Genomic DNA, 57,671 nt, shown 5'->3' on the forward strand with positions numbered 1-57,671 from the left:
AGGTTAACATCGTAATTTCCCAGTTGCTTTTTAAATCAGTAGGTAAAGCAAAAATACCAGGCTTATAATCCTTATGTGGCTTGTATACCCACTTTAATATGTCAATATTAGATATCAATAGCTCTTTTATAAAGAGGAACACCAGTTTAATCATTTTCCAGACGCGCTCCAAGTAAAACGCATCTGGAATAAACCTTCTTAACATAAATAACAGTAATGCCCCAATTATATACCCAGTCAGGAATGATACAAATGTATATGTCTCACCCAAAAACATCCACATGATCGCGATAACTAAATTTAAGATTATTTGAAGAGGCATAATGATTTACTCCTTTAAAATAGATTCAATATAGTTTTCTGGATTCATCAAGTAGTCCCCGATTGATTCAATGCTTGGGTAAAACCATTCTGCACCAACTCCGAGTATTACCGAGAAAAAGAGCAGAAATACTACAGGCATGATAAATCCTCTTGCTGCGTTTCTATTAGGGGTAATCGATTCGTCTTTCTCTCCCCAAAAACCACGAACAAATATCCGAATTACAGATAGCAAGATCAACAGGCTTGATCCAAGACCAATGATTGCAATGATAATTCTGTCCGCTTCCATTGCACCTTGTAATAAAACAAGTTTTCCGACAAATCCGCTAAATGGTGGGATTCCTGCTAGTACAAAGGCGGAAATAAAGAACATCCAGCCGAGCAGTGGGTAATGATGGATTAATCCCCGTATTTTTCTTAAATCACTAGTACCAGCAAGGTATGCTATGGCACCAACTAATAAAAATAGCGCTGCTTTGATGATCATATCATGTACTAAATAATATACAGTCCCACTAAATCCGGTACTGTTATACACTCCGATACCGACGAGCATAAACCCGACAGCAGGAATGATGTTATAGGCAACAACAAGTTTAATATTGTTGGTTGATAATGCACCTATCGAACCGAAAATCAAGGTGAGGGCTGCAATCCAAATAAAGAATTCGTGTGTTACATCACGCTCATGTACAAATATTAAGGAAAATACACGTAAAAGCGAATAAATCCCGACTTTAGTCAATAGGGCACCAAAAAGGGCAGAGATTACCGGATTCGGTGCAATATAGGGTCTTGGTAACCAGTAATAAAGCGGGAAGAGAGCGGCCTTTGTACCAAATACAAAGAATAATAAGATACCGATCGTAGTCAGAATACCAGTCTGTTCAACTTCTCCAACACGCTCTGCTATTTGTGCCATATTTACTGTTCCGACTACGGAATATAAGAATGCGATCGTTGTAACAAACAACATCGATGAAAATAGGTTAATCAACACATATTTCATCGATTCCCGTAACTGTACTTTTTCCCCACCTAAAACAATCAAGCCATAAGAAGCCATTAATAACACTTCAAAGAACACGAATAGGTTAAACAAGTCACCTGTAATAAACGCACCAGATACACCGGAAATCAAAAGGAAGTAAAACGTGTAGAAATAAAATTCTTCCTGTTTTTGACTAAGTGATTGAGGTGCATAGAAGATACATGCAATTGCGACAATATTAGTAGTTAATACTAGCGTCATGGATAACATATCTGCAACTAAAACAATTCCAAATGGTGCCATCCAGTCCCCAGATTCTAATATAACAGATCCGTTTTGATGAACATAAAATAAAATATACGCAACTACACCCGTATTGATCAATGTAAGCACTTGAGCATATACACGCACTATTTTCAACTTTTTATGAAACAGTGCGGCAAGTACACCAGCAATCAACGGTATGACAATTGGTAAAGCTGCTAAGTTACTAATCATTTTCGTTACCCCTCAATTTTTCCATATTGTCTGTTCCATTCTCTTTAGACGCTCTATACGCAAGTACTAATAAAAGACTTGTTACACCGAAACTGATTACAATGGAAGTCAGAATCAGTGCCTGTGGTAATGGATCTGCATAATGTTCGATATCGTAATCGAGGATAGGGGGAGCACCTGTTTTTAGTTCCCCCATTGTTAATATAAACAAGTGTGCACCGTGTGAAATTAGTGCAGTCCCTATAATTATTCGAAGCATTTGTTTCTGTAGCAAGTTATAAACACCTGCTGTGAACAATACGCCTGCAAGAATCGACATGATTAGTTCCATTTATTCTGCCTCCTTCTTGTTGCGTAATTTAATTAATCCGTAAATAGCAAACGCAGCAATTCCTAATACTACTATTTCAAATAAGGTATCAATGCCACGCATATCGACTAAGATAACGTTGACGACGTTATCCCCACCTCCCAGTTTATAAGAGGTTTCTAAGAAATAATCTGAAATCTTATCAAATAGCTTTGTACTATGAGCAGAGATTGCTACTACTGTCATCAAAGTACCGAAAGCTACAGAGATTACAATATTAATTAATTTTTGTGATGCTTTTTCTGTTCGTTCACGTAAATTCGGTAAATGATAGAAACATAACAGGAATAATGCAACGGTAATGGTCTCTACCACTAATTGTGTTAACGCAAGATCTGGCGCCCGGTATACCACAAATAATAAGGCTAAACCGTATCCGACAACACCTAATATTAGAATCGCTGCAATTTTGTTTCTTGTAAAGATCGTACAGATAGCAGCAACAGCCATTGTTAAGGCAATTAATATTTCATGTACTGTAATTTCAGCAAGTCCAGTTGTATCGAAAGCAAATCCATCTGTAATCCATAGCACCCCGAAGCTGCACACTAAAATAGCAACTAAAATCAGTGCCATATAAAGACGCAGTGAACCAGTCATATACAGATTAGTAATTTTAGCAGATGCCTTCTCTGACTGATCTACTAAAAAGTCATAGACTTTGTTGAAGCTTAATTTGCCAGGGAAGAAGCTGTAAATGCTATTCCAAGATTTTCTCGTGAAAGCAAGTACGGCACCAACACCTACTACAATTAATGACATGTAAAGTGGAGTTATCCAACCATGCCAGAATTCAACATGCTTTGCTTTCATAGGCTGACCATAAATCGCTTCTGCGGTATGAGCAAGGAAAGTGCTATTCACCAGATTAGGGAAGATTCCAATGATAACAACTCCTAATACTAAAATAATTGGTGAAACAAGCATACCAATTGGTGCTTCATGTGGCTTCATCTTAAGCTGATCTAACTTCTTCTCCCCCATAAATGTTCCAAAGACAAGATACATGGAATATACAAATGTAAAAATACTGCCGAACACAGCTAAATAGGGAATCGCTTGAGCTAATACATTGGCAAAAGCGATTGATGATTCATGTATCTCTAATGATGCATCGAAAAACATTTCTTTACTGTAAAACCCATTTAGGAATGGTAACGGCACACCTGCCATTGAGAATGTCCCAAAAAACGCTAAGGTGGCAGAAATAGGCATTAAAGTAGCCAATCCCCCTAAACGGCGAATATCACGAGTACCTGTTTCATGATCGACGATACCTGCAATCATAAATAAGCTACCTTTAAATGTAGCGTGGTTTAGAATATGGAATACAGCAGCAAATATCGCTACACTTGTGCCAAATCCTAGCATCGACATAATCATACCCAACTGACTGATCGTAGAAAAAGCAAGTATTCCCTTTAGATCTGTTTGCCGAACAGCCATATATGAACCCCAGACAAGCGTCAGGATTCCGATTCCACTGACAAATACGAAAAACCAATCACTACCTGAAAAGATTGGTGTAAATCGAGCTACAAGGAATATCCCCGCCTTAACCATTGTGGCAGAGTGCAAATACGCACTTACTGGAGTTGGTGCTTCCATTGCATCTGGTAACCAAATGTGAAAAGGAAATTGAGCAGACTTTGTAAAAGCCCCTAATAATACTAGCGCTAAAATTAAGCCAAAATATTCGCTAGATAGAATTACATCTGCTTGTTCCATCATTGCTTGAATACTTGTTGTTTCGGTTATAATAGATAACAGGATAAAACCACCAAGCATACTTAAACCACCAAACACGGTAATAAGCATGGATTTCAAGGCACCATATCGAGATCCTTCTCTATAATTCCAATAACCAATTAACAGGAATGATGAAATCGAGGTAAGTTCCCAAAATGAATAGAGAACAAATACGTTATCTGATAGGACAACCCCAAACATGGCAGTCATAAAAAGCAGGAGATAAACGTAAAATTGATCCAATCTTTCTGATTTGTGTAAATAAAAAATGGAATAAAATGTGACTAATGTTCCAATTCCACTAATCAATAAGACAAACAATAAACTTAACCCATCCAAATAAAAATCTAATCCAATATTGAGAGACGGGATCCAGTTGTACGATTGACTAACTGGTGAAAAGTCATTCCCTACGTGTGGAACGAAATAAATAAATACTGCTAATGGAGCTAAAAGGACAAAATAGCCAGTATGAATTTTTTCCTTCCATTTGCTAAAGAATGGGATAAAAATCGCCAGCAAAACTGGCAAAAATACTGCAAATAACATCTAATGATGATCCCCCTTATGAAAATTTATCTCGGCGCTAACTGTCCGTAATCCGGTAATTCAAGTAAGTATGTCAATGAAATGAAGTGAAGAATAACGGACACTAACCTTCCTGAAAAGTGTCGCTAACCATCAGTGGAGAACAAAATTCCGTAGATGGAAGTATCACTTTATCAATATGTAAGTTAATTTTGATGGTATCCTATTATATTCTAATCTAAAAATATCAAAGAATACAAGAGAGGAGTTCTTATCATCGGTGTTGATAAAGTAATTTTGACGAGAAATTTCCTATTTATATTATGCCAAAAAAATTTTTTTCTACTAAGGGGATTGAGAAATAAAAAAACACTTAGTCGGAAATACCGCCTAAGTGAGAATCCATTCTTATTTAATTCGGGAATTTGAGATAGTCCATTAAGGAACGTCGTCTCATCTCTTCTTCCATTAACTGTATAAATTCATAACTGAGTCTAAGTTCTGTAGCTTTTTTATAGGATTCAATTAGCAATTCATCCGATAAGTTTTCCAAGGCTTGTCCCTCCAATAGATAGGATGTCTGCTACATGTTATAGTTAATGTAGCATGAAATAGGAAAACGAACAACTGCTAACTTATCTACATACACCTGTTTATAACTTGTGTATAAAAGGTGGGAAACTATCTTAGAACTTGATAGGACAAGTGTGGATGATGTGAACAAAGTTATCCACAAGAAAAACTTTTGTAAGAAAATGTCGAACGATTTTACGAATACAGTTCGATTTTCCTATAAATATAAGACATTTTGTCATAATATATGATATACTTTCGACTTTGTAGGAGATATCTTTGAACATAATGAGAAAATTGTTTATGATAGGAAAAGATATGTATATTCTGAAGAAAATAGTAGAGGTGGACCTAATTGCTGAAAAATTTTTTACCAAATGAACATGTACAACGTGTTTTAGATATAACCCCAGCGAAACTTCGTGATATGGGAATTAAAGGTGTGATCACTGATTTAGATAATACATTAGTTGCATGGAATGTGAAAGATGCAACACCTGAAGTAATTGAGTGGTTTAAAGAGATGAAAGAAAACGATATAAAAGTAACAATTATTTCCAACAATGATGAAGAGCGAGTCAGTGTATTCTCTGAGCCGTTAGAAGCACCATATGTATATAGCGCGAGAAAACCACTCGTCCGTGCATTTAATCGGACAGCCAAACAAATGGGGTTACCTAAAGAAGAAATTGTCGTAATCGGAGATCAGCTTTTGACTGATGTTCTAGGAGGGAATTTTGCAGGGTATCACACGATTTTAGTAGTACCGATTGTCGAGACGGACGGAAAGATAACTAGATTTAACCGAATGATTGAACGTCGAATATTAAACTGGATGCGTAGAAAAGGCATGATCACGTGGGAGGAAAAATGATGGAGAAGATTTTTTGTGAAGGCTGTGGAGCCGAAATTCAAACGGAAGATAAATCGAAATCAGGCTATGTGCCAAAGAGTGCGTTAGAAAATGAACAGATTATTTGTCAGCGCTGCTTCCGTTTGAAGCATTATAATGAAGTGCAAGATGTGGAATATACTGATGATGATTATTTAAGAATGATTAATCAAATAAGTGATACCAATAGTTTAGTTGTTAAGATTGTTGATATTTTTGATTTTAATGGCAGTTTTATTACAGGATTACAGCGTTTGACCGGAAATAATCCAATCATACTTATTGGAAACAAGGTAGACTTATTACCAAAATCGACAAATAAAAACAAATTGATTCAATGGATGAAGAAAACTGCTAGCGATTATGGTTTGAAAGTACAGGATATCTTTCTAGTGTCAGCGGCAAAAGGTCAAGGCTTTGATAAGGTAGAAGAAGAAATCGAAGCGAGAAGAAACGAAAAAGATGTCTATGTGGTCGGTTGTACGAATGTTGGTAAGTCTACTTTTATTAACCAATTAATTAAACGATCTAGTGGAATAAAAGATGCGATCACTACTTCCTATTTTCCGGGGACTACGTTAGGGTTTATTCAAATTCCATTGGATAGAAAATCTAACATGTACGATACACCCGGTGTTGTCAATCGCAAACAACTTGTCCACTATGTTACAGATAAAGATTTAAAAGTGATTACACCTAAGAAGGAAATTAAGCCAAAAATATATCAGCTACAAGACAAGCAAACGCTCTTTTTCGGTGGTTTTGCTCGCTTTGATTTTGAAAAAGGACTTAAACAATCCTTTGTTTGTTACTTCTCGAATCAACTGATGATTCACCGTACGAAACTCGAACATGCAGATGATTTTTATGATAAGCATGTCGGGGATTTATTAGAACCACCTAGTCCAGAGACACTTGAACAGCTGCCGCCTTTAGAGAAACAAAGTGTAAAAATCCCAAAAGATAAAACAGATATCGTCATACCAGGTCTTGGTTGGATTACTGTACCTGAAGGAGGCATAACCGTTTCGGTTCATGTACCGAAAGGGGTGCAGATCTCATTACGTCCTGCTTTAATTTAGTAGTAAAACTTATCAGGTGTCCGCGATAAAGAGGGAAGGGGAGAAGTCATGTTATATAAACTTGGATTGATCGGCCATCCAATTAGTCATTCATTATCACCATGGATTCACAAACAATTTTTGGATTTAGCTGAAGTAGATGGGGAATATAAATTATATGAAGGAGACCATGAAGCACTGCCGGAGGTATTAAAGCACTTAAAAGAAATCGGAATCGATGGCTTTAATGTCACCGTTCCATATAAACAGGTCATTGTAGATTATTTGGATGAAATTGATAAAGATGCTGAAATTCTTCGTGCCGTAAATACGGTCGTTAATATCGATGGAAAGTGGAAAGGCTATAGTACAGATGGGGAAGGATATGTCCGCTCACTAAAGGAGCCGTATCCTAACCTTTTAAATCATGAGACAACTGTGTTATTATTAGGTGCTGGTGGAGCGGCACGTGGTATTTACCGGGCGTTAATGGGACAGGGTGTGGACACGATTGATATTGCCAATCGTTCTCACGATAAAGCGAAAGACCTACTGTCATTACGCCTTGGTGATGTGAACTCTAACGTATTAAGCTATCAGAAAGCAGAGGAACAGCTTGCGAAATATGATTTAATTGTTCAGACAACCTCTGTCGGAATGAAACCGAATGTAGAAGATCAAGTCATTCAACTTGATCAAATAAATAAAGATGCGGTGGTAAGTGATATCGTCTATCAACCGATCACAACACAATTGTTACATGATGCAAGTGAGCGTGGTGCCCATATTCATCATGGGCACGCGATGCTGTTATATCAAGGACAATTAGCATTTGAAAAATGGACAGGAAATAATCTTGATGTCGCATACTTAGTTGATAAACTGGAAAATAAATTAAGAGGTGAATAATTTGAAACTAACCGGAAAACAAAAGCGCTTTTTACGCGCGGAAGCACACCATTTGAACCCAATCTTTCAAGTAGGAAAAGATGGTGTTAATGACAACATGATTATACAAATTAGCCAAGCATTGGAAAAACGTGAATTAATTAAAGTTTCCGTTCTGCAAAATTGTATGGAAGATAAAGACGATGTGGCAGAAGCGATTGCAGAAGGTACTGGTGCTTATATTGTGCAAATCATTGGAAATACGATTGTGTTATATAAAGAATCAGAAGAAAATAAGAAGATAACGTTACCGTAAAAGAAGGTGGGAAGCTTGAAACGAATAGGGTTGTTTGGAGGTACGTTTGATCCACCTCATTATGGGCATCTGCTAATGGCAGAGCAGGCCTATCAGCAATTAGCGCTAGATGAGGTTTGGTTCATTCCGTCCTATCAACCACCACATAAAGAAGAGGCCAAAACAACAGCCAAAGACCGCGTCGAGATGACGAAAGCTGCTACTCAAGGCCACCCTGCTTTCCATGTTCAAACGTTGGAAGTGGAACGGGAAGGTAAATCATACACATTAAATACAATTCAAACATTGAAAGAACAATTTCCTGCTTATCAATTTTATTTTATTATTGGTGGCGATATGGTCGAATATTTACCCAAGTGGCACCAGATTGAAGAATTGGTGGAATTAGTTACTTTTGTAGGTGTGAATCGCCCAGGATCAACAACGAATTCACCATATCCTGTAGAAAAGGTTGAAATGCCGTTAATGGACATTTCTTCAACCATGATTCGTAAGCGCCTCAGGGAAGGACAATCGATCCGATATTTAACGACACCAGAAGTGATCGCAATTATTAATAAATACGAGTTATATTCATAAAATGTATTAATCCTTTTTCTAACAAAAAGGGAGAGTGTAGAAAATTGCAAAGAAAAGAAGCACTAAAAATAGTAGAAAAACAACTAACGAAAAAAAGGTACGAGCACACTGTACGTGTAATGGAGACGGCATTGGAACTGGCTAATCATTATGATGTCGATGTAAAAAAGATAGAGCTTGCAGCTATTTTTCATGATTATGCCAAATATCGTCATCCAGAAGAAATGAAACGATGGATTATCGAAGAAAAATTACCTCAAGATCTGTTGGATTATCACCAAGAATTGTGGCACGGTCCTGTTGGATCCAAGATGATTGAACGGGAAGTTGGTATTTGTGATCCAGAAATACAAAGTGCGATTTATTGGCATACTACAGGTAAACGATATATGTCACGTATGGATCAAGTGATATTTATTGCAGACTATATTGAACCGGGGCGGGATTTTCCAGGAGTTGATGAGGTTCGAAATATCGTCTTTGATGATATTGATCAAGCATGTTGGATGGCAGCACGAAACACGATTAGCTTTTTGATGAGTAAAAACCAGCCGATCTATCCAGATACATTTCAATTATATAATGAAAAAATAGGGAGGAACATGAATGGAAAGTAAAGAATTAGTCGATTTAGTTGCAAAAGCGTGTGATGACAAGCGAGCAGAGGATATCGTCTTATTAGACATGCAAAATGTTTCCTTAATTGCTGATTATTTTCTAATCTGTGAGGGGACCAATGAGCGCCAAGTCCAAGCAATCGCACGTGAAGTAAAAGATATTGCAGATGAACAAAACATTGATGTGAAGCGGATGGAAGGATTCGAGCAAGCAAGATGGGTACTTGTCGACTTGGGAGACCTTGTTTGTCACGTATTTCACCGTGATGAACGCCAATATTATAACATAGAAAAACTTTGGGGAGATGCTCCTCAACTAGAAGTGAAATTATAAAATGGCATATTCCAAATTAGCATATATTTATGATGTATTGATGGATGATGCACCATATGATCAATGGCAATCATTTGTCGAACATTTTTGTAAGCAAGGGAAGATGCTAGACCTTGGCTGTGGGACCGGGAGATTAAGTCATCAATTTGCGGATTCAGGTTTTTCCGTTACAGGTGTTGACTATTCAGAAGATATGCTTGCGTTTGCCCAGGCCAATACATCTGGCGTTCAATATATTCAACAAGATATTCGTCTATTACAAGGATTAACTGAATATGACATCGTTGTGAGCCTCTGTGATGTGATTAACTATATTACTACTACAGCTGACTTGGAAAAAGTCTTTACGAATGTTAGGGAAAGTCTCGTAAACGACGGATTATTTATATTTGATGTCCACAGTTTAAACCATTTTAATGAGAATATGGTCGGACAAACATTTGCTGAGATTTATGATGATATTTCATATGTTTGGTTTTGTGAACAAGGTAGAGAAACTGGAAGTGTCGAACACGATCTTACCTTTTTTCTGTTGAATGAAGAGACTAGTCACTACGAACGCTTCGATGAACAACATTATCAACGAACTTTTACCGTTGAAACGTACAAAGAACTACTTAAAAGAGCGGGTTTTCAATCTGTCACGGTTCATGGAGATTTTTCAATCGAGGAAGCAGAAGAACCCGAAGAGAATCAGCGCATCTTTTTTGTATGTAAGAAGAGATAAGCCACATGTGGTTTATCTCTTTTATATGGAAAGTATAAAATCAGCGCAATGACTGCGTTAAGTGAAGTAGTTATTTTGACATGTTGATGTATATTTGCAACACTCCGATTAGTTACTTCATGCTAGTATTGTAGAGCAGTTCTTAACGATGGCCGCCCATTTCCACTCGTGTTGGAATTGTTTGGCGAACGGATTTGGGGCATCATAGTTCAATCATTTGACGTTTGTTACCAATATCCGTTATTTTTACTATGTGCATGAAAGTAAAACATGCCAATTACCTTCTAAGGAGGAAAGAATAATGTCAAAACGTATTTTAATGGTAGTTACAAATCACACAACCATTACAGATGATCATAAAACAGGATTATGGTTAGAGGAATTTGCTGTTCCATATTTAGTTTTTAAAGAGAAAGGTTATGATGTCACAGTAACCAGTATCAAAGGTGGAGAAGTAGCGTTAGACCCTAACAGTATAGAAGATAAGCCAGAATGGAAAGAAGCAGAGGAAGAATTAAAATCAACAACTATATTAACCGAAGGACATGCCAGTGGTTATGATGCAGTATTCTTACCAGGAGGTCACGGTACGATGTTCGATTTTCCTGATAATGAAATACTACAATATGTATTACAACAATTTGCTGAAGATGATCGTGTTATCGGCTCTGTGTGTCACGGTCCAGCAGGAATTGTGAATGTTACTTATAGAGATGGTACACCACTAGTGAAAGGTAAGAAAGTGACAGCATTTACGGACAGTGAAGAAATGGAAATGCAATTAGACCAACATATGCCATTCTTATTAGAAAGCAAAATCCGTGAAAAAGGAGCGGATTTCCAACAGGATAAAAACTGGTCTGACTTTTCTGTCCGTGATGGCAACTTAGTTACGGGGCAAAACCCGCAATCAAGTCGAAGTACTGCTATGAAAGTAATAGAGGCACTGGAAGCATAATTTTAAAAATGGGACAAGTTGTGGTTAACTTGTCCCAATCCTTGCAATCAAATGTAAACGCTAACATTATAAAGGGGAGGGGAATTACATGAAGTCGATGTCAATAGGAAAGAGGGATCAGCGCATTCGCGAATATGTTACACCAAAGAGGATTGTATGGAAAACAGCAGATGCTACAATTGAAAACGAAGAGTTATTATTACAAGACAAAGATTCCCAGGTACTTATTACACCCGACAATCCAGTCATCATGAGAAACGATGGAATTACCCCGGGAATTTTATTGGATTTCGGAATCGAACTTCATGGTGGAATCCAATTAGCAATCTGGAATTGTGTCAAAAAGGGAGAACTGACTAAACGTGCAAAAGTTCGTGTTCGATTTGGGGAATCTGTGATGGAAGCAATGAGTGAAATCGGCGGAGAGACGAATGCTACCAATGACCACGCAATGCGTGATCAGATTTTAGATATCAGTTTTTTAGGAATGAACGAAATTGGCAATACCGGTTTTCGATTTGTCCGGATAGATTTATTAGAAGAAGATTGCTTTATTCAAGTTAATACGATCAAGGCGATATTCTATCATCGTGATCTACCTCTAAAAGGATCATTCAACTCCAGTGACCCATTGTTGAATCAAATTTGGGACACAGGAGCTTATACGGTTTACTTGAATATGCAGGATTATATATGGGACGGGATAAAACGAGATCGTATGGTATGGATTGGTGACATGCATCCGGAAGTTGCTACGATTCAAGCAGCATTTGGTCCGGAAAAAATTGTTCCACAAAGCTTAGATTTCGTTAGAGATCGAACAACATTACCTGATTGGATGAATACTTTTCCGAGTTATTCTGCTTGGTGGATGATCATTCAACATGATTGGTATATGTACACTGGTGATAAAGCCTATTTAAATGAGCAAAAAGATTACCTGATTGCTTTACTTGATCAAATGGGTTCACATATTAATAACAATGGAACAAACACCATGCCTAATCCATTTCTTGATTGGCCAACAGTCCATAACAAGAATGGAGTACATGCAGGTGTTCATGCATTATTTATGCTTGCTGTCGAAAAAGCTACTCATTTAATCAAGATATTAGGTGATTTTTCAGCAGCTGAACGTGGAGAATCTTATTTAAAGAAGTTGACTAAACATAAGCCAAATCACGGAAATAGTAAACAAGCGGCAGCGCTTTTGGCTTTGAGTGGGCAAGAAGAAGCACTACAAATCAATGAAAGTGTATTATCAAAGGCAGGTGCAAAAGGGATATCTACTTTTTACGGGTATTATATTCTTCAAGCAAAAGCTTTGGCAAAAGATTTTTCAGGAGCATTAGATTTAATTAGAGAGTATTGGGGTGGCATGTTATCATTAGGTGCTACGACTTTCTGGGAGGATTTTGATATCAATTGGCTTCAAAATGCTGCTCGTATCGATCAACTAACACCAGAAGGAAAAATTGATGTACACGGAACATATGGTGACCATTGTTATGTCGGTTATAGACATAGTCTTTGTCACGGTTGGGCATCTGGTCCAACAGCGTGGCTCTCGCAGCATATTTTAGGAATTAAGATTAACGAACCAGGCTGTAAAGTGATTGAAATTACACCATCATTGGGAGACCTTGAATGGGTGGAAGGTTCCTTTCCGACCCCATATGGTACAATAAAAGTAAAACATTATAAACAAAAAGATGGTTCCATAGAAACATCATACGAGGCACCAACTGAAGTAGAAATTATAAACTAATAAATCCAGCTCTTTCCGTAAAGGACAGAGCTGGAATTCATTATGGATTTAAGACAACCTTTATACAATTATCTTTCTTTTGATTAAAGATTTCGTATCCGTGAGCAGCTTCGTCTAACGCAAGCTCATGTGTTATCATGGTTGTTGGATCAATTTCACCATTGGCAATTTGTTTGTAGATGGGTTCCATTAAAGATCTGGCATGAGCTTGCCCCATTTTGAGTTGTACATTTCTTGCAAAAAATGCGCCTAAAGGGAAGAGGTTGTAATTGCCGCCATACACCCCTGTAATTTGGTAAGTTCCACATTTCTTGACAGCCTTTGTTGCGATTTGAATAGGGCCAAGTGTCCCACCTTGCAGCTTTAATTTTTGCTCGACAAACTCTAAAGGCGATTTTTTCCCATCCATACCGACACAATCAATTACAACATCGGCACCACCTTTTGTCACTTCTTTTAATGTCTCACCCATATCATCATATTCCGTAAAATTGAATACTTCTGTTTGATGATGCTTTTTAGCATGCTCTAGTCTGTAAGGAATATAATCAACTGCAATGACACGTTCTGCCCCTTTTTGCCAGGCAAATTGTTGCGTCATCAATCCTACTGGACCACATCCGAGGACAATTACGGTATCGCCAGCTTTTACTCCAGCATTTTCAACACTCCAGCGGGCAGTCGGTAATACATCAGATAAAAATAAAAGAGAGGAGTCATCCAATTCACAATCTTTTGGTACCAGAAAGGGAGTATAATTACCATAAGGTACGCGTAAATATTCTGCTTGTCCTCCCGGATAATTACCAAACTTCTCAGAGTAACCTAAGTATCCACCAGAGTCATAGTGTGGATTTGCGTTGTCACATTGACTTTCATGATGTGATTCACAATAAGGACATTTACCACAGGCAACGGTAAATGGTATAACTACACGGTCCCCTTTTTTAACTTTTGTTACATCAGGACCTACTTCTTCAACAATTCCCATTGGTTCGTGTCCAATCTGATAACCGATAGGTAGGGGGAAATTCCCTTGATATAAGTGTAGATCCGAACCACATATAGCTGTCGAAGTTATTCTAACAATAACATCCTCTGGTTGTTGAATATCTGGAAAAGAGACATCTTTTACCGCTATTGAATATTTCCCTTGGTATGTAACAGCCTTCATTAACTTCACCGCCTTTGTTAGTTATCTTTTAGGATTCCAACACAGGTCGAAGTTATACATCAGACAAAAAGAATGACCCTTTACCAATGCCAGGATCATTCTTTTTCTATTACATAGATTGAGTTTTTTTATTAGCATTATTGATTTCATTCATTTTGTAATAATAATACCCGGATTTAATCAAGGCGATCTCACCGATAGCAAACTCTGTTCCAGGTGAAGTGTTAATCTCGAATAAATAGGTGTTTCCACTGGGATCAATACCTATATCAATTCCTAAAGAACTTAAGTTTTTACCGGTTAATTCTTCAATATGACCAGGAAGACCCTCTCCAATTTGAATAATCTTCTTCTCAATTGCTTTCCAGTTTTCAGGATAATTGACTTGCAGAAAAGAACTTAATTCTGCAACATAACCACCTTGGGCTACATTAGATACGATTTTTTGTTTACCGGCAATTCGAACTAAATTAACGACTGTTTCCCATTTGCCGTACACATTTTTCTCTAAACGAATGCGGACATCAAAAGGTTTCCCGTTTTCATCTACTGTTTCAATATATTTCTGACAGATATATTTTTTCTTGGAGACAAGACCATAAAGGAATTGAAAAATTTCATCATGTGTGAGCGTTTCTTCATTTGTCTCATGAATCAGATGATAATGACCATCATCTAATACAGTAACTTTATAGATATGCTCACCTCTCATCCCTCTACTCGGCTTTAAAATGACCATTGGATGCTTGGATAAAAATTTCATGATACTTTCTGGCTGATTCGTTGTAATGTAAGGTATCACAATATCTTTGAAGGTTTTACCATCCCTAACTAATCTATACTGCTTTGTCTTCGTTCCAATCAAGTCATTCGATATTGTACTCACCTGACGTAAATAGTTAGTAACTTCTTTGTGCCTGAAGCATAACGTGGCTAGGTCGTTAAACACTGGAACATTAGTAACTTCTGTCACCCATTTATCATTAACAAGTATTTTCCCAGTTACTTGATGTTTTTCCATATCAACATCTTTTGGCGTGTAATAAATCATAGTCAACCCATAATGGGCACAGGCTTTGGCTAATAATTTATGAAATTCATTCGGCTTTCGTGGGTTCCTGACACAGCCGACATATTGTTTCGGTTTACTTCGTTTAAAGTTAAATAGTGAATTAATCTGGAACATGGATAGACCTCCTAGAGTCTGAAATATGTAAAGACACTGATGAATTTTTCGGATGTCCTACTCTAAACTTCTTTAAGTAGCTTGGATACCCATATTATACCTCCAAATCTAAAAATTAAACCGATTTAACAGGTTTTTAATTGAATTGAAAATAGCATGTAAACTTCGTAAAACAATTCATGATGTGCGTTACATTCTTAAATAATTTGAATTATGACAAAGATAGTGCCTATTTTCATGGTAAAATAGTCTTATGTAATTTATATATTAATGAAAAAGGAAGTGCTTTATGGGCAAACTAAGTAATTGTCTCAGTATGATTCAGATTTTAATGGCAAGACCGAAAGTAAAAATTGATGATTTAGCAGCTGAACTTGGAGTGAAACCTCGTATGATTCGTGTCTATCGTGATGAACTGGAGAAAGCAGGTATTTATATCGAAAGTGTCCGAGGAGTAAACGGCGGCTATTCACTAGACAGGCGGTCGATCCTACCAATACGGAACTTTAATTCCACAGAAGTACAAGAACTGCAAATCGCAATTAAATCCTATCTTTCCAAGCAACCAGATCATGATAGTACACTCGATAATGCATTAGAAAAAATCAAAGCAGCCCAGCGTGATCAAGCGTTAAGCAGCAAGCATTTTTATTTTGCCAATGACTATTTAATTAATGCAGAAGTGGGCAATGAATCAGAACATTATAAAAGACTGTATCATGCATTTAACCATCGGAAAAAGGTAATGATTACATATGAGGCGGCATCGACAAATGCTGTCACGAAAAGAACAATACATCCTTATGCTTTTGTCGTTTATGATGAAAATATTTATTGTGTGGCATATTGTGAACAAAAAGAAGCGCTGCGTACATTTAAAATTATTCGGATTCATGATGTAGTTTTGGTAGATCAAAGTTTCTACATACCTAAGGATTTTGATATAAGAAAACAATTCCCGCACTTGGGGTTTATTCGTGAGCCACAAGAAGTGGAATTAATTATTGATACACCTTTCTCCAACCAAGTGAAAGAATCCATTTACAGCACCGATCAAATTATCGAAGAATTACCTGATAATGCGATTCGTTTTAAAGCGACACTAAACGGTGAACAATCTATTAAGAAATGGATATTAGGAATGGGGACAAAGGCTAGAGTAATAGCACCTGAGCATTTGAAGGAAGAAATTCAGTTAGAAGTTGAACAAATGCTACAGAAATTTCAAAAATAATGAAAGAGTTTGAGCTACCTTCTTATTCATGTAGTAGGAAGGTAGTTTTTAGTCAGCTTTTCGTTCAACTGACACTATTATTGCCTCTATTTCCTCTATAATCAAGTAATAAACATGTTTCAATTAAAAGGGGGCGAAGTATATTGTTTGAGAAAATCATTTTCTCACGCTCAATATGTTATGGCAGTTGTCCTGAATTCGATGTAATCGTAAATAGTAATGGTACGGTCAAGTGGTTCGGAGGTATGCATGTATATCATGTTGGTGAGAAAGAGTTTTGTATTGACAAAGGACGCGTAAAGCAATTAGCTGAGAAGCTACGGTCAATAGATTTTCGTCATTTCACTTATCCATCCACTACTGTATTTGCAACAGATCAACCTTATTGCACGATCTGGGTAAAGTATGAGGACGGATTCGTCAAAGAGGTGGAGCATTATTTGGGAGATAGTGCAGAAAAAGGTTCGAAAGCAAAACAGGATTTTCAGAAACTTGACAAGTTAGAAAATGAAATAGAGATGATTCTAGGTTTGAAAAAGTTAATTGAATTCCCGAGATAACGAAGTATTTGTCAAGGGGAATATTGGTATTATCCTAAAGTAAAATAGATGGCCACCGGTATTGGTGTTCTCTTTTTTTTTTTTTGCAAGTAAAGTATTTGACGGTATGTCTATTTCTTCAGACTATTCAATATCATACGCTTATTCAGATGATTGGGAATTTATGCTAAAACCAGTTATCATAATATAAACAATCTTGTCCAAATGGAGGGAAGAAGTGATGTCAGTTTTCGCTATAGATGCATTGAAAGATAGGCATGTACTTATTACCGGTGCTACTGGTGGAATAGGATACGAGACAGCAAAAGTGCTCATAAGTATGGGAGCTAAGGTGACAGTCACAGGCAGAAATCCAGATAAGCTTTGTCAGCTTGAGAAAGATTTGCTACAGCTTGCATCGAAAAACAAAATTTGTGTTGTTTTGGCAGACATTACTAAGGAAAAAGATCGAATCAATTTGCTACAAACTGCAGAAGAAAAGCAAGGTTATATTTCTGATTTAGTCAATGCTGCTGGTGTAAGTGGAGGAGCGCCTGTAGAACAGTTAGAAACAGATGTGATCGAGCAATTGATGGATATAAACTACTTTTCAACTTTCCGTTTAACGAAGGAAATCTATCAGAAAATGATACCAGAGAAAAGAGGTAATATCGTTAACGTTGCATCATTATCTGGACTGAGAGGAACATATGGAAACAGTGCTTATGCTTCTACTAAATTTGCAATGATTGGCTGGACACAGTCCATGGCATTGGAAGCCATCGAGTATAACATAAGAGTAAATGCTGTTTGTCCAGGTTTTGTCGATACTGACATGGCGCATGATATCCTAAAGAAAAAGGCAGAGAGAAATGACATTTCCTATCAACAAGCGTTAGAAAATGCGACAAACAGTATACCATCAGGGCGTTTAACCACAGCTTTAGAAGTAGCAAATACGATTGCTTTTTTATTAACTGATGCTGCGCAAAACATTGTTGGTGAATCAGTGAAGGTTTCTGGTGGGAGTGTGTTGAGGTGAAGTAAGACAAGCAAAAGTGCTTAACAAGTCTGTTTATGGAGATTTCACTCTGCTTTTAGTCCTAATAAATATCATATTTAATAAAAGGAGGTATTGCTTTGTGTACGAGGAGGTAGGTCATTGTGCAAAATGTGATAAAACGATTTATTGCAAAGATGGCTTTCTAGATGGTGTTCATCATAAAGGTAAAATTTATTGTTGGGAATGTGATCAAAGAGGTAATATGCAAAACGCAGACGAGAATGACGAAGCATGACACCAATAACAAATGTCCAAACAATCTCATAGTAATTATTCTCAGAATCAGAGTGCCTTCTCAAGTTATGGAAATGCTCTCTGTTTGGTAGAAGACTAGTCGTGGTTGTACAATTGAAACCTTTGGTATTATTCAGTCGTATATGTATAACAGAAAGATAAGAAGGTTAGGTAGGTGTTTTGCATGAAACAATCCCTAGCTGAACCAGAAGGAAGAAAAATCTTACTAAAAGCAAGAAAAACATATGGAACTATTCTGAAACCACATCCATAGGGAGGGGATGGATATGGAAGATGACAAAAAAGTTACGTTTAAACACGAGGTGAAGATGGGATCTAAAATAGCTGTAAAAATACTTACCGGCATCTTTTTATTGATTGCTGTAGCTATACTTTTATTGAGTATCAATTTATTTTTTTCAGTTGATGGTCAGGGAGTAACTATCTTTATGCTTTTTCTATCATTTGTCTTTTTTGTCTGACTAAATTTAGTTATGATCAAATGAAACAAATGAAGGAAAGTAAAGAAGTATATGAATTTAGAGAAGATGAAATGTATTATTGGTATGAGGAGAAAAATCAAAATATCACGATAGAATCAACAATTTCCTATGATCAAGTTAAAACAGTCTATTTGGCAAGAGGACATCACTTATTCCCTAATCAACCTTCATCCATGAAAGTTAAAATCTTTCCTATTTTAGTTATGGAATACGAGCAAGATGGGGAACTTTATTATATCGGGCGAGGTATGGATCCGGTGAAAATGGCAAAGGTGTTGAATTTAATACCTGTCACGATTCCTTTAAAAGCGATTGAATTTGATCTCACGCACACCCCAATGTTATTTATGCCAGAGATAGTGAGAACATCAAAATTAATTCCTGTACCCAGAGAAGGTATGGTGGAACTACCGTTTCCTGTTCATGGCAGTTTTCCTTCAAGTCCACCAGTATGGGAACCAAATCATGTCAAAAAGAAGAAACAAAAACGTGAGGACCGTAGTAGATGGATTAGAGATGGTGCAGTTGGGATTGCGGTAACTGTCCTTTTTTTCATTGTTTTATTTATTATGCCTAATTGGGAGATACTTGAAGATGGTACATTTGATGAAGATGGGATAATACATCTTTCCTACGGTATCGTGATCTTACTGTTAGTTTTCTTGCGACATTTTATTATTCATAAAGATATGTATCCGATTTGGAAAGTCTTCATTTACGTAGGATTAATAGGGGGAACATTTGTCATTGGTGGATTATTAGCTACAATTCTGATGGAGACACCAGAAGAATTTATCAATGCTATAGTCACAGAAGCATTCTTATCAATTATCGTGATAGGAGTAGCCTATGTTGTTCATCTTTTTGTATTTTTTATATGGTTTTTTCTTTTTTTGGCCGGAGTAGTGGGAAAGGGTGACTGATGGTATCTCCCTTTCCTAAATGTATGATTGTAGGAATTTTTAATATGTATCTTTTTGTTTGGTATAAACTTTTAGGTCATAATCTTTATCTCTGACTGTAGCGTACAATATCTTCCCAATCTGATCATATCCTTGAGAAGTAAGTTCTTCTCGCAACCATTGTTCATCTTTATTCATAATGGTTAAGTTATTGTGTTGTATTTCGCCTTCGATAACGACTATAATGGGTAAGCCTTGATCTTCTGTATTTAATCCTAGGTGATAAGGTGCTAAATATACTTTATCTTTTTTAGGTAGGATACTAATTTTTCCATTTGATTCAAGAATCGCATAATCGACTTCACTAATATCAAAAAAACCAGCGTTACGAATAGCTGCTAATAGTTCTATTAATGTAAAATGACTTTTTCGTAAACTATCCATATTTATTTTACCATTTCTGACTAAAAACGTTGGCTCTCCAATAAGCAGTCTATCCAACTTATTCCAAAGGCTCAATTTTGAAATAATTAAATATAGTACGATGATTGTAATGCCTCCGACTATGCCTTGCATGATACCATCCACTTTTACTGAACCAAAAAGTATATATGCTAAAAAAAATAATGCGCCAAAGTCATGTGGTGTAAGCTGTGCTAATGCAATTTTTCCTAAAATTCGAATGGCGACAACATAAATAATAAATAGAATGATGATCTGACCAATAAATAAAAGCACAATCAATGACACCCTTTATGCTAAACATCTTAGATTATTCCTTCAATAATAGTGTGTAATAAAATTGGTGACTCATACGTCGTTATATTTCAAGATGTAATTCCCATAGTTAATAATTTTATCTGTACTTTGTAACATTAGCGGATAAATTGAATATTTTAGATATGAATAACATCATAGGGAGTGATAGCATGTATCAAGAGCGACCACATCATCTTAATCCACACCATCAACAACCATATGGTCAAATGATGGAGCCTCAACAAATGGATTATCATCATTATCAAAAACAGATGCATGAAATGTGCAAAAGTTACCATCTTTATTTTATGCAATTTCAAACAACGGAAGGAGAAACAATCGAGGGAATTATTGAAGACATAGATGATGACGGTGTAATCATACTCATTCCAGTTGGAGATATGGAAAGAGTGGACGAAGCAGAACGTCAATACGGATATGGTTATGGCTATTTTCCTAGAAGATTTCGCAGGTTTAGACGCCGTAGACTTCCATTTTTCTTATTACGCAGCTTGTTTTTCCCATATTATTATTAGTTCTTTTTTTATTTTGAGCCCATTTTCAAAAAGGTACCAGAATGCCTCTGTCATTGATGATAAGAGGCATTTTTTTATCTTTTAATGAAATTTAAAAGATAAATGGATTGTTGTGTTGCTAATATATGCAGTTATATTTTATATGAATGGGTGAATGATGGGGAAATAAAGTCCATTTTTATCTACTATAGAAACAGTAATGTGAGAAAATTAAGGGAACAAACCTACAATCACTTAAGGTGTTTAGATGAATATTGTCAATGGAAAAGAGAAGGGAAAGTTATCTCTGTTTCCATTTCCCCTTCCCTGAGATGATTACAAAAATAGTGAAGAATAGCGCACTAATTAAATAAAAAAAGCTTACAGATGTTACAAATTGGATAAATAAGCCGCCGACCGATGGACCAACTAGACTGCCAAAGCTGAAGAACACGCCGCATAACAAGTTACCCGTTGGTAATAATTCTGTAGGTGTTAAGTCTGTCATATAGGTAATTCCTAAAGAAAACATGGATCCCACAAACATTCCAACTAAAAATAAACAAGTAAATAAACCGTAGAAAGACTCCTCTAAAAATCCTGCTGCGAAAAAACAAATAAAACCTAACAGCAGTACAGCTGTTAATACTTTTCTTCGCCCCAATTTGTCACTCAACATCCCGAGAGGCAGTTGAAAGATGATAGCTCCGATTGCAAACGCAAATAATAATGCTGATACATTTTCTACTTCAATACCGATTCGTAGCGCATAGACAGGAAAGTTTCCATTAAGTGAAGTTTCTAAAAAGCCATAAGCAAACGGCGGCAAAAATGCAACCCATGCATATTTCCACGCTTGTGCAAACCGTTTAAACGTATTTTTGAAAGAGCTCATCCGCAAATCCTGTTCCGGCAATTCATTTCTAAGCGCAAATAAAAACAGCCAGCCAATAAGACTTAATCCAGATGCGAGTATGAATGGCAAGCTTTCACTAATATTTACTAGGGGGACCATTAATGGCCCGACAGCAAAACCAATCCCGAAAAATAAACCATAGACAGCAATGTTTCTACCCCGTTTCTGTTCCGGCGAAAAAGCAGTGATCCATGTCTGTGCTCCGAAATTAAGTGCGTGATCACCGATTCCAATCAATAAACGTAATAAAAACCAGAACCAAAAGGAGTGCCACAAAGGAAACAATGCTAATGAAACGAGTACAAGCAGTCCACCAGTTATAATTAATGGCTTGTATCCGAATTTTCTTAACGGTTGTTCCATAAAAGGGGAAGCTAACAGGATTCCGATGTATAAGCCTGTTGCATTTAAACCATTTAAAAAAGAAGAAACACCACTACCTTCAAAAATTACTGCAATTAATGGTAAAAGCATACCTTGACTAAAACCAGATACAGCAACAATGCTAACTAAAATCCAAAAACGAAATCGATTTTTTTCCATAATAATCCCTTCACCTTCTTACTATCCAGATAAATATCGTACACTAAATAAAAACATAATAGAAACAATTTACTTAATGTATGATCCCCTTGTCAACTGAGGGGCTTACAAAGACAATTAGCGCCACGATAAAAAAAACAGACACCCATTCATTTTATTTTTAGTGATTAATAATGGTGATTTTCGATTTATAGGACGCTTTTATATAATAAATCAGTTATATCAACATTGCTATTAGATACAATTTATAGAATGAAAAATAAATCTTTCTATAAATGATGCAAGATTCAAAACTGGATTTGATTGAATAGCTGTTGTATCATGTACGTATTGTAAATTATAGGAAAGTAAGAGGCGATAGAATGAGAGACGTTGGATTGGTTTTAGAAGGTGGAGGAAGCAGAGGAGTATATACAGGAGGAGTGCTACAATATTTAATGGAGCAGGAAATTTACATACCTTATGTAATTGGCGTTTCAGCAGGAGCTTGTAATGGATCATCTTATATTTCTCGTCAAATAGAACGAAACAAAACAGTCAATATCGATTATGTCAGCCACCCTGAATATTTATCATTCCGAAATTGGATTAAAAAACGTGAATTATTCGGAATGGATTTTCTGTTTGATAAGTTACCAAATGACTTGGTTCCATTTGATTATGAAACATTTAATAAAGCAACGGAAGAATTCGTGGTAGGTGTAACAGATTGTAAAACGGGTGAACCATTATTTTATCATAAATCAGATTATGCGAATGATATGCTTACACTTCTACGTGCATCAAGCTCCTTACCAATGGTAGCACCTATAGTCCAATATGATAACCTTGCTTTGATGGATGGCGGTATTTCAGCACCACTTCCTATTAAGCAATCAGAAAAAGATGGTAATAGAAAAAATGTAGTAATTTTAACGAGAAATAGAGGTTACTTTAAAAAGCCGCAATCATTCAGTTGGTACATAAAACGAAAGTACCGTGACTACCCTGGCTTATTAAAAGCTCTGGAAAAAAGGCATATTGAATATAATGACACATTAAACTATTTGTTTGAAGAAGAGAAAAAGGGAAATGTTTTCATTATTTCTCCAACAGAGAAATTAACTGTCGGACGTGTGGAAAAGAACAAGAAGAAGCTAATGGATTTATATCAAAAAGGCTATGAGGATGTAAAAAAACTTGGAGAAGAACTAAAAGGGTTTTTAAATAGCTGATTATTAGGGAATTTATATAATTCTTTTAATATTAAATTGTTGGTAAATACTTAGTAGAAATATAAAAAATCAAATATGTTTTAGTAAGAAAAGAGCTGTCGACAAGTCATAAAAACTGGTTGACAGCTTCTTTGCTAATTATTCTACATAATTCTCATCCATGTAAACTACTTCCCAAATATGACCATCTAAATCCTGAAAGCTCCAACCATACATAAAGCCATGATCTTGTTTCTCATTTGCGTGGCTTCCGCCTGCTTCTATAGCCTTATTCACCATTTCATCCACTTGCTCTGGACTTTCAGCTGATAAAGCGATTAATACTTCTGTTGCTTTTGTTGCATCAACAATATTTTTATTAGTAAACGTTTGAAAACGACTTTCTTCTAACAACATAACAAAGATATTATCATGAACAATCATGCATGTTGTCGTCTCATCTGTGAATTGTTGGTTAAACTCAAACCCTAACGTACTAAAGAAATCAACAGACTTTTTTAAATTCTTAATTGGTAAGTTTACGAAAATATTGTTTGATCTAAAACTCATTTTCTTCACCTCTTGATAATGTATTTCTTTCATATTAATTTATATTAGAAAAAGATATTTCTTATATTTTGCTGTATATTGTGTTTCAAATGATTCAGTAAGTTGAAACGAGAATTTGTTTCTTCCAAGGAAAGAATAAAACCAATATGGGATTGCTTGGTAGTTCCCTACAACGCTTGCAATCAATTTCTTAGTGATTAAGATATTTAAATCAAATAAGATAGAAAGGGATAAGCATGTATGTTCTTGCTTAGTGCGGTATGTTACAATAAAGTTGGATAATGTTCTTTTAGGGAAGGTCGGCTAATCTCCGGGGAAGGGGGTGATGCCTCTGGGTATGTATGAAAGTTTCATGGTGTTGTTTAGTTTTGGAACTTTCTTGATAGCATTACTCGCTTTGATCGTTTCGATGATCAATCGAAAATAGACCTCCCTATTTACCCTGACAAGTGACTAGGTGAGGCCTATCTAACAGATAGCCGAACCCTTCTGGGGGAACCGCTTATCCAAAGCCCACAGTTACCGCTGTGGGCTTTTAGTATGAGTATATGCTTTACCTAATGTCATTATAGCAATACTTTGCTGATTTGTCACTAACTCTGATAGTATAATGGGCAAATAGGCAGGAGAATTAAAGGGGAAGATGCCATGGCTGAAGATAAACAGAAATTTAACAGCTTGAAGAACTGGAGACGTCTTGTCGACATTTCACACAATAAAGTATCTAGCGGTAGCTCTATTCATTCTCTTGTTTTTCCTGATTTGATAAATGTCCAGTTTTAACATAGCTACAAAATAAAAGCTGATTAAATGATGGACTAAGAATAGTCGAGTATAATACTAATAGGCATTTGAATTTTATTTCAGAACGGAGAGTTGCTGGATGAAATACGTTATAATCGGTGGAGTTGCGGCAGGGATGAGTGCAGCGATGGAAATTAAGCGAACAGATGATGCTGCGGAGATCACAGTGTTGGAACGTGGTGAAGATTATTCATATGGGCAATGTGGGCTACCATATGTAATCAATGGACTTGTACCGTCAACCAAAGATGTTATTGCGAGGACGGTTGAAACATTTAGAGAAAAGTACAGTATTGATGCCAGAATATATACGAATGTGACAAAAGTAGATCCGCAAAACCACCAAGTCATAGGTTTCCATCTAGATTCGAATCAATCCTTTACTTTAAAATATGATCGATTGTTAATCGCCACAGGCGCTGATCCTATTTTGCCAGAATGGCCAGGAATTGATTTAGAAGGAATTCATACGTTAAAAACTTTACAAGATACAGATGGATTAATGACTGAGTTAACAGAAGAAATCAAGCATGTCACCATTGTTGGGGCAGGCTATATCGGACTCGAAGTGGCAGAGAGTTTTCGATCAATCGGAAAAGAAGTAACACTAATTCAAAGAGGCGATCAATTAGCGAAAATTTTCGACGAAGATATGTCAAAGTTAATTGAAAAAGAAGCATTATATCATCAGATTGACATTAAGTTAGTGGAAGAAGTAACAGGTTTTTCTGGTAAAGAACGTGTGGAAGCAGTTATTACCAACAAGAGTACATATTCAACTGATTTAGTTCTGCTAAGTGCTGGAGTAAAACCGAATACTGATTTTCTAAAAAGTAGTGGGATTCAGATGAACAAGGAAGGTGCGATTCGTGTAAATGCCTATATGGAAAGTTCGATTCCAAACGTATATGCTGCAGGTGATTGTGCCACACATTATCATATGATCAAACAGGTGGATGATTATATTCCATTAGGTACTACCGCCAACAAACAAGGTAGAATTGCTGGTGCAAACATGGCTGGAAATGCCATTACGTTTAAAGGAATAGTAGGTACATCCATTATCAAATTCTTTGACTTAGATCTAGGTAGAACTGGAATCACGGAAACAGAAGCAAAAAGGTTGAACATACCTTATCAGATTGAAACAAGAGAAGACACGAATCAGGCAGGTTATTATCCAGGAGCGAAAACACTAACTATTAAGTTGATTTTCCATCAGAAAACGAGTCAATTATTAGGTGGCCAGATTATCGGAAGGAAAGGTGTCGACAAGCGGATCGACGTATTGGCCACGGCGTTATTCAATAAAATGACCATTCAACAATTGCAAGACCTTGACCTGGCATACGCTCCGCCATTTAACAGTGTTTGGGATCCAATTCAAAAAATTTCCCGAAAAACGTAAGATTTATTGATCATATAAACTAAGAAAAAAACGGCAAACCCCGCCGGTCCATTATTAAATGCAAATAGAAGTCGATTACTTTATTAGTTATAATGGAATATTTGAACAGCTTAACCACCACTCCGGCTGCCAACTTCCCTTTCCGTGGGGTTTGTCCTTCAGCTAACTTTTTCGAGCAAAATCCGCTCGAAAAAGTGGATCTTCAGGCCAAACACTTCCCACAGGAGTGAAAGTTGGCGCCTACGCTTAAATCTGCTCTACAACGCTAGCATGAAGTAATACAGTTGCTTTTATCATTACTAATAGCAATTCTTCACTTTTTCTATTGTAAAAAAATCAACCTAATACTTATGATAAGAATTGTTGCACCTTCTCATAGCAAAGTAATTAGTCGAAGCGTTGCAATTATACATCAAACCTTTTAAAATAACTACTTCGCTTAACAACGTCATTACACTGATTTTATACTTCTTTCCATACAAGCAAAAGACTTCCATGGTATTGGAAGTCTTTTAATCATGGTTACTTATTTGCTTAGTGGTTCTTTAGCAAGGATAGCAACCTCCATCTTCTCCAATGATACACAATATTCATCTTGAATATCTCCATTTACTTTGGAAGGATCTTTTTGTAAATAGTGAATCACTCTCCAATTGGAATACCAGTCGCCTTTTTCTGCTGGTTGCTGTTCAACATTACTCCAAGCATTCTCTAAGGAAGGACTGTACAAACGGTTTGCTCCAGGTTTTAATTGGCATCCTTCTAGCCTTTGTTGAAAAGTTTCGTCAGGGTTGGATTCGTTGATGTCATTAAAAATGTCTGGCCAGTAGTCTTTCCTTGACCCTGTGTGTGGTTGCCGCATTGCCATATCATAAATGTCGGAGAAGAAATTATCATCAAATAATAATTGATACAACCGTTTACCTAATAGAATTCGCTCCTTTAAAGAAGCAAATTGATGTACAGATTGCCCGACTAGTTTAACGTGCTTTCCATCATTGAAGGGAAACAGTATTTGATTCAGTTGCAATAACTCCTGCATTTTAAATTCTACCGATTCCAACAATGTAGCTTGATATTCTTTGTTCTGAATGACTCTGCCTTCGATATAGTTTTGTTCGTTAATAATAAGTGCGACAGTTATCAGGTAATTATCTTTCTTTTGATAATAATGATCCCACATCACCTTCATAAAATAAGATATACCGAATTGTGGAAGTAAATAGAATAAATTTTTATTTGCTTTTTTACTCTCTTCATATAACAGCAATTGAGGATAGGCGTCATGAAAAATCAGCCAATTACTCCGTTCTAAAAATGCAAAAAAATAAGCTTGCTGCTCTTTAGTCATGAGCCGTGTCAATAGGCTTCCCTTCAAATCAGTCATGTTCCATCCGGCATTTCGGGACACCATATGTGCCAGAAATGCCCATTCGATTTCAGGATTTCTTTTAAAAAATGCAAGATATGCTTTCGTTCTAGTAACGTTATTCAGATTATTTTCCCTTGTCTGTCCTTTGATAAATTGTACCAGTTTTGCTTCATCGTCTGTAAGGCTGTCAAAGTCAGTAAAGGAATCTTTGTTTTGCTGTAATGTTTTTTTTATTGACTTCAAATCAGTAGGTAATTTTTTCCATTTGTTAAATATTCGTGATCCCTCCTTTATTATCTTTATGTTTAGGTTATGTATCCATACGATTATGTTTACTATATGAAAAGGAATTTATACAATTAGGTGATAATGAATGGATTCTAAGCTAAATATATTTCATTAACTAGAGTGCTTTGTAGATAGGTTATGTTTAACAAAAGAGGGGAATTACATAAAAAAATATAGGGATGAACGTACATCCCTATAATAGGTTTAGCCAAAAAATAAGTCCAAAATGTTGGATCCTGTAGTAGATTCTTTATTATAAAATTCAGAGTAACCACAGTCCTCACAATAGACCACAAGAAATCGATTATTTTGCACATCAAACATTTTGGAGAGACCTGTTCCAGTCATTGCTACTTCTTTTTGTGCTGCTCTAGTACTTCCGCATTTAATACAACCGTTGTGTTCCACTATGTTCATACCTCCTAAATTGCTAACTGAATACATTTTCATAAAGTATTCTCTCCTATTGTCTACGATTCAGATATCAATATGTTTCATTTTTTGTGAACAAAATCATCATTTCAACTTTCGTTTACCTGTTAAAATAAGATTAATAAAAAATAGGAAGTGAACATAATGCGACATTGCAACAATTGAAATATGTAATTGAAGTGCTATAACAGATGGGGAATTCCGTCGCTCATGGTGGCATTTAGATTTTATGCAAATGTACATGGAGCAGAAGATTAAAAAATGATTACTAGATTAAAAGAGTGGACTTAAGGATTATTTTTTCGAGTAGGTATGGAAGTCGGCTATAAGTCCTATAACGAGTTAGAAAGTGTATGTTGTTTCGTCACTTTTTAACTCGTTTTTTTGCTTGATAATCATTTCGTCAAGAATGAATTGAAATTATCAAGCATATACTATAATAAGCACTTTTGGAAAAAATAGGGCATTAACGTCTTTTTGGAAAAATCTATCTTCTATACAGGAGAGAGGGTGTGAATAAAGATGGAGAAAGAAACAGTTATTATATCAATTCTGGTAGGGGTTCTCCTGTTGTTTATTTTATTCGTATACATCCAAAGTTTACGGAGTTTCCATGATAAAGAAGATAATCGTTTTACTGAAAATCTATATCAATATAGAAAAACTTTGTATTTTTTATTTGTCTTAGTGATAGGGGCTTTGTGGTTAGTTGAAATCATTTCTATTGACGATTGGCAAAAACTAGTGATTTTAGCTGGAATGGCAGTATTTATTGATATATTTGTATTTTCTACGCCAACAATAAAGAAGATTTGGAAGACAGAATTTCAAAGCTATGATCCATTAAAAACATATATACAAGAGAATAGTTTGATAGAAGAAAAGCAACAAGATAAGCTGAATTATTTCTCCCAATTGCTGCAAATCGCTCCATTTATTAAATCCGATATTGATAAGAAACAGCTTGATTTTCCAGATTCACTTAATTTATTTCTAAGTTACTATGCAGATACTTTTGGTTTACGTGTTCACCTTTATGAGGTGAAACCGAAAGACCTTGAAACAGAGTATGAACCTATTGATATTTTTATAAAAACGATTCAAACGATAAAGCAAACACACACATTGGATTGGGAAAGTATGCTGGACAACTTGGTGATAGACAATGAAGATAATATTGAAAGGGTAATTATGGAAACATTATGGAACGGAGATATTGTGGCATTAGATCGTGAAGAAAAACATGGAAAAGGTATGGCACACATATGTCCTGCTTTTGTAGGCGAAAATCATACGTTTATTTTATTTATTGAGGAAATACATGAAAGAGTTTATGAGATTGATGCATTATTTATCACCAATCTAGCTTGTCTTTTCTGTTTTCTTGAAGATGAAAAATTAGTGACAAATTAAATAAAAAAGTAATAAATCGGGAGTTATTCCCGTAAAATGATGAAGAGTATCTTAAAGTCGAGGTAATTTAAGTAAGTTGATGTAAAGAAGTTGAGGAGGAGGAGTTTTGTGATTGAGACAGTGATAGGAGCCAATTTAAAAAGAGATGAAAAGAAGGAACTTAAATCACATAATGTGAATACACTATACCAAGAAACCACTCCCTTGAGTGATATTCTAAGTCGTAAGAAATCACCAATTACACAAATAGCGGATGCATCTAAAACCCGATATACGAAAGATTTGGAGAAGTTAAGGCGAAAAGCATTAAAAAAGTTATAATGGAGAAGCGACCCTTTTTTCTAAGTAATGTGATAAGGGAGATGGGTTGTATTTTTTTTTGTTAAAAAGTAAGAAGATTGATGAGGAGAGATGGAAGACATGACTAAAATCAAAAAGGAAAGCACCGATCTCATCAAACGAAAAAAATTTCCTAAAGTTACACAATGGAAAGGCAAGACTAGAGAAGAAAAGCGTCATCAAGCTATGTTAAATCAAATTAAGAAATTACAAAAAGATGATAGGACTTATTTATAATCTTAATTCTAACGATGTGATGATTCGGCTTTAAGCAAAAAGGAGTGCTGTTGTGAGACAAGTAAATAGCAGAACGTATCAAGACACTTGGATTAAATTTTGACTTTTATCCAAGTGTTTTTTAGCCAGTAAAGAAAGCATAAAATCAGCGCAATGCTTGTGTTAAGCGAAGTAGTTATTTTGACATGTTTAATGTATATTTGCCATGTCGCGACTAATTATTTTCCGCGGGCACGGCTTCAACTAACTTTGCAAAGTGGATTTTTGGTTCATGCTATTCTCGCAGGCGTCACCGTAATTAGTCTTCCTTAGAGGTGTAACAATTCTTGTCAGAAGTAATAGGTTGACTTTTTTACAATAACAGGTTGTACATCGCTTTTTGTAAGTGAAAACATTCGTGTTATCAAATGCTAGCTAGCGTTGTAGAACATGAAATAACGAAGAAACCGATATAATTGATTTTATGATTTCTATTGGAATCATCTATTCTATTCGCTTGCGAAAAATTCGTTCGAGAAAGGTAAGCCAAATAAGTGTAATCACATACCCGACCGAAATATTCCACCAGTAGTTCTCACTTTCTGCTTCCATAAATATTTTCACTGGCCAGTAAACAGGAATAAGCATGGTAATTTTAATAATCGGGTGACTGATTAAATAATCTAGTAATGGTGCGAGAATCATTAAGTTAATTACTTTGGTAAGTGCTAATCCTTCTACTTTATTAGCAGCTAGACTCGCTAGCATCATTGTTATAATCGGAGCTTGTAATGCAAGTAATACAGCGACAGGGAGAAACGTGTTGAGCTTCCAAACGACAAGTCCCTGTAACAACACAACAGCAAAAGATATTAAAAAAGTAATGATAATCGGAGCTAATATTCTAGCGAAAAGATAACCTGTTTTCGTTATCGGTGTAACAGCATAAAAAAGTAGAACTCCTTCGTCTCGTTCATCCAAGATAATAAATCCATAAAGCATCCCGATCATCAGGGGAGTCATAAGTAATGCCAAACTGACAATAATCCGAAAGTGTGGTTGTAATGGGAAAGATGCATAAGTTAGGAGGATGTCATGTAATACAGGTAAACCTAAACGGATTATTACGGATAATATTAATACACCAAATAAAGAGAATACTAATAATGGTTCGCGTTTGATGTTTTTTATATCGCCAATTGATAATAACAACATTTTCTTCATTACATACTTCACCTCTGTCACGAAAAGATTTTTTTTCGTAAAAATCGTTGAAATGAATAATAGGTTAAGACATAGGCACAACTGATCCATGGTATAAAGATTACTATCACATAGATATAATCCTGTACAGTAAGACTATCAAACGCTCCTTCTAAGAGAATGAGAATAGCTTGAGTTGGCAGCAAGTGTAACAATAACGAATCTGTTAGCTTAAAAAAGCTAAGTAATGGTAAATAAAAAATAATTATGAAAAGAGGTGATGTATATAAAAACATATTAACGTTATCAACGCGAACTGCTAGCGAAATTCCTAATAATGTAAAGAAAATTGAACATAACATAACCGCAATTAAAAATGGCAAGTAATCAACATGAAGTTGATGAACAGCAATAAAAATGATTGAACTTGATACCGTTGCCAGTATTGTTAAAGATAAAACCTTACTGATTAAATAATCATGAATACGAATCGGACTAACAAATAATGTGTTAAAGATTGATTGGTCTTTTTCAAGTAAAACTAGTCCTCCAACAAAGAAAAATCCTAAAACAGAGGGATCGGTAAATATAATTAAGATCGATGTTTGTTTGACATAGGAAGCTGGCACTAATAATAACAAGCAGATATAGACGATACTGACGAGTGCATAAGCAGCATAAAAACCATGACGAAATTGAAACCGAATATCAAATGTAAAAAGTTCAAGATGTTTCATCATAATATCCTTCCTGTCACCTTCATAAATACATCTTCCAATGTCGCTTCTTGTGTATGCATAGTGACGATTTCATAATGTGATAATATGTGTTGAAAATGCTGGTTTTCATATAAATTATTGAGTGAAAAAAGTTCTCTTTTAATTCCAGATTGACATCGGTATTCAACTTGTAATGATTTTTCTCCATATCTTACTTTTAATTGTTTTGGTTGATCAATCAAAGCTATTTCTCCATCCACCATAAAAGCGACACGATCACAAATTTTATCAGCCGTATCCATACTATGTGTGGTGATGATTACTGTTTTTCCTTTTTCTTTTTCCATTAAAATAAGTTCGCGCAGTTTCTTGGCATTGACTGGATCTAACCCTGAAGTAGGTTCATCTAAAAATAAAATATCAGGATTGTTTAACAATACACGACAAAAATTCAAGCGCATTTTCATTCCTTTGGAATAGTTACTGAACCGTACATGCGCAGCATCTGTTAGTCCCACATTTTTTAAAAGTTTTTGTGGATTTTGAGTCTTTCTTTTATACAGTTTGCTGAAAAATTGTAGATTTTCTAATCCGGTGAACTTTTGATAAAAATTAGGAAACTCAAATCCGACCCCAATCCGTTCATAATAGTCAGCACTTAATTGATCAAGTTCTTGCTGATTGATTTGGACCTTTCCTCGATACCCTTTTAAAATACCAATTAAGATATTTTGTGTCGTACTTTTCCCTGCACCAGATGGTCCTAAAAATCCAAAAATTTCTCCTCTCGCTACTTCAAATGAAATATCATGAATCGTATCTTTTGTTTCACCTGGATACCGATAGGCTAAATTTTCAACATAGATCATCCTTATCTTCCTCCTGAATGAGACCTGCAGCAAGACATTCGGCAAGTAAATCGACTGCATCTGGATAGATATCTTCGCCAATTTCTTTCTTGTGAAGCAGAATAGTATAAAAACCTCTTAGCACTGCGGTAATGGTTGGCGTGGAGCGATTTACCATACAGTTGTTTTTCTGCCATTTATGAATAAGTGGTGATAAAACCCATTCATCTTGTTCTGCATGTTGTTGTAGTCTTTCCGGAGGAAGTTTTCTCACAAGATGTTCTAATGTTTCACCTTGAAAGGTTTGCTTAATGAACCGGTTTTGATCAATCAAGTCTATACCATAAAGCAACATCTCTTTAAAACCTTGTTTTGTTATGTTTTCGTTGTCGAATTTGTTAAGTATTTTTTGTTTGAGATTAGCTTCTTCCATCTCTAGAATATCGAAGAAGAGAACTTCCTTGGAGTCAAAAAACTGATAAAAAGAGCCTTGTGCAATGCCAACAGCGGAAGTCAATTGTACGATACTTGTTTTTTTGACACCCAATTCTGCAAATAGATGTGTGCCAACATCGATTAATTGTTGTCTAATAGATTTTTTTTCATGTTCTGTAAACCCTTTTGCCATTATAGCACCACCTTTTATGAATTTATGAATAATATATTTTTTTATTCATAAATAGTATACTTCAATTTGTAAAAAGTGTAAATCATTTTTGAAAATGAGTTCTTACTCATCTTACATTCAAGTTATTAATGAGAAGCAACCCCTCAAAATATTACGTTTTTTTACATTAGTTTACTAGTAGTTTACTTTGAATTAACACTTAACTTGTATAGTGAAAGAGTATCTAATATTAGAAGGGGATGACGAATAATGGGACAGAAATGGACAAGTAGATTGTCGCTTCTTGTTATCTTTTTGTTAATTTTTACAAATGTCTTTGCATATGGACCAGTTGCATATGCCAATACAGATGAAGAGATAGAACAAGAAGAGACTGCACCGGAGCAAAACGAAGAAACAAATTCAACTGGAGAAAGTTTAGAAAGTGAGACAGTTGGAGGAGATTCATCCTCAACACAAGAAGAACAAATACATAATGAAGAAACAGAGACAGAAAGCCAACAAGATACTAAGAAAAAAGAGTCCATTGATGAAGAATTAGCTTCGGAAGAGAATTCTCAAGAAGAAGTAACCAATTCTGGTGAAGAGTCTGAGTCTAACGAGGAAGAGGCTGTTACTGAGGAGAGTTCAGACAAGAAGTTGGAAGCCCAATCCGCAATTGATTATCAAACACTCCCACCACTTTTACTAACAGAAATTATGCCGAATAATGATGGTGCAGACAACTTTGAATACTTTGAAGTATACAATAACAGCAATCAAGCTATTTTATTAGATTATTATACCATCGCACTGCGTTATACGGATGGTAGTGCTAATGATAAAAACTTCGATTTCCCGGAAGTATCGATTCCAGCAGGGAAAACACTTGTTTTCTGGCACAACCCAGAACAATTAACTGTAGCTGATTTTAATGCACACTATTCAACCGAATTATCAGAAGATCAAATAGTTTCCTATCAGGGAACGAACTTTTATAACAGTGGAAACCGTGGTGTAGTTATCAAAGATGACAATGAAGATATCGTAACGAACAGCTACCTTGCGGAAGATATTGCATCCGGAAAAGTTGTAACATACCAATATCCAGTGGAATCAATAGAAATGGAACGATATCAAACAGTGACTGACCCAACTCCTGGAACGGTGGAAGAAGAACAACTTCCTGAAGAAAAAGTAATGCTTGATGAACTCGATAAACCTGAAATTGATCATACACCAATCACAGAAGGACAAGCAGGTAAATCGATCATCATAACTGCAGAACTCACGAGTGCAGAACATAAAGTAAAAGGAACATTACACTACCGTTCAGAAGAAGGTTCATTTGAACAAATAGACATGACCTCCGTGGAGAATAATGTATATGAAGCAAGCATCAGCAGTGAAAATGTTACAGCTGGTGAACTTGAATATTATATTACAGCAGTAAATTCTCAACAACGTATACGTTTACCTGAGACAGATAGTGAAACATTCACAATTGATGTAACATCTATCGACGAGTCTGAAGAGGATTTTCAGCAGTATTCCCATTTACTTATTACTGAAATTTCACCAAACACAGAAGGTGGGGGCACAGATTACTTCGAATACTTTGAACTTTATAATAATACCAACCAGACTTTATCCTTTCATCAATATGCGCATATTTATTATTACACAGATTCTGGACGTGAAGTACAGTTCAAAGTTCCTCCGGTAGATATTGAATCACAGGAAACACTAGTTTTCTGGTATAACAATGGGGATCATTCATTAGATGATTTTAATAACCATTTCGCTACTAATCTATCAAGTGAACAGGTAGTAGAAGTAACCGATACGACATTTCCTGGGTTTGCAAATGGAGGAAACCGAGCTTTAATCTTGAGAGATGCATCACAAGAAGAAGTTATTTATGCAGATTATGATGGAGCAGATAATGATAATAATGGTGGTGTCATTCAATACAAATACCCATATGAAGGAACACAAATGACTAAACTAGAAACATTGGCAGATCCAACTCCAGGAACGATTTCCGACGAGCAAGTTCCGTCTAAAGTGGTAAAAATCGAAGAACCAGAAGAAGATACTACTGCTCCAGTCATAACACATGAATCAGTAACTGGTGCAGAAGCTTTTTCATCTGTCACAATTGAAGCTGAAGTGACTGACAATCTAGCAATTCCCAATGTAACCCTTTTTGTGAAAAATGAAGACTCTGAATATCGTAGTTTATCTATGGTATCAGATTCACAGGAACCAGATAAATATAAGGTTGAAATACCAGGGATTTATGTGGAATCTGACTTGACCTATTATATCGAAGCAACAGATGGTGTTAATACAGAAAGGACAGAAGAATTCACCATTTCCATTTCACAAGATGAAGTAGATACGCAAAGCTTGCCTCCTTTATTAGTAACGGAAATTGTGCCTGATTCTACAAATGTAGGTACTGCTGATGGTTATGAATTTATTGAAATTTATAATAATACCAATCAAGACATCCCTTTTGAACACTACAAAATGCAGTATCGATACGGCAATGATCCAGCAAGTGATGTGGTTTGGCCATCTATTCCAGATGATGTCGTGATTCCTGCAGGTGAAACATTGGTGTTCTGGATTATTAATGGACAGAATAATGATCAAACTGTAGCAGATTTTAATGCTAATTATGGATCTGATTTGATCGAAAATGAAAATATCGTAAGAATAGAATCTGCTGGAATGGCAAATGGCAGTATGCGTGGATTAATTATTGCTTCCAATATTGGCCACGAATATTCGATTGCTTATTATAATGATATGGATACCACAGATGATACTGCCCCGAATAAAGGAATTGTCTATAAATATCCAGCAGATGATTCGAATATCATGGAGAAGGTAAGTGCGGGAACGATTGATGCTACACCTGGTGTTGTGGAAGACTATCAGGTACCAACAGAACCTGTTCAGGTAGAAGCAGATCAAACAGCACCAGTTGTTGAAGATATCACGAGTGTTGCCACTATTGATCAGACAGATGACTTAGATGTGACTGCTAAAGCAAGTGATCAAGAAGAATTAAAAACGGTTGCGATCTACTACCGTACAAATGCTAATGAAGATTATAAGAAAGCATTGATTGAAGAGGGAGAAGAGGAAGGAGTATTTACGTATCGCATTTATGCTCCTGAAATGATTGGCAATACAGAGGTCGAATATTATTTTGAAGCTTCAGACGGTGAAAATACAACAACTACTAATCCAGAGACAGTAACGATTGAAAGTAATTTGGATCATAGTCCTTTACGCTTAAATGTCGAAGAAGGTCAAGTATTAAAGGAAACATTTGTGCTAAAAGGTACATCCAATATCGATCAACCTGCAGATATGAAGATGCTTATTGATGGAAATCAAGTGCCCACAAGTTATCAAGCAATAGAACATGAAGCATACTTCGCTTTTGAAGTAAGCGGAATTAATACCTATTTCCAAAATGGTGTAACAATTGGTGATGAGATCATTCATATATTTGATGATTGGATGGCGCAATGGGAGACGATCACAGTACCAATAGATCCTAACTATTTGGAAATCGGGGAAAACACGATTACGATACGTGCCGGAAACAAAGCTACACCATGGGAAGGTGACCCGGGTGAGAATCGTGATGACTATAATTTGCGCAATGTACGTCTCGTATTGGCTGATGGTACGATTCTAACAGATCCTAATCATTCAGATCCTGAAAATGTGTTAGACATGGGGGATGATGGTACACACCGGATTGCGGAGGACTTTACATTTACTATTTCGGAAGATCATGCACAATCTATTGCTTATGAATGGGATACTACAGAAGTAACAGATGGTGAACACACAGTAGAAGTAACCGATTCAAAGGAGACCATTCAAGAACAAGTACTTGTAGATAACACAGCTCCAAATATTGAAGCTACAGTTGCAAATGAAGAAACATACAAAGGTACCTTTATAATTGATGCAGAGATTGATGATGACGTAGCTGGCGTGGATAGTTACCAAGCAAAACTTGATGGAGAGGAGATAGATTTGCCTTTTGAAACTTCGTCAGGTGAGCTTGCGAATGGAGAGCATACGTTAAGCATTACGGCTACAGATCAAATTGGTAACAAAGGGACAGAAGAAATTACTTTTTATACAGTTGAAGAGAATCCAGAGGTACCGGAAAATCTATCAAATGTTCAAGACGGTGATCCAACTTTAAAGGTCCGTGTTAATGATCCGATGGGAGACAAGATGGATGTTGGTTTCTATCAAGGGTTTCAGTATAAACCCTCTGATACAGAGGCCGTGGTATCTTATCAAGGTGCTTCAGCTGTGGAACCGCCTAATACAAATGAAATAAACGGTTCAAGATTGCACGAAGAAGAAATTTCACTAGTAGCTGAAAAAGATGGTGAGTATTTGGTACATGATGCAACAACAGAATTTCCGTATCACCGTTTTGACGTAACACTTGATGATACAGTCGATGAGAATGATTTGGTTGAATTAGAATGGAACGGTAATTCTTTAGAAGGTAGAAAAGTAACGATGTACGCATGGAATGTGGAGACTTCTAAGTGGGACATTGTCGATTATCAAATTGCCGGTGAAGAGAATTTTACACTAAAAGGCGATGTCGAAGTTGCTTCATATAGTAATGATCATCAAATTCAAGTAATGATTCAAGATGAAATACCTGCTGATCGGGAAGACTATGACTATACGTTTGTTTGGATGTCAGATACACAATATTATTCTGAGAGCTATCCCCACATTTTTGAGCGCCAAACGGAATGGATTAAAGAGCAGCAAGAAGAAATGAAGATTGAGTATGTTTTTCATAGTGGAGATTTAGTAGATGAAGCAGATCAACCATACCAATGGGATTACGCGGATGAATATATGAGAACATTAGATGATGCAGCCATACCATATGGAGTTCTTGCAGGAAACCACGACGTACTCCAAAAGACTGAAGACTATACCGAATATTATAAATATTTCGGAGAAGATCGTTTTCAAGATAAGCCTTTTTATGGTGGTTCATATCAAAATAACCGTGGTCACTATGACTTAATTTCTGTTGATGGCAACGACTATATTATGCTTTATTTAGGTTGGGGTATTGATGATGAAGGTATCGCATGGATGAATGAAGTATTAAGTCAACATCCAGACCGTACAGCGATCTTAACGTTCCATGAGTATTTACAGGCAACAGGAACACGTCATCCATTAGGTGAAAAGCTATATCAAGAAGTAGTACTTCCAAATGAAAATGTTGTAGCAGTTTTAGCTGGTCATTATCATGAAGCACAGACATTAGTAGATGAAATCGATGATGATGGGGATGGCAATCCTGATCGTACTGTATATCAGATGCTAGCAAACTATCAAGCCGGACCTGAAGGTGGGCAAGGCTATATGCGTTTGTTACATTTTGATACAGATAATAATCAAATATATGTGAACACCTATTCACCATATATGGATGATTATAATTATTATGATACGGATGAATACCCAAATAAGGATGAATTCACTATTGATTTAGATTTATCAGCTAAAGAAAAGCGAGTTGCGACGGATAGTTTTGTAGTGAATGTTTATACTGATAATGAAATAGGCATGGTAGAAAATGTCGTGAGCGGAGATACTGCTAAAGTTACATGGGAGGGCCTTACTGAAGGAGAACAGTATTTCTGGTATGCTACAGTGACTGATAACTATACAGGTGAGAGTCGCTCACCTATCTGGTCTTTTGTCAAAGGGGAAGATGATTCAGATTCATCAGGTAATGACAAAGATAAGGATAAAGATAAAGATAAGGACAAGGATAAACAAGAGAAGCATCCAGACTCTAATAATGACTCGGATTCTACTTCTGGTTTTGATAAAGACGACAACAATAATAATCAAAATTCTGAGAGGAATAACGTACAAGAAGCAGAGGACCAAAGAAGTAAACAAGAGGACAAGAATAGTGATAAACAATCACCAATAGCAAGAAATGATAACATTAATCTCCCAAATACAGCAACAAACATCTTCCAAAATATAACATTAAGTATCATATTGCTAATCTTTGGAACGATATTATATGTCAGAAATAGAACACAATTAAATTAAATGATTAAGAAGGGATGCAATATTATATGTTGCATCTCTTTTTCTTTGCTTCTTGAATGTTAGCTATAAATTGATAAACATGATTAACAATCGTGTTATACATTTTCAAAAAAATAGGGTTGTATTTTCCAACTACATATTGTATGATGTATGTATGGTAAAAATTGCATATATTCTTATCCAGAGAGACGGAGGGATTTGGCCTTATGATGTCTCAGCAACCAGTCATTTTTGACACGGTGCTAATTCCAATAGATAAGAAGATTGACTTTCGTTCATGGTAAAGGCCTTCTTCTTAGAAGGTCTTTTTTTACTGGGTAAGATATGCTGACCATATTCATTTTCATTATAAGGAGAGGTAGTATGACAACAAAAACAGTATCAGCACCATTTCGAGCAGATCATGTGGGGAGCTTATTACGCCCGGAGAATTTACTGAAAGCGAGAAAGGATTTTGAGGAAAGTAATATTACAAGTGCACAGTTACGTGATGTGGAAAACAAAGAAATAGCTCATATCATTGATAAACAGATTGAAGTAGGATTGAGTCTTGTTTCAGACGGAGAATTCCGCCGTCGTTTCTGGCACACAGACTTTTTAGAGCATTTAAATGGCATTGAAGGATATGTACCTGAAGTAGGATATATATTTCATGGGAATGAAGAAACAGAACGCTATAATATTCGAAATACAGGTAAAATCTCATTTAATCCTGATCATCCATTTATCCAAGATTTTAAAGAGTTTAATGCATTAGTAGATGGTCGAGCAGTGGCAAAACAAACCATTCCAAGTCCTAATCAGCTTTTCAATGTAGGAATTCGTGATGTAAGTATTTATCCAGATATTGAGGACTATGCCAACGATGTTATTCAAGCATACCGTGATGCAATTAAAGCATTTTATAATGCTGGTGTGCGTTATTTACAGTTTGATGACGTTTATATAGCAGGATTGTCTTCACCTGATATTCCATTTAATGATGGTGAGTTTTCACGGGAATTTTTAATTGATCTGGCATTAAGAGTAGTCAATGGCGTTTTAGAAGATAAACCAAGTGATCTTGTTGTCACTACCCATTTATGCCGAGGAAACTATCGCTCCAATTGGGCTTTTGAAGGAAGCTATGATTTAATTGCTCCAACTTTATTCGCTAAGGAAAAAGTAGACGGTTTCTTCCTTGAATATGATGATGAACGCTCAGGTGGATTCAAACCGTTAGAACATATCCCAAATGATGGCGCACGTGTTGTGCTAGGATTAATTACATCAAAGAATGGAGAGTTGGAAGACAAAGAACAAATAAAAGCACGAGTGGAAGAAGCAGCAAAATACGTACCACTTGAGCAATTATGTTTAAGTCCACAATGTGGCTTTGCATCTACTCACCATGGAAACAAACTAACCGAACAAGACCAATGGAACAAACTCCAACACATTGTACAAATTACAAAAGAAATTTGGGGTTAAAGAATTATTTCTTCTTATCGGTGCATTCAGTTGAATTAGGTAAGCAATCACAAGGAACCTTTGTTGCATGAATGGCAATGAAGGTTCTTTTTTTCTGTAACAGGTTATTAGGTTTATGTAACATAAAATAGAAATAAAGTGAGATGTACAAATGTCAAGTATGCTGTGGGAAACTATGTCGACTACACACGTACATTTCTATCCATTTATGTTAAAATGACAATACATTATCCATATAAAAAGAGGTTGTTAGATGAGGCGTGGTCGCATGTTTTTCTTGATATTTATACTAGTTATTGTTTTAAGTGGCGGTGTGAAAATATACTATGATACAAATTTATTCAAGGTTGAGAAGCTGGAGATAGCTACTTCAAAGTTGGATAAGGATCAATCTTTTACTATATTGCAATTAACGGATATACATAATAAACAGTTCGGTGACAATAATAAGAAATTATTAGATGAAATAGAACAAGTAGATGCAGATGTTATCGTGATTACAGGTGATTTAATTGACAGGAAAACGGATGATTTACAGTTTGTCTTGGACTTTGCGGACAAATTAGCCATGATTAATTCCAACGTCTATTTTGTAACCGGTAACCATGAATGGGAAAATCCGTTGAGAGAATCATTTATTCAAGGCCTTGCCGACAAAGGAATTCATCTACTAGATAATCAAAACCGCGTCATTGAACTGGAAGGGATTTCTTTTCAGTTGGTAGGTGTAGGTGACCCATCAACCAATCACGATGATATGGAACCCGCTATGTTAGGGTTAAATGAGGAGGATGTGACGATCATGTTATCACACGCTCCTGATTTATCACGTTCAAAGTATCCAGATGCGGTTGATTTAGTATTAAGTGGTCATACCCATGGAGGTCAAATACGCTTACCTATAATTGGAGCAGTTGTTGCTCCTGGGCAAGGTTTTTTTCCGAAATATGATCAAGGATTATTTGATTTAAACAAACATCAACAGTTATACATCGATAGTGGTCTTGGTACGAGTGTAATAGATGTAAGAATGTTTAATCAGAGTCAGATGACACTAATTACAGTAAAGGGTGTCGGTAAATGAAACGATTAATGTTGTTCGTTGTTATTGCTTGTCTTGCGATGGCAGTGATCGAACTATATATTGCCCCTAACTATTTAGTTAAATCGATATGTAAGCTGTTGCTTTTCTTGTTCATTCCATACTTATATATTCGGTTTATTGCCCATTTATCTTTTAAAGATTTATTTTCTTCAAAAATGAAATATCTAAAATTACCAATTATTCTTGCAAGCGGTGTATCTATCATTATTTTATCGTTGTATTGGATCATTGGTAGCTTCTTTGATTTTTCGAATGTGACTGTAATGCTGGAGGATAACATGGCAGTTGATAAACATAACTTCCTTTTTGTTGCGATCTATATTGCACTCGTTAATTCGTTATTAGAAGAATTTTTCTTTCGTGGCTTTGCCTTTTTAGCTTTATTAAAAAAGACAAAAAGGTGGGTAGCTTACCTTTTTAGTGCTGGCACGTTTGCTCTCTATCATATTGCGATGATGACGGATTGGTTTTCTATTTACTTATTTATCCTCATCCTATTCAGTTTATTTGTTGCCGGTTACCTCTTTAATAAATTAGATGAGAAGGCAGACAGTATATTGCCGTCATGGATAGTTCACATCAGTGCGAATGTATCCATCAATCTGATTGGGATGATGTTATTTGGGATTATATAAGTTTCTATTAAGAAAAAGGTTCTTCATGGTTATTGTTTTGATATTTTTAATAGCCTGTCAATCAGACATCGAAAAATATGATTATCAAGACCATTCGAATGATGAATTTCTAGCTGATCAGGCCGATTATTTTCATTACTTTATTGAAGAAGTGAGATCTGACACGATTATTATAGCGCCAATATTAGATGTCCACGATCGATCTTATGCACCTGTTGAACTTGAAATTACTGATCAAACAGAAATAGAGGGAAAGGATGTGTTAGAAATCGATGATAAAGTAAATATATGGATCATGGGTAAAAATATAGCTGAACGGATCAAAGTCAAATCATCGAATTAAATGGGCAGCCTTTCTCTTTAATTCTTGTTGGTATCGTGTGAATCGTAAACTTTCTTGGGTCTAATGTTTCTGTTACCTCATTCCAAAATAACGGTGTCGCGACAGTTGCTTCATCAGTTGCCCTTGTCGAATAGGGAGCAATGATTGTCTTTCCTGGAGCATGTTGAACATAATCGATATAAAGTCTTTTGCCGCGATTTTTCTTTAAGCGCTCGATGGTAAAATGATCAGGATCAGAGTCAACCAATACTTTTGCCGTAGCCTCCATCAATACTCTCGTTTCATCGTACGTCATATTTTGAATCGGTATATGAACTTGTAATCCAGTTCTTCCGGATGTTTTGACTAAAGGTGTGAAGCCCTGATGTTCCATCATTTCTCTAATCAAGTGGGCAGCACGAACAGCAATAAAAAACTGATCTAATGATGGCGGATCAAGGTCGAAGACTATTTCTTCGGGATCTGCTTTGTTAGTTTTATTAAAAGGAACATGGAACTCCAATCCACCATGATTACCAAACCAGATTAGACTTTGCAGATCTTGGCAAAGTATATCCATTTCTCCATCACTATTAGGGATAGTTTGAATGAAAGAAGGGGCATAATCTGGCAGATGTTTTTGATAAAAGGAATGTTCATGTACCCCATCAGGAAAACGAATTAATGTCAGCCTGCGATCCTTCAGACCAGGAAGTATAAAAGGTGCAATCCATCTTAAATAACACAAGTAGTTTAATTTCGTAACAGTTGGAAACAATTCTTTTTCTAATCGGGATAAGTTAACCGATGATGGAAATTGTGCCAATCCTTGATCAATCGTAAGTTGATTACAATCGGTTGGTTTGATATCAAATCGGAACTGATGAAAAACCGGTTCACGGAGTTCTTGATCTTCAGCACTCAGACAATTTATATCCATACAAACAGAAGGATCCAGCTCCCACGTTGTCCCATTTACCTTCTGCCCATAACGTTTGAAAAAAGTAGTTAACGTTTCTTTCTCTCCTTGTTCTAGCCCATTCTTACATTTCCCGAGAATGCTGAGTGTTTCGTTGTGATAATATTGTAACGTGAAATAATCATTTTCGGTATTCCAATTCGTAACAATCCCAGAAATGGTTCGAAAATTTTTGATTTTTAGCCATGTATTACTTCGCTTTCCTTCTGTATAAGTCGTTTTCTTTTGTTTGGCAACCATTCCTTCTGCCTGATGGATATCGACCACTTCGAGAATGCTATCCAGTTTTTCGAAAGTAGGTGCCTTGCGAATCCTTCCTGTTAAACCTTTCAGAATCGTGGATAATAATTGATCACGCGTAGAAAAACTTTCTTTTCGCAAATTTTGAGCTTTTGATTCTAATAAGTCAAAGGCGACAAAAGTAGCAGGGCGATTTTGACTAAACTGGTTTACATTCTTTTTTATTCTGGATCGCTTTTGAATTTGTTCAAAATCCGTTCGATAGGCAGTAATCGTAATGATCAGTTCTCCATCAAGAAAAAGTGGTAAATAGGCTTGGAATCTAGAAGTGTGTTGCTGGCACCACGAAATGATTTCAGGAAATGAACTGCTAAGGTCATGACCGTTTCGACTCCATAAGGTAACGCCCTGATCGGTCCATTGTAAACCACAACGAAATCCATCATATTTCACTTGATATATCCACTCATTCCCTGAAGGTGCTTCGTTTACAAGTGTAGGCAGCATCGGTTTCCACATAGTATAGACTCCTTTTATTAGACACAGTTATCAGAAATATTTTTGACAAACTTTTGCATGATTATGTCATAAAAAGAAAAACTATTGATAAAGAGGTGATTATGATGCATACGATGTGGAAAGGAACCATTAGTTTTGGTCTTGTTAATATCCCAGTCAAGCTCCATTCAGCAACGGAAAATAAAGATATAAAGCTCAGAAATTTGCATAAAGAATGCCAATCTCCTGTGAAGTACGAAAAAGTATGTCCTGTCTGTGAAAAAGAAGTGGAGCAAGACGATATTGTAAAAGGATTTGAGTATACGAAAAATAAATTTGTTATTCTAGAAGATGAAGATTTAGAAGCATTAAAGGAAGAAAAAGAGGATAAGTCGGTTGATATTGTGGATTTTGTAAAGTTAGAAGAAATTGATCCGATTTATTTTGACCGCAGTTATTATTTGTCCCCAAATGAAGGTGGGGCAAAGGCGTATGGCTTATTGCGCAAAGCTCTGGAGGAAACAGGGAAAATTGGGTTGGCAAAAATTACGATTCGCTCAAAGGAACATTTAGCAGTTGTTCGCATTTATCAAAATACGTTAGTAATGGAGACGATTTATTATCCTGATGAAGTTAGGGACTTCCAAGAGGTTCCAAATGTACCGGAAGAAGCAAATATTGTTGAGAAAGAGCTGGAAACAGCTAAATTGTTGATTGAACAATTATCAACAGAATTTGAACCGGAAAAATATCATGATGAGTATCGTACCGCATTATTGGAACTTATTGAACAGAAGAAAAATGGAGAAGAAGTTTCAACGGCAAAAGAACCTGCAAAAAAAGACAATGTTACAGATTTGATGGAAGCTCTCGAAAAATCATTAAACAAAACTCAAAAAGGGAAAAAGAAAACAACTACGAAACGAAAGAAAACGACAAAGAAAACAGCTTCACAAAAAGCAAAGGCAAACTAAAAAAGGATAGGGCTTATCAGCAGATAATTTGCATATACTATCGGATTCTCCTCCTTGGATATAACCGTTTATCCAAGGAGGAGAAAACTTTTTATAAGCATATAAACCTTCTCGAGAAAGCTAGATGAAGGATAAAACCCACGGAAAAACAACAGAAAAAACATTTTTTTCACAAAACCGCATATTTCTGTTTCTTTTCTGAATACATATTAATCAATTTACCAAACATCCATAAACTGCGAAAAACTATTGTTTTTTTCTTCCAATCATTCTTTAGGAAAGTAAGATAACGTGATATCATAGTAATAAAATTATCCATTTAAAAGGAGGATATGTTATGAGTGTAAAACGATTCATTATCACGGAAATCATTTATTCGATTCTTATCGGCTTTGTTTTAGGACTTGTATTTGATAACTTTTTGTTAGGTATGCTGATTGCGATTGGAGTAGGAGCAATAACGATCGCGGTGTTCAGTGTAGCCGTTAAAAAAAGGAATAAACAACAAGAAAATAGTTCCAGAGAGAGCGGTACATAATTTACAGTTAGAAATAGTAAACTATTCTCAATAACTAGGTAAGGAGGATAGAATAATGGACGCACAACGTGCACAAGAAATTTTGGATTCGCCTGATATGCGTAATGTAACTTATAATGGCGATAGAGTATATATTGAGCATGTCGATCAAGGAACAGGTCATTGTACCATCCACCCGATCGAAAATCCCGAACAAAAATATATGGTGACAGTGGAACAGTTGCAAGAGCAATAACAAGTAAGCACCCCAATTTATGACCTTATTCAATTGGGGTGCTGTTACATGATAATTTCTTCCACTATAAAAATTTTTAATATTTTATAAATATTTTGCAGGAAATAGCCGATTCGTATCGAATAGTATATAGTATAACGAGTAAAAATATACACTAGTGATAATTTATTCCAATATTCTGTTATGATAGTTTGAATTCAAAAGGTTATTATCTACTCGGGGGATGCGTAATGCAATGGTTTGAACCTTATCCACTCTATATCTCAATTATGGCTTTTTTTATATTTTTTTTATCAATTGTACTCTTAAAAAAGCCTAGTAATCTTGTCCGTTTATTTTTATCTATATGTTTAATGCTTTCCAGTTTATTTATGATTTCTACTGCCTTAGAATTATACATCGATGATTTTAATGCAATGCAATGGTTAAGGAATATCCAACAAATTGCATTATTTTTATGTCCAGTTTTTCTGTTTGGCTTTGCCAAAGAAATAGCTGAGCCAAATGCTATCAAGAATATAAAGTATATGATTTATTTGGGAGCACCTGCAGTGATCGGCATTTTTTTGATATTTACAAATCCTATTCATCATTGGATGAGGTCCAGTGTGACAACAGATACCATTTGGGGATTAACTGAAATTACCATAACGCCGACACCATTGGGGATTACTTTCATTGCCTATTTATTATTCTTAACTTTATTGGCGGTTTTTACTTTTATCAGAAATATGCATGACCTGCCATCACACCTCAGAAATAGTCATCTATTATCTTCTATTGCTATTTTAATTCCATTAGTCTCTTTATGTGTCTTGCCATTATTGTCTGTGAAAATTCCAGGTCAGGTTGCGCTATCATTTTCCTTGATGAGTGTCTTGCTTATTTTTATTTTCAAACGTTATGATTTTAATTCCATTTGGCCTGTTTCTCGTCATCAAATTTTAGAATCACTAGACGAAGGAATTATGTTATTTGGCCCTAATTATAACCTTTTAGAAATTAATCAAGCAGGCTATAAACTACTGAAACGGTGGATGTCATATCTTGATGAGGATATGATAATTGGGCAGAAAGTGGATCAATTATTTACGGATGAAAGGATTCTGAAAGGGGTTTATCAACATTTATCAACATCCTTTGAATGGAAGGTAGAATTAGCAGGAAAATATATTTATCTGCAGGTTAACATTGTTCCAATTGGATATTATGGTCGTGATATCATGCTTGTTGTGTTAACTGATATTACGGAGAAGAAATTAATAGAAAATCGGTTGTACACATTAGCTCACTATGATTCATTGACCAATATATGTAATCGGCATTCCTTTATTGAAAAATACAATGCAATGGCGGAACATAAAAAATTTCCTATTTCCTTTTTAATACTAGACATCGATCATTTTAAACAATTTAATGATCAGTATGGTCATATCGTTGGGGATCAGGTATTAAAGGAATTTGCCGTTGCTTTAACTGAATTTTTTAAACCTGCAAAAAATTACAGTATTGTTGGAAGGATCGGAGGAGAAGAGTTTGGCGTATTATTACATAAGGATGCTGCGCAGGCTGGTGAACAAGCAAATCTCTTTCAGCAAAATCTGACAGAACATTCAATTAGTATAAATGGGGAAAAGCAAGAGAAAATTACGGTCAGTATCGGATTAACCACAACTAATGAACCAATTAGTTTTGAACAAATGTATAAGGAAGCAGATAAAGCATTGTACCAAGCAAAAAGAGCCGGGAGAGATCGGGTGGAAATGATTAACGCTTAAGGAGGTTTTATTAATGGCAGATATTAGTCACATTATGGAATGGACATTTTATGATGAAGTGAGTGTGCCTAATGACATACACAATCTTCTTGTTGATGGTGAAATGGCCCATACTGCATATAAAACGGTTCGTGACATAGCAGTTATAACAAATAAACGGTTCATCATTGCAGATCGGCAAGGGATAACCGGAAAAAAGGTGGAAATATACACCATTCCATTTAAATCAATCGACATGTATTCAACAGAAAATGGTGGAAAATTAGATTTAAACGCTGAGATTGAATTGTGGACTAGATCTGGCCATTTTAAATTAAATCTTAATAAAAAAGTTGATATTCGAAAGTTAGACAAGATTATTGCCGAACATATCTTATAGTCACAAAAATGACTTTTTACGACACATTAAAGGAATGGTTAAGTCGTAATTTGCGGTTTCCCGGGCAATATTTACAGGCACCGAGTAATATTTCTTCGGTGCCCAATTCCATCACTTATTTATCATCGTACTAATCGTTGTAACATCCGAGTTAAAGTCTTACTTTAATTTATTTGCGATCATCTCTTTGTCTTCTTTAAATTTATGGTGTGTCTGGTTAATCAATTTTTCAAATAATCCGTTTAAGTTTTCCTCGAGTGATGCAATACCAACTCCAGTGATTCCACCTTTTACACATACTTTTTCTATTAACTCATTGAGAGTAAAATGGTTTTCCGATAATAGTTTTCCAAAGCCAATAAACATTTTTTCCATTAACTGTGTTGCCTGTTCTGTAGTAACTTCTGTTCGATTGGCAGCATCTTTGATATAGTTTTCTGCTAAAAAGGCAAAAAAGGCTGGTCCGCAAGAAACGATATCTGATGCAATCCTCATAATGTTTTCCTCAATTTCTACTGGTTCTGAAAATTGTTGGCATCTTTTAATAAATAATTCTTTCCTAAAAGAATCTAATCTACTACCAAACGTTAACAGTGTGACACCTGCTAGAGCATGGTTTGTAATACTAGGTACCATTCGAGCCACCTGACAATCAACTAACGACTCAATTTCTTCCACTGACATTGCACTTGTTATCGATACTAATAGTTGCTTTTCATCAAGAATTGGTTGGATTTCTCTTAACACGTCTATCATGTCTATTGGTTTTACACATAAAAAAATCGTATCGACATGTTCAATTAATTCAAAGATGTTTTCCTTTACATGAATCTGTGGATACTTCTTTTGGAGTGCATATGCTTTTTCTGCTGTACGATTAGAGACATAAAGACTTTCCTGATCAATGACGTTCGATTCAAGAAAGGCAGTTACTAAAACTGCGCCCATATTACCGGTTCCAATTATACCCCATTTCATTTCATCTCGCCTCCTGGATAATTTCTAACACTATCCTATGAACAACTTTACTATTCTATGATAAAGGAATGATAAACATGTCTTGGATATTTAAAAATTGGTATTTAGTTTTAGTAGTTGGAGCAGTTTTGCTTTGGTTATTAATTGATCCATCGATTGATGAAGAAGACGAGTTAACAGATCAAATGAAGGAGGAGCATAATGTTGAACTGCAGGAAGAAGAGGATCAAAGTGGTGCAACAGAATATAAAATTGATCTGAAAGGTGAAATAAAACGCCCTGGAGTATATCAAGTTAGTGAAAATGATCGTGTCGAAGATGTAATTCAATTAGCAGGTGGTTTTACTAACAAAGCAGATAAACAAATGATTAACCTTGCAGAACGAGTTTATGATGAAATGGTAATATATGTACCATCGACAGATGAAAATCTTGAAAAAACACAACAAGTCCTAGATACAGGCAGTGACGATCAAAAGATAAAAGTGAACATCGCATCGGTAGAAGAAATGCAAACTATCCCAGGAATAGGTGAAGTAAAAGCAAATGCAATTGTGGAATACAGAGATACTTATGGGCGTTTTGAAAAATTGGAGGACTTAACGAAAGTTTCCGGAATTGGTGATAAAACAGTCGAAAAACTAGAGGAATACGTTAGAATTCCATAATGTTATTGACGCTTTCTTATTGGACAAGTACACTTTTAATATGTGAGAAAAAGAAAGGGTGTTTTAAGTGGAAAGAATTTCTTGGCATCAATATTTCATGGCTCAAAGTCATTTGTTAGCATTACGTAGTACTTGTCAGCGTTTAATGGTAGGTGCGACCATTGTAAGGGACAAGCGTATTATTGCTGGCGGATATAATGGCAGTGTTTCTGGGAGTGTACATTGTATTGACGAAGGGTGCTATGTGATTGATGGACATTGTGTACGAACCATTCACGCAGAAATGAATGCTTTACTACAATGTGCTAAATTTGGTGCTTCTACAGAAAATGCGGAAATCTATGTAACACATTTTCCATGTTTGAATTGTTGTAAAGCAATTATTCAAAGCGGGATAAAAACCGTTTATTACGCTGAAGATTATAAGAATCATCCGTATGCAGTGGAATTATTTGAAGAAGCTGGAGTCCATGTTGAAAAAGTAGAATTAGATCAGCACTATATAGCATTGAAACCATAATGGCTTGGTAAGGTAAGGGAGGTGATGGTTGCTTGTATCAAAAATTACATTGGTTTGTTTTATTATATGCCATGAGCTTTGTACTGAAAGATGTGAGTGTTCAATGGTTTTTAATAATTTTAACTGTTATCATGATTTTTTTTATATACATCCATCGATTTTCTAAACTCTTTATTACCTCTCTAATCGCTTTTAGCCTTTTTTCTTTTTATCATATTCCTTCCTTAAATCTAGATGATCCCGAAGAAGTCTCAAGTGCCTATGTCCAAGGAAATATTCAATCTCAAGTAGAACAAAACAGTCAATTTCTTCGCTTTACCCTTCAAGCTTCTGATGATTCTCTTATCCAAGTATATTCTTTTCCTGAAACAGATTTTCGAGACAATTTATCCTCATTTCGCACCGGTGCTACTTGTGTCTTGTACGGCACTTTTCAGAATATTTCGTTTGCTCGTAATCCAGGGCAATTTTATTACAAAGAATACTTGGCTTCCCAAGGTATTGAGAAACAATTTGTGATCGAATCGTTAGACAAAAGTAAATGTGAAGGACAGTCATCCTGGCAAAAGATATATAATCTTCGTCAACAAGTATTAGCTCATATCGAGCATCATGTGAGTTCTTTTACATATGCTTGGTTCGCAGCTCTCTTATTTGGAGAGCGTGAACATTTAGAAGATGATGTAGTAAACGTATTTCAAAATTGGAATCTTAGCCATTTACTAGCTATCTCTGGTCTACATGTCGGCTTAATTCTGACTATCGTTTACTTTTTACTATTATTTGTCTTCCGGATCACGATTGAAAAAGCACAATTTTTAATCGCTTGTTTATTGTTCTTCTATCCCGCTATGGGAGGAGGATCACCTTCTGTTTGGCGTGCCAGTCTGTTAGCGATTGTTATCATTGCACTTTCTAAGTTACCAGTTCGATTTGCTATAACCGATATGTTGAGTATTGTTTTTATCATAATGGTGATATTGGATCCATTCATCATTTATTCGATAGCTTTTCAATTTAGTTTTATTGTAACGTTTGGGATCATATTATCAAGAAAATTATTAAATGTTGGTAATTTATGGGTAGTGCTTCGAATATCCCTAATAAGTATGCTTATTATCTTACCTATTCAGTTGTATCATTTTTACCAATTTCAACCATTGTCTGTCTTTGTAAATGTTATTGTCATTCCTTATTTTACAGTAGTAGTATTACCGATTTTATTTATAATACTACTTGCTTCATTTTTACCGGTCGTTTTAGTGATATTAGATTACATTTTTATACACATCCATACAGCGGTAATTGCCACTGTGACAGCAATTGATCATTGGATGCCGGCGCCTTGGTTGACGGGAGAATTCCCAATTAATTTATTTCTTCCTTTTTATACAGTTCTATGGTTATTTTTAAACTGTTTAGAAAAGAAACAATTGCGAAAATCGCTTCAATATGGTTCGTTATTAGTGATGCTACTAATCATGATAAATCTCAAGCCATACCTGGATCACCATGGGTATATTACGATGTTAGACATCGGTCAGGGAGATGCAATTATTGTAGAATTACCCTACAGAAAAGGAGTTTTTATATTGGATGCTGGTGGGAAGATGACAGCAGATTATTCCGAAATATCGTCTGAAACATTTGATCAGGTAATCGATCCATTTCTGAAATCTAAGGGAATTAATAAAATTGATGCGATTATATTGTCACATGCTGATCATGATCATATTGGCAGTGTACCATATATTCTAGCCGGCTATCCTGTTGACTATGTAATCACAAGTCCTTATTTTGATGAAAAGATAATCGAACAATATAACCGTATTGTGCCGGAAATTCAATTTGTTAATGTGAAGGCAGGGGATACGTTCGAACTGAACGAGCAACCATTTGAAGTTCATTATCCCATTCGAGAGCAAACAGATAAAAATGAAAACTCACTAGTGCTAAGTAGCATATTTGGTAAGGACAGATGGTTATTTACGGGTGATTTAGGAGAAGAGGGAGAAACAGCAATAGTAAATGCATATCCAGAATTAAAAGCAGATATATTAAAAGTTGCCCATCATGGCAGTAATACATCAAGTTCTACGCCTTTTTTAGAAGCGGTAGAAGCAAATGTAGCATTAATATCAGTTGGTGAAAATAATCGTTACGGTCATCCACATCAAGAAGTATTAGATAATTTAGAAAAATTTAATATAAAAGTGATGAGAACCGACCAATCTGGTGCCTTAATCTATAAATTCTCGGAAGAAAGAGGAACAGTTTTTCCTTATTTACCATAATATACAGTAGCAAAGAAAAAACGAGACTAAAAAGTTAGCCTCGTTCCTTTTATGAACCGATTGCATCGAAAATAACTCCAATAAAGAAAATAATCATAAAGAATACAAATGAGAAAACAAACCCAAATCCAGCATCAAAAATGTCATGTCGTTTAGACTGAACATCCTTTTCAAATTCATTCATTGTTATTACCTCCTTAAAATATCAAGTAGAAGTGAATTGCCATACTCCTGTCTGAATGTAACATCAATGATTATCTGTTAGCATTACTTAAATTTTTTCATCCATATCTCAGGATTCCCTAACTTAGCAAGAGTTAACACCTATATATTTTGGGGTATCAGGTCAATCTATATATAAGAAAATATCGCAGCTTGATTAGATACCTAGGGCTAATGAAGTTGCGTTGATATAGATTGCAGAGGGAAGGATGAAAATGCCTCCCTCTTTTTTATTAATATGTATGATATAGGTTTTTACATTCACACTTCTTTTCAACAGTTAAATCTTATTATACAATAAAACATATTCCGTTTTTTTTCAACTTTTTATCGTGTTTGACACAATTTTTTTAGAAATAAGTTACATATTTTGGAGATGAGTGAATGAGTTATTTGACATGTATCGAAGAAATGAAGAAAGGAAAAATCGCTCCTGTTTATTATTTTCATGGAACTGAAACCTATATGATTGAAGCGTTAAAGCAGGCGTTAATTTCAAATGGTGTGGAACAAGAGGAACAGGACACGAATTTATCTATATATGACCTGGAAGAAATTTCGATTCAGGAAGTAGTGACAGATGCAGAAACATTCCCTTTCCTAGGGGAAAGAAAAATAATCATTGCTACAAATGCAGATTTTTTAAAGGCAAAACCGGCTAAATCAGAAATCGAGCATCAGCCTGAAGTATTAATTGATTATATACAAAATCCTGCACCATATTCTGTTTTAGTAATAATCGCCCCTTATGAGAAGGTGGACGAGCGGAAAAAGGTTGTTAAACAACTTAAGAAAGCCGCCAAAACTGTTGCGTGCGATCCGTTAAAGGAATGGAATATACAAGAGGTGATCGGCACCATTGCAAAAGAGCATGGTGTATCCATATCTGACGAAGTGATGACATATTTTGTTAACGAAATTGGAACTAACTTGATGATTATCCATTCTGAAATGGAAAAGATTGCCTTATATGTAGGAGAAGGAAATGCAATCAGACTAGAAGATGCGGAATTATTATTATCGAGTCAAGAGAACAGTTCAGCCTTGAAATTAATGGATGCTATCATGGCAAACGATTTGGCGAAAGCTATTGATATCACGAAAGATTTAGAAAAGATGAACGAGGATCCAATTGCATTGGTTGCACTTGTGGCGTCACAATTCAGGACGTTGCTGCATGTGAAAATATTGAAGCAAAAAGGCTATACGCAACAGCAAATGGCAAGTCAACTCAAAATTCATCCATATGTTGCGAAGTTATCGATTCAGCGCCAAAGTAAATTTCAGACTAAAGAATTGAAAGAAGCGATTGACCTCCTAACCGAAACGGATGCCCAAATAAAATCCGGTCAAATGGATAAATCACTAGCCTTTGAATTGTTACTATACCGTTTAATTTCCAAAAGGAAGATTGTATCTTAAGAAGGTTGTTGATTCCAAGAAAAACAAACTACGAAGTAATGAAACAGGTCTTCCTTCCGGGGATATCCCTTTCTCTTCCATGGATATCTCCTTCCCTTCCCTGGATATAGTCGTTTATCCCCGGAAGGGAAGACTTTTTCTCCGGAACAGAACGGCGCTTCCGGGGATATCTCTTTTCTATATTTACGTTACTTCACTTCACATTTTATGGATAGTGTACTCAATCTTTTCTGATAAAAAAACCACAACAGTTTGCTCTGTTGTGGTTTTTTATTATGCGCTTAGTCCGTTTACTTTCTGTGCTAAGCGAGATTTTTGACGGTTACCTTTGTTTTGGTGGATAAGTCCTTTTTGTACGGCTTTGTCAATTTTCTTCACTGCAGTTGCAAGTGCAGCCTTTGCATTTTCAACATCATTGCTTGCTACTAATGCTTCCACTTTCTTAATATGTGAACGCATATCTGCTTTAACGGTTTGATTTTGTTGACGGTGATCATCATTCACACGAACACGTTTAATTGCTGATTTAATATTAGCCAATGTCTTCACCTCCATCTTGCTTCTTACCCTATCTTAAGTTAGGTCAAATGATATTCTACCAAAGCTTTAACAAGTTTTCAATAAAAATTGTTGTTACAAAGGAATATTCCTCCGTGTATCTTTTCGAACTACTCGGTAAAACTATACAAAAATCCATGAGGAGGTTTGTTTGTGAAAGATCAATCATTCGAAGTAAGAACAGATCTAGCGGTAGAAGCAAAAGATATGTATGTTGAGAAAGAAGAAAAAAAAGAACAACAAATACCAGGAGTAACCATAAGCGAGAAGAAAATTGGAAATATAGAAGTAACAAACGTTGAAGTCGACGGGAAAGGTGCAGATGCGATAGGGAAGAATCCAGGTTCCTACCATACGATTTATTCTAATGCAATAAAACAACAAGATACAAAATCCCAAGAAGAAACAGCAAAAGTAGTAACGAAACAATTACTTGAATTAATGGATAAAAATGATGTTGCAAAAGATGCTTCCGGATTAATCGTAGGTTTAGGAAATCGTAACGTAACACCTGATGCATTAGGTCCGCTGGCAATGGATAAAGTACTTGTCACGAATCATTTATTTGTTCACGAACCGCAATATGTACAAGATGGCTATCGTAAAGTAGCGACTATTAGCCCAGGCGTAATGGGAGTTACCGGCATTGAAACGAGCGATATTATTAAAGGTGTCATCGAGAAATATAAACCGGGCTTTGTTATTGCTATCGATGCTCTTGCATCTCGTTCTATTAAGAGAGTGAATGCAACGATACAATTATCAGATTCAGGTATCCACCCTGGATCAGGAGTTGGCAATAAACGAAAAGAGTTAAGTAAAAAGACGTTAGGTGTACCTGTCTTTGCTATTGGTGTGCCAACTGTAGTTGATGCGGTTACCATTACAAGCGATGCCATTGATTATGTGTTAAAACATATTGGTAAAGAGTGGCGAGAAAAAGACAAACCTTCTAAATCGCTGACTCCAGCAGGATTAAATTTTGGTGAGCGCTCTCTATCTGATGAAGACTTACCTCCTATAGAAAAAAGAGAAAAAATATTTGGCATGATTGGTGCACTAGATGAACAAGAGAAGCGTTCATTAATGCAAGAAGTGCTGACTCCTCTAGGACATAATTTAATGGTAACTCCTAAGGAAATAGATGGATATATAAAGGATATGGCTCATCTATTGGCAGAAGCATTGAATGCAGCAATGCATGAAAATGTTAATGTTAAAAATTTTGCTAATTATACAAGGTAAAATTAGGTTCTACTTTCTATCGAATCATCATAGTATCTACTAGATGTGATAGAGGAGATAGAAAGGAGACCGAGTATGCGCCGTCCTAACCGAACACAAAAAAAACGGTTGTTTTTATTTTCAAAACATAAATTATTAATCATTATATCGGGATTTGTTGCCGCATTTTTTGCGATGTTTATTTTAGTAGGTATGTTAACAAGTATTGATCCGAATTATCGCGTTGCTTCTAACACAGTTAAGAAATGGACGAACAATGTAACGGAAGTCCATTTCTTATCTTTAATGATGATGGAAAATCGCAT

Annotated in this window: 58 protein-coding genes, 1 pseudogene and 1 riboswitch (2 of these 60 running past the window's edge); of the genes and pseudogenes, 39 read left to right on the top strand and 20 right to left on the bottom strand. The window is 35.7% G+C overall.

Features of this window, described 5'->3' with window-relative positions; genetic code table 11:
* From D569_RS0106070 to sda, 5 genes are all read right to left on the bottom strand, one after another.
* Positions 1-322, bottom strand: partial view of a Na+/H+ antiporter subunit E gene (locus D569_RS0106070; RefSeq protein WP_018931515.1) — the 5' portion only. Its footprint begins 155 nt before the window's first position; the window shows 322 of its 477 coding nt (coding positions 1-322); its start codon is at positions 320-322; its stop codon lies off the left edge, out of view.
* 6 nt (positions 323-328) lie between these two features.
* Positions 329-1,810 carry a Na+/H+ antiporter subunit D gene (locus D569_RS0106075; protein WP_026287235.1) on the bottom strand — a complete coding sequence of 494 codons (1,482 nt, stop codon included), beginning with the start codon at positions 1,808-1,810 and terminating at the stop codon, positions 329-331.
* Positions 1,806-2,144, bottom strand: a complete 339-nt coding sequence (locus D569_RS0106080; RefSeq protein WP_018931517.1) for a Na(+)/H(+) antiporter subunit C — start codon at positions 2,142-2,144, stop codon at positions 1,806-1,808. The genes D569_RS0106075 and D569_RS0106080 overlap by 5 nt, the downstream gene beginning before the upstream one ends.
* Complete coding sequence (locus D569_RS0106085; RefSeq protein WP_018931518.1) at positions 2,145-4,481, bottom strand: Na+/H+ antiporter subunit A; 2,337 nt, start codon at positions 4,479-4,481, stop codon at positions 2,145-2,147.
* Positions 4,482-4,872: 391 nt separating this feature from the next.
* A complete protein-coding gene (gene sda, locus D569_RS22605; protein ID WP_018931519.1) occupies positions 4,873-5,013 on the bottom strand; it encodes a sporulation histidine kinase inhibitor Sda in 141 nt (46 codons plus the stop codon).
* Positions 5,014-5,388: 375 nt separating this feature from the next.
* Here sda and D569_RS0106100 point away from each other — a divergent pair, with 375 nt between their 5' ends.
* From D569_RS0106100 to D569_RS0106145, 10 genes are all read left to right on the top strand, one after another.
* Positions 5,389-5,907 carry a YqeG family HAD IIIA-type phosphatase gene (locus D569_RS0106100; protein WP_018931521.1) on the top strand — a complete coding sequence of 173 codons (519 nt, stop codon included), beginning with the start codon at positions 5,389-5,391 and terminating at the stop codon, positions 5,905-5,907.
* Entirely contained in the window at positions 5,907-7,007 is a 1,101-nt protein-coding gene (gene yqeH, locus D569_RS0106105) for a ribosome biogenesis GTPase YqeH (RefSeq protein ID WP_018931522.1), read from the top strand. Before D569_RS0106100 ends, yqeH begins: the two co-directional genes overlap by 1 nt.
* Positions 7,008-7,055: 48 nt before the next feature.
* Positions 7,056-7,895 (top strand): shikimate dehydrogenase, encoded by an 840-nt coding sequence (gene aroE, locus D569_RS0106110; protein ID WP_018931523.1) that lies wholly within the window; start codon positions 7,056-7,058, stop codon positions 7,893-7,895.
* A gap of 1 nt (position 7,896) precedes the next feature.
* Complete coding sequence (gene yhbY / locus D569_RS0106115; protein WP_018931524.1) at positions 7,897-8,190, top strand: ribosome assembly RNA-binding protein YhbY; 294 nt, start codon at positions 7,897-7,899, stop codon at positions 8,188-8,190.
* 6 nt (positions 8,191-8,196) lie between these two features.
* Positions 8,197-8,769: a nicotinate-nucleotide adenylyltransferase gene (locus D569_RS0106120; protein WP_425401984.1), complete on the top strand. Its 573-nt coding sequence runs from the start codon at positions 8,197-8,199 to the stop codon at positions 8,767-8,769.
* Positions 8,770-8,813: 44 nt separating this feature from the next.
* Positions 8,814-9,386: a bis(5'-nucleosyl)-tetraphosphatase (symmetrical) YqeK gene (gene yqeK, locus D569_RS0106125; protein ID WP_018931526.1), complete on the top strand. Its 573-nt coding sequence runs from the start codon at positions 8,814-8,816 to the stop codon at positions 9,384-9,386.
* Positions 9,376-9,720, top strand: coding sequence for a ribosome silencing factor (rsfS, locus tag D569_RS0106130; protein ID WP_018931527.1), 345 nt, complete (start codon positions 9,376-9,378; stop codon positions 9,718-9,720). Before yqeK ends, rsfS begins: the two co-directional genes overlap by 11 nt.
* A gap of 1 nt (position 9,721) precedes the next feature.
* Positions 9,722-10,447 carry a class I SAM-dependent DNA methyltransferase gene (locus D569_RS0106135; protein WP_018931528.1) on the top strand — a complete coding sequence of 242 codons (726 nt, stop codon included), beginning with the start codon at positions 9,722-9,724 and terminating at the stop codon, positions 10,445-10,447.
* A 301-nt stretch (positions 10,448-10,748) separates the two neighbouring features.
* The gene (locus D569_RS0106140; protein WP_018931529.1) at positions 10,749-11,405 is read left to right on the top strand and encodes a type 1 glutamine amidotransferase domain-containing protein; all 657 of its coding nucleotides are present in this window, start codon (positions 10,749-10,751) and stop codon (positions 11,403-11,405) included.
* Between the two features lie 88 nt (positions 11,406-11,493).
* Positions 11,494-13,173: an alpha-L-rhamnosidase-related protein gene (locus tag D569_RS0106145; RefSeq protein ID WP_018931530.1), complete on the top strand. Its 1,680-nt coding sequence runs from the start codon at positions 11,494-11,496 to the stop codon at positions 13,171-13,173.
* 40 nt (positions 13,174-13,213) lie between these two features.
* Here the strand turns inward: D569_RS0106145 and D569_RS0106150 are convergent, their stop codons facing one another.
* Together D569_RS0106150 and D569_RS0106155 are read right to left on the bottom strand one after the other, a co-directional pair.
* Positions 13,214-14,347, bottom strand: coding sequence for a zinc-dependent alcohol dehydrogenase (locus D569_RS0106150; protein WP_018931531.1), 1,134 nt, complete (start codon positions 14,345-14,347; stop codon positions 13,214-13,216).
* A 109-nt stretch (positions 14,348-14,456) separates the two neighbouring features.
* Positions 14,457-15,533 carry a YheC/YheD family protein gene (locus D569_RS0106155; RefSeq protein ID WP_018931532.1) on the bottom strand — a complete coding sequence of 359 codons (1,077 nt, stop codon included), beginning with the start codon at positions 15,531-15,533 and terminating at the stop codon, positions 14,457-14,459.
* Between the two features lie 289 nt (positions 15,534-15,822).
* Between D569_RS0106155 and D569_RS0106160 the strand changes: the two genes are divergently transcribed.
* The 6 genes from D569_RS0106160 (at position 15,823) to D569_RS0106190 (ending at position 20,029) form a co-directional block, all read left to right on the top strand.
* A complete protein-coding gene (locus D569_RS0106160; protein WP_018931533.1) occupies positions 15,823-16,767 on the top strand; it encodes a helix-turn-helix transcriptional regulator in 945 nt (314 codons plus the stop codon).
* Between the two features lie 143 nt (positions 16,768-16,910).
* Positions 16,911-17,327 (top strand): DUF6438 domain-containing protein, encoded by a 417-nt coding sequence (locus D569_RS0106165; protein ID WP_018931534.1) that lies wholly within the window; start codon positions 16,911-16,913, stop codon positions 17,325-17,327.
* 220 nt (positions 17,328-17,547) lie between these two features.
* Positions 17,548-18,348, top strand: a complete 801-nt coding sequence (locus tag D569_RS0106170; RefSeq protein WP_018931535.1) for an SDR family NAD(P)-dependent oxidoreductase — start codon at positions 17,548-17,550, stop codon at positions 18,346-18,348.
* A gap of 100 nt (positions 18,349-18,448) precedes the next feature.
* On the top strand, positions 18,449-18,604 hold the full coding sequence (locus D569_RS24610; protein ID WP_018931536.1) for a hypothetical protein: 156 nt from the start codon (positions 18,449-18,451) through the stop codon (positions 18,602-18,604).
* Positions 18,605-18,890: 286 nt separating this feature from the next.
* Positions 18,891-19,085 (top strand): hypothetical protein, encoded by a 195-nt coding sequence (locus D569_RS0106185; RefSeq protein WP_018931538.1) that lies wholly within the window; start codon positions 18,891-18,893, stop codon positions 19,083-19,085.
* 20 nt (positions 19,086-19,105) lie between these two features.
* On the top strand, positions 19,106-20,029 hold the full coding sequence (locus D569_RS0106190) for a hypothetical protein (protein WP_018931539.1): 924 nt from the start codon (positions 19,106-19,108) through the stop codon (positions 20,027-20,029).
* Positions 20,030-20,068: 39 nt separating this feature from the next.
* Here the strand turns inward: D569_RS0106190 and D569_RS0106195 are convergent, their stop codons facing one another.
* On the bottom strand, positions 20,069-20,746 hold the full coding sequence (locus tag D569_RS0106195; RefSeq protein WP_018931540.1) for a DUF421 domain-containing protein: 678 nt from the start codon (positions 20,744-20,746) through the stop codon (positions 20,069-20,071).
* Between the two features lie 191 nt (positions 20,747-20,937).
* Between D569_RS0106195 and D569_RS0106200 the strand changes: the two genes are divergently transcribed.
* Positions 20,938-21,303: a hypothetical protein gene (locus D569_RS0106200; protein WP_018931541.1), complete on the top strand. Its 366-nt coding sequence runs from the start codon at positions 20,938-20,940 to the stop codon at positions 21,301-21,303.
* A gap of 280 nt (positions 21,304-21,583) precedes the next feature.
* Here the strand turns inward: D569_RS0106200 and D569_RS0106205 are convergent, their stop codons facing one another.
* Positions 21,584-22,741 (bottom strand): MFS transporter, encoded by a 1,158-nt coding sequence (locus tag D569_RS0106205; RefSeq protein ID WP_018931542.1) that lies wholly within the window; start codon positions 22,739-22,741, stop codon positions 21,584-21,586.
* A gap of 362 nt (positions 22,742-23,103) precedes the next feature.
* Between D569_RS0106205 and D569_RS0106210 the strand changes: the two genes are divergently transcribed.
* Positions 23,104-23,955, top strand: a complete 852-nt coding sequence (locus D569_RS0106210) for a patatin-like phospholipase family protein (protein ID WP_018931543.1) — start codon at positions 23,104-23,106, stop codon at positions 23,953-23,955.
* A gap of 138 nt (positions 23,956-24,093) precedes the next feature.
* Here D569_RS0106210 and D569_RS0106215 read toward each other — a convergent pair whose 3' ends face one another.
* Complete coding sequence (locus D569_RS0106215; protein ID WP_018931544.1) at positions 24,094-24,504, bottom strand: VOC family protein; 411 nt, start codon at positions 24,502-24,504, stop codon at positions 24,094-24,096.
* Positions 24,505-24,841: 337 nt separating this feature from the next.
* Between D569_RS0106215 and D569_RS24310 the strand changes: the two genes are divergently transcribed.
* Both D569_RS24310 and D569_RS0106225 read left to right on the top strand, forming a co-directional pair.
* Positions 24,842-24,931, top strand: a complete 90-nt coding sequence (locus tag D569_RS24310) for a putative holin-like toxin (RefSeq protein ID WP_324186986.1) — start codon at positions 24,842-24,844, stop codon at positions 24,929-24,931.
* Positions 24,932-25,387: 456 nt separating this feature from the next.
* Positions 25,388-26,716, top strand: coding sequence for a CoA-disulfide reductase (locus D569_RS0106225; RefSeq protein WP_018931546.1), 1,329 nt, complete (start codon positions 25,388-25,390; stop codon positions 26,714-26,716).
* A gap of 526 nt (positions 26,717-27,242) precedes the next feature.
* Here D569_RS0106225 and D569_RS0106230 read toward each other — a convergent pair.
* Positions 27,243-28,331 carry a DUF2515 family protein gene (locus D569_RS0106230; protein ID WP_018931547.1) on the bottom strand — a complete coding sequence of 363 codons (1,089 nt, stop codon included), beginning with the start codon at positions 28,329-28,331 and terminating at the stop codon, positions 27,243-27,245.
* 249 nt (positions 28,332-28,580) lie between these two features.
* Entirely contained in the window at positions 28,581-28,784 is a 204-nt protein-coding gene (locus tag D569_RS0106235) for a zinc ribbon domain-containing protein (protein WP_026287238.1), read from the bottom strand.
* Between the two features lie 546 nt (positions 28,785-29,330).
* Between D569_RS0106235 and D569_RS0106240 the strand changes: the two genes are divergently transcribed.
* From D569_RS0106240 to D569_RS24315, 3 genes are all read left to right on the top strand, one after another.
* A complete protein-coding gene (locus D569_RS0106240; RefSeq protein WP_018931549.1) occupies positions 29,331-30,221 on the top strand; it encodes a type II toxin-antitoxin system SpoIISA family toxin in 891 nt (296 codons plus the stop codon).
* 108 nt (positions 30,222-30,329) lie between these two features.
* Entirely contained in the window at positions 30,330-30,542 is a 213-nt protein-coding gene (locus tag D569_RS0106245) for a hypothetical protein (RefSeq protein WP_018931550.1), read from the top strand.
* Between the two features lie 99 nt (positions 30,543-30,641).
* A complete protein-coding gene (locus D569_RS24315; RefSeq protein WP_018931551.1) occupies positions 30,642-30,797 on the top strand; it encodes a hypothetical protein in 156 nt (51 codons plus the stop codon).
* Positions 30,798-31,280: 483 nt separating this feature from the next.
* On the opposite strand, the gene D569_RS0106255 is transcribed toward D569_RS24315, so the two are convergent.
* The 4 genes from D569_RS0106255 to D569_RS0106270 are packed head-to-tail and all read right to left on the bottom strand — an operon-like array spanning position 31,281 to position 34,174.
* The gene (locus tag D569_RS0106255; RefSeq protein ID WP_018931552.1) at positions 31,281-32,000 is read right to left on the bottom strand and encodes a hypothetical protein; all 720 of its coding nucleotides are present in this window, start codon (positions 31,998-32,000) and stop codon (positions 31,281-31,283) included.
* A gap of 17 nt (positions 32,001-32,017) precedes the next feature.
* Positions 32,018-32,719 (bottom strand): fluoroquinolone export ABC transporter permease subunit, encoded by a 702-nt coding sequence (locus D569_RS0106260; protein WP_018931553.1) that lies wholly within the window; start codon positions 32,717-32,719, stop codon positions 32,018-32,020.
* Positions 32,716-33,567, bottom strand: coding sequence for an ABC transporter ATP-binding protein (locus D569_RS0106265; protein ID WP_018931554.1), 852 nt, complete (start codon positions 33,565-33,567; stop codon positions 32,716-32,718). Before D569_RS0106265 ends, D569_RS0106260 begins: the two co-directional genes overlap by 4 nt.
* Positions 33,554-34,174: a TetR/AcrR family transcriptional regulator gene (locus tag D569_RS0106270; protein WP_018931555.1), complete on the bottom strand. Its 621-nt coding sequence runs from the start codon at positions 34,172-34,174 to the stop codon at positions 33,554-33,556. The genes D569_RS0106265 and D569_RS0106270 overlap by 14 nt, the downstream gene beginning before the upstream one ends.
* 249 nt (positions 34,175-34,423) lie before the next feature.
* Between D569_RS0106270 and D569_RS22610 the strand changes: the two genes are divergently transcribed.
* The 5 genes from D569_RS22610 to D569_RS0106295 all read left to right on the top strand — a co-directional run bounded on the left by D569_RS22610 (position 34,424) and on the right by D569_RS0106295 (position 43,859).
* Positions 34,424-40,306 carry a lamin tail domain-containing protein gene (locus D569_RS22610; protein WP_018931556.1) on the top strand — a complete coding sequence of 1,961 codons (5,883 nt, stop codon included), beginning with the start codon at positions 34,424-34,426 and terminating at the stop codon, positions 40,304-40,306.
* Between the two features lie 173 nt (positions 40,307-40,479).
* Positions 40,480-40,568: riboswitch (SAM riboswitch) on the top strand.
* 101 nt (positions 40,569-40,669) lie between these two features.
* Positions 40,670-41,776: a 5-methyltetrahydropteroyltriglutamate--homocysteine S-methyltransferase gene (locus D569_RS0106280; protein WP_018931557.1), complete on the top strand. Its 1,107-nt coding sequence runs from the start codon at positions 40,670-40,672 to the stop codon at positions 41,774-41,776.
* Positions 41,777-42,029: 253 nt separating this feature from the next.
* Complete coding sequence (locus D569_RS0106285; protein WP_018931558.1) at positions 42,030-42,860, top strand: metallophosphoesterase; 831 nt, start codon at positions 42,030-42,032, stop codon at positions 42,858-42,860.
* Positions 42,857-43,516, top strand: a complete 660-nt coding sequence (locus D569_RS0106290; RefSeq protein WP_018931559.1) for a CPBP family intramembrane glutamic endopeptidase — start codon at positions 42,857-42,859, stop codon at positions 43,514-43,516. The genes D569_RS0106285 and D569_RS0106290 overlap by 4 nt, the downstream gene beginning before the upstream one ends.
* A 25-nt stretch (positions 43,517-43,541) precedes the next feature.
* Positions 43,542-43,859 (top strand): hypothetical protein, encoded by a 318-nt coding sequence (locus tag D569_RS0106295; protein ID WP_156822898.1) that lies wholly within the window; start codon positions 43,542-43,544, stop codon positions 43,857-43,859.
* Here the strand turns inward: D569_RS0106295 and ligD are convergent.
* Entirely contained in the window at positions 43,843-45,576 is a 1,734-nt protein-coding gene (gene ligD, locus D569_RS22615) for a DNA ligase D (RefSeq protein WP_018931561.1), read from the bottom strand. The genes D569_RS0106295 and ligD overlap by 17 nt on opposite strands.
* 104 nt (positions 45,577-45,680) lie before the next feature.
* Between ligD and ku the strand changes: the two genes are divergently transcribed.
* The 5 genes from ku to D569_RS0106325 all read left to right on the top strand — a co-directional run bounded on the left by ku (position 45,681) and on the right by D569_RS0106325 (position 49,459).
* Entirely contained in the window at positions 45,681-46,529 is an 849-nt protein-coding gene (ku, locus tag D569_RS0106305) for a non-homologous end joining protein Ku (RefSeq protein ID WP_018931562.1), read from the top strand.
* Positions 46,530-46,866: 337 nt separating this feature from the next.
* The gene (locus tag D569_RS0106310; protein ID WP_018931563.1) at positions 46,867-47,067 is read left to right on the top strand and encodes a hypothetical protein; all 201 of its coding nucleotides are present in this window, start codon (positions 46,867-46,869) and stop codon (positions 47,065-47,067) included.
* A gap of 55 nt (positions 47,068-47,122) precedes the next feature.
* Positions 47,123-47,302 carry an H-type small acid-soluble spore protein gene (locus tag D569_RS0106315; protein ID WP_018931564.1) on the top strand — a complete coding sequence of 60 codons (180 nt, stop codon included), beginning with the start codon at positions 47,123-47,125 and terminating at the stop codon, positions 47,300-47,302.
* Positions 47,303-47,532: 230 nt separating this feature from the next.
* Positions 47,533-49,080, top strand: a complete 1,548-nt coding sequence (locus D569_RS23600; RefSeq protein ID WP_018931565.1) for a sensor domain-containing diguanylate cyclase — start codon at positions 47,533-47,535, stop codon at positions 49,078-49,080.
* 13 nt (positions 49,081-49,093) lie between these two features.
* Positions 49,094-49,459: a PH domain-containing protein gene (locus D569_RS0106325; protein ID WP_018931566.1), complete on the top strand. Its 366-nt coding sequence runs from the start codon at positions 49,094-49,096 to the stop codon at positions 49,457-49,459.
* Positions 49,460-49,618: 159 nt separating this feature from the next.
* On the opposite strand, the gene comER is transcribed toward D569_RS0106325, so the two are convergent.
* Complete coding sequence (comER, locus tag D569_RS0106330; RefSeq protein WP_018931567.1) at positions 49,619-50,437, bottom strand: late competence protein ComER; 819 nt, start codon at positions 50,435-50,437, stop codon at positions 49,619-49,621.
* 77 nt (positions 50,438-50,514) lie between these two features.
* Between comER and D569_RS0106335 the strand changes: the two genes are divergently transcribed.
* The 3 genes and pseudogenes from D569_RS0106335 to D569_RS0106345 all read left to right on the top strand — a co-directional run bounded on the left by D569_RS0106335 (position 50,515) and on the right by D569_RS0106345 (position 53,919).
* Positions 50,515-51,105 (top strand): helix-hairpin-helix domain-containing protein, encoded by a 591-nt coding sequence (locus D569_RS0106335; RefSeq protein ID WP_018931568.1) that lies wholly within the window; start codon positions 50,515-50,517, stop codon positions 51,103-51,105.
* 67 nt (positions 51,106-51,172) lie between these two features.
* A pseudogene (locus tag D569_RS22625) lies at positions 51,173-51,619 on the top strand (ComE operon protein 2); the annotation flags it as partial.
* A 38-nt stretch (positions 51,620-51,657) separates the two neighbouring features.
* On the top strand, positions 51,658-53,919 hold the full coding sequence (locus D569_RS0106345; protein ID WP_018931570.1) for a DNA internalization-related competence protein ComEC/Rec2: 2,262 nt from the start codon (positions 51,658-51,660) through the stop codon (positions 53,917-53,919).
* Positions 53,920-53,968: 49 nt separating this feature from the next.
* Here D569_RS0106345 and D569_RS23945 read toward each other — a convergent pair whose 3' ends face one another.
* Positions 53,969-54,103, bottom strand: a complete 135-nt coding sequence (locus D569_RS23945) for a YqzM family protein (protein ID WP_018931571.1) — start codon at positions 54,101-54,103, stop codon at positions 53,969-53,971.
* Positions 54,104-54,525: 422 nt separating this feature from the next.
* Between D569_RS23945 and holA the strand changes: the two genes are divergently transcribed.
* Positions 54,526-55,563: a DNA polymerase III subunit delta gene (holA, locus tag D569_RS0106355; RefSeq protein ID WP_018931572.1), complete on the top strand. Its 1,038-nt coding sequence runs from the start codon at positions 54,526-54,528 to the stop codon at positions 55,561-55,563.
* 273 nt (positions 55,564-55,836) lie between these two features.
* On the opposite strand, the gene rpsT is transcribed toward holA, so the two are convergent.
* The gene (gene rpsT, locus D569_RS0106360; protein WP_018931573.1) at positions 55,837-56,103 is read right to left on the bottom strand and encodes a 30S ribosomal protein S20; all 267 of its coding nucleotides are present in this window, start codon (positions 56,101-56,103) and stop codon (positions 55,837-55,839) included.
* Positions 56,104-56,274: 171 nt separating this feature from the next.
* Between rpsT and gpr the strand changes: the two genes are divergently transcribed.
* The gene (gpr, locus tag D569_RS0106365) at positions 56,275-57,366 is read left to right on the top strand and encodes a GPR endopeptidase (RefSeq protein WP_018931574.1); all 1,092 of its coding nucleotides are present in this window, start codon (positions 56,275-56,277) and stop codon (positions 57,364-57,366) included.
* A gap of 75 nt (positions 57,367-57,441) precedes the next feature.
* Positions 57,442-57,671, top strand: partial view of a stage II sporulation protein P gene (gene spoIIP / locus D569_RS0106370; protein ID WP_018931575.1) — the 5' portion only. Its footprint extends 961 nt past the window's final position; 230 of the gene's 1,191 nt are visible here — the first part of the coding sequence; its start codon is at positions 57,442-57,444; its stop codon lies off the right edge, out of view.

Source organism: Gracilibacillus lacisalsi DSM 19029, assembly GCF_000377765.1.
Lineage (GTDB): Bacteria > Bacillota > Bacilli > Bacillales > Amphibacillaceae > Gracilibacillus > Gracilibacillus lacisalsi.

Excerpts from the sequence above, each read along its gene's own strand:
- D569_RS0106325 (WP_018931566.1), top strand. The coding sequence starts at position 49,094 with ATGGCAGATATTAGTCACATTATGGAATGGACATTTTATGATGAAGTG.
- D569_RS0106335 (WP_018931568.1), top strand. The coding sequence starts at position 50,515 with ATGTCTTGGATATTTAAAAATTGGTATTTAGTTTTAGTAGTTGGAGCA.
- D569_RS0106185 (WP_018931538.1), top strand. The coding sequence starts at position 18,891 with ATGGAAGATGACAAAAAAGTTACGTTTAAACACGAGGTGAAGATGGGA.
- D569_RS0106255 (WP_018931552.1), bottom strand. The coding sequence starts at position 32,000 with ATGAAGAAAATGTTGTTATTATCAATTGGCGATATAAAAAACATCAAA.
- D569_RS0106295 (WP_156822898.1), top strand. The coding sequence starts at position 43,542 with ATGGTTATTGTTTTGATATTTTTAATAGCCTGTCAATCAGACATCGAA.
- D569_RS0106260 (WP_018931553.1), bottom strand. The coding sequence starts at position 32,719 with ATGATGAAACATCTTGAACTTTTTACATTTGATATTCGGTTTCAATTT.
- D569_RS0106145 (WP_018931530.1), top strand. The coding sequence starts at position 11,494 with ATGAAGTCGATGTCAATAGGAAAGAGGGATCAGCGCATTCGCGAATAT.
- D569_RS0106085 (WP_018931518.1), bottom strand. The coding sequence starts at position 4,481 with ATGTTATTTGCAGTATTTTTGCCAGTTTTGCTGGCGATTTTTATCCCA.
- rsfS (WP_018931527.1), top strand. The coding sequence starts at position 9,376 with ATGGAAAGTAAAGAATTAGTCGATTTAGTTGCAAAAGCGTGTGATGAC.
- ku (WP_018931562.1), top strand. The coding sequence starts at position 45,681 with ATGCATACGATGTGGAAAGGAACCATTAGTTTTGGTCTTGTTAATATC.
- D569_RS0106315 (WP_018931564.1), top strand. The coding sequence starts at position 47,123 with ATGGACGCACAACGTGCACAAGAAATTTTGGATTCGCCTGATATGCGT.
- D569_RS0106135 (WP_018931528.1), top strand. The coding sequence starts at position 9,722 with ATGGCATATTCCAAATTAGCATATATTTATGATGTATTGATGGATGAT.
- D569_RS0106155 (WP_018931532.1), bottom strand. The coding sequence starts at position 15,533 with ATGTTCCAGATTAATTCACTATTTAACTTTAAACGAAGTAAACCGAAA.
- D569_RS0106205 (WP_018931542.1), bottom strand. The coding sequence starts at position 22,741 with ATGGAAAAAAATCGATTTCGTTTTTGGATTTTAGTTAGCATTGTTGCT.
- D569_RS0106290 (WP_018931559.1), top strand. The coding sequence starts at position 42,857 with ATGAAACGATTAATGTTGTTCGTTGTTATTGCTTGTCTTGCGATGGCA.
- D569_RS0106200 (WP_018931541.1), top strand. The coding sequence starts at position 20,938 with ATGTATCAAGAGCGACCACATCATCTTAATCCACACCATCAACAACCA.
- D569_RS0106285 (WP_018931558.1), top strand. The coding sequence starts at position 42,030 with ATGAGGCGTGGTCGCATGTTTTTCTTGATATTTATACTAGTTATTGTT.
- D569_RS22610 (WP_018931556.1), top strand. The coding sequence starts at position 34,424 with ATGGGACAGAAATGGACAAGTAGATTGTCGCTTCTTGTTATCTTTTTG.
- D569_RS24315 (WP_018931551.1), top strand. The coding sequence starts at position 30,642 with ATGACTAAAATCAAAAAGGAAAGCACCGATCTCATCAAACGAAAAAAA.
- yqeH (WP_018931522.1), top strand. The coding sequence starts at position 5,907 with ATGGAGAAGATTTTTTGTGAAGGCTGTGGAGCCGAAATTCAAACGGAA.
- D569_RS0106080 (WP_018931517.1), bottom strand. The coding sequence starts at position 2,144 with ATGGAACTAATCATGTCGATTCTTGCAGGCGTATTGTTCACAGCAGGT.
- holA (WP_018931572.1), top strand. The coding sequence starts at position 54,526 with ATGAGTTATTTGACATGTATCGAAGAAATGAAGAAAGGAAAAATCGCT.
- D569_RS0106170 (WP_018931535.1), top strand. The coding sequence starts at position 17,548 with ATGTCAGTTTTCGCTATAGATGCATTGAAAGATAGGCATGTACTTATT.
- D569_RS0106310 (WP_018931563.1), top strand. The coding sequence starts at position 46,867 with ATGAGTGTAAAACGATTCATTATCACGGAAATCATTTATTCGATTCTT.
- D569_RS0106215 (WP_018931544.1), bottom strand. The coding sequence starts at position 24,504 with ATGAGTTTTAGATCAAACAATATTTTCGTAAACTTACCAATTAAGAAT.
- D569_RS0106210 (WP_018931543.1), top strand. The coding sequence starts at position 23,104 with ATGAGAGACGTTGGATTGGTTTTAGAAGGTGGAGGAAGCAGAGGAGTA.
- ligD (WP_018931561.1), bottom strand. The coding sequence starts at position 45,576 with ATGTGGAAACCGATGCTGCCTACACTTGTAAACGAAGCACCTTCAGGG.
- aroE (WP_018931523.1), top strand. The coding sequence starts at position 7,056 with ATGTTATATAAACTTGGATTGATCGGCCATCCAATTAGTCATTCATTA.
- D569_RS24310 (WP_324186986.1), top strand. The coding sequence starts at position 24,842 with ATGTATGAAAGTTTCATGGTGTTGTTTAGTTTTGGAACTTTCTTGATA.
- D569_RS0106240 (WP_018931549.1), top strand. The coding sequence starts at position 29,331 with ATGGAGAAAGAAACAGTTATTATATCAATTCTGGTAGGGGTTCTCCTG.
- D569_RS0106280 (WP_018931557.1), top strand. The coding sequence starts at position 40,670 with ATGACAACAAAAACAGTATCAGCACCATTTCGAGCAGATCATGTGGGG.
- D569_RS0106160 (WP_018931533.1), top strand. The coding sequence starts at position 15,823 with ATGGGCAAACTAAGTAATTGTCTCAGTATGATTCAGATTTTAATGGCA.
- D569_RS0106270 (WP_018931555.1), bottom strand. The coding sequence starts at position 34,174 with ATGGCAAAAGGGTTTACAGAACATGAAAAAAAATCTATTAGACAACAA.
- D569_RS23945 (WP_018931571.1), bottom strand. The coding sequence starts at position 54,103 with ATGAATGAATTTGAAAAGGATGTTCAGTCTAAACGACATGACATTTTT.
- D569_RS0106140 (WP_018931529.1), top strand. The coding sequence starts at position 10,749 with ATGTCAAAACGTATTTTAATGGTAGTTACAAATCACACAACCATTACA.
- D569_RS0106265 (WP_018931554.1), bottom strand. The coding sequence starts at position 33,567 with ATGATCTATGTTGAAAATTTAGCCTATCGGTATCCAGGTGAAACAAAA.
- comER (WP_018931567.1), bottom strand. The coding sequence starts at position 50,437 with ATGAAATGGGGTATAATTGGAACCGGTAATATGGGCGCAGTTTTAGTA.
- D569_RS23600 (WP_018931565.1), top strand. The coding sequence starts at position 47,533 with ATGCAATGGTTTGAACCTTATCCACTCTATATCTCAATTATGGCTTTT.
- D569_RS0106225 (WP_018931546.1), top strand. The coding sequence starts at position 25,388 with ATGAAATACGTTATAATCGGTGGAGTTGCGGCAGGGATGAGTGCAGCG.
- D569_RS0106190 (WP_018931539.1), top strand. The coding sequence starts at position 19,106 with ATGAAACAAATGAAGGAAAGTAAAGAAGTATATGAATTTAGAGAAGAT.
- D569_RS0106150 (WP_018931531.1), bottom strand. The coding sequence starts at position 14,347 with ATGAAGGCTGTTACATACCAAGGGAAATATTCAATAGCGGTAAAAGAT.